The sequence below is a fragment of the Avibacterium endocarditidis genome (genome assembly GCF_965138825.1).
GTDB classification, from domain to species: Bacteria; Pseudomonadota; Gammaproteobacteria; order Enterobacterales; family Pasteurellaceae; genus Avibacterium; species Avibacterium endocarditidis.
In genome coordinates, this window is the sequence record NZ_CBCSDH010000016.1 from 1 (window position 1) to 51,443 (window position 51,443).

Sequence of the window (51,443 nt, forward strand, 5' to 3'; positions counted from 1 at the left end):
GACATGCGAATTTAAAATATAAGTATGGAAGTCGGAATTTTTGGGCGAAAGGGTATTATGTAAGTACAGTGGGTCTAAATACGAAGGTAGTAGAAGAATATATTAGGAATCAAGAGAAGGAAGATATGATTTCAGATAGTTTATCGAAGAAAGAATATGTAGACCCCTTTAAGGGGTAATCCATAGAGTTATTGTGCGGTTGTCAGTTTTTCACATGCCCTTTGAGGGGCATGTGAAGTCCTAGGCCCTTATAGGGTAGCCTAAAAACCGCACGTTTTACGTGCGGATTGTTATTGTATGGCGAACGTGGGCGGGGTCGAACCGCCGACCTGTCCCTTAGGAGGGGACTGCTCTATCCTGCTAAGCTACACGTTCTTTTAAACTCCAGTTTGGCACAAATATGTAATGATGAAAAGCACAGAGTGAAAAAATAAAGTAAGGTGCAAATTCTGTTAATTTTTTAGTAAGAAAAGAGATAATAATGAGATATGAAAAAAGCCGCTAATTTTCATTAGCGGCTCTTAGGAATTTGGCTCCTCCTGCTGGACTTGAACCAGCGACATATGGATTAACAGTCCACCGTTCTACCGACTGAACTAAGGAGGAGTAGTGGTGCCTCGAGGCGGAATCGAACCACCGACACGGGGATTTTCAATCCCCTGCTCTACCGACTGAGCTATCGAGGCAACTCATCAGTGGTGCGTATTAAACGATTTTTACCGCGTTAAGTCAATCATTAATTTTAACTTTTTTACGTTTTTTTGTTTGTTTGAATATTTAACAAGCGAAACGCATAGAAATACGGCAAAAATCGCATAAAAAATCAAAACCACTTTTAATTTTTATCGTCTAACCCGATAACTTTTTTGTGCCTTATCCACCTTAATTAAATAATTTCTCGCTTGTGAAGATGGGTGTGCCGTGGTCAAAATTCGGTACACTTGCTCAGGATATAAGCGGTTGATTTGTTCAATCGCCATATCTTTATCTTCGTGGAACACACGCAACACCGCACCAGCCCCACTGTTATACGCAGAAATCATCGCAAAACGCTTAGACGTTGGGTTAGTAATACCATCTAAATATTTATTTTGTAATAGCCATAAATACGATGCGCCTGCATCAATATTTTTTTCAGGATCAAACAAATAGCTTTTTGACGGCTGACCACCACGTCCTTTCATTTGGAACACATCTCGCCCTGCCGTATGCGGTACCACTTGCATTAAGCCAATGGCATTAGCATAGCTAATCGCATAAGGGTTGAAGCTGGATTCCGTTTGCATAATGCCTAAAATCAAACTTTCATCAAGGTTGTAGCGTCTAGCGGCGCGGCGCACCATTGGTAGGTATTTTTGCGCACGCACGGCAACGTGGTTAGCAATCATTGGGATCACCACAAACTGCACCATTCTGCCGTTACTCAAGCGGCGTGTTTGCAATTTATTTTGCACCAGATAATCGGCAAAATTGCCCGCGATAAACTCGTTGGTAATTTGCTGCCCCGCATTATCCACCACTTGCCCCACTAAGAAAGGGCGAGAACTTATCGGCACATCGCCAGAGGCAAATAAATCAATGCCTTTCGCATCTGAGCCCATTAATAACGTATGCACGATAGCATTGTGCAGGCGGTTCAAATCTTGCTGTGTTTCAACCGTGATAACCCCTTCATCAAAGCTCACGTGGCTACGAGTGTAATAACTATCGGTGTATTTCACATAGTCTTTACGGCTTGCCACCAACAGCTCATTCACGCCCCAAATTTGATCGATATTATGGGAAAATTGCCCCGTCAAAATATCTAACCCCTGCGTATCTTTCGCAAAGGCTTCATCATAATTTATTCCTTTATGGCTTGAGCCACTACAAGCAAACAAAAAAGGAATAATCAAAGCAACAACATATTTCTTCATCATTCTTTTTCCGCTGGCGGAACATAGCCTTCAATATGAACATCTTTACCTTCAAATAAGAAATTCACCATTTCTTGCTCTAATAATTGGCGATGTTCGGCATTCATCATATTTAATTTTTTCTCATTAACGAGCATTGTTTGTTTTTTCATCCACTCGCCCCAAGCCTGTTTGCTGATATTATCAAAAATACGTTTGCCTAATTCGCCTGGATAAAGTTGAAAATCTAGCCCGTCCGCCTCTTGTTTTAAATAGGCACAAAATACCGTTCTTGCCATTATTCTTTTCCTTTTGCTAACTGTAATAAAAGATTTTTGACTGGCGTTGCCAGCCCAATTTGATCAGGATTTTGCGGATCATACCAATATTTGACCGCACTTTGTATAGAAGATTCATACTTGCCGTGATTTTCATTCACCTTTTTCCAATCTGAGCGATTAGCGTCCTCGCCGTGATATTCCTGTTTCACATAAATCGGGTGAATCATTAAGTGAAAATGGCTAAAGGTATGGCGAAAAGCTGGCCATTCCTGATAAAAATCCACGTTTTGACGAGCCAAATAAGCCAGTAAATCCAGCTTGCTGTCAAATTGTGGAAAACAATACAAACCGCCCCACAAGCCCGCATTTTCACGCTGTTCTAAGGCCACTTTACCTTGTCGCTGCCAAATCAAGAAATAACTTTGTCGTTCGGGTAAGGTTTTCTTTGGCTTCTTCGCGGGGTAATTCTGCCAATTTTGTTGCAAATTTGCACCGCACTTTGCAGATAACGGACAAAGCGCACATTTCGGCTTTGTGCGTGTACACACCATCGCCCCAATATCCATCATCGCTTGATTAAAATCTGCTACACGTTGTGTTGGCGTTACTTCTGCACTTAACTGCCAAAGCTGATTTTCCACTTTTTTCTCGCCCGCCCAGCCTTCAACCGTAAAATAACGGGATAACACGCGTTTCACATTGCCATCTAAAATAGGATAAGGGGCATTTAAGCAAGAGGATAGGATTGCCCCCGCCGTGCTTCGCCCAATGCCTTTTAACGCCTGCACTTGCTCAAATTCAGTGGGGAAATTGCCCTGATACTGATCGCGAATAATTTGTGCCGATTGGTGCAAATTTCTTGCCCGCGCGTAATAACCCAAGCCCGTCCACAAATGCAGCACTTCATCAAGGGGTGCATCGGCAAGATCAATGATGGTAGGAAAGCGTTGCATAAAGCGTTCAAAATAAGGAATCACCGTGGCAACTTGAGTTTGTTGCAACATTACCTCCGACAGCCAAACGCCATAAAGGGTTTTATTTTGCTGCCAAGGCAAATGTTTGCGTCCAAATTGATCGTACCAAGCCAGAACAGATTTTGCGAAAGGCGCAGTGGCGGAAGATTGAGCTAATAGCATAAATACAATAGATAAAAGAATGAAAAAATGAAGTGTATCATAGGCAAAATTTATCTTGCAAAAGAATTGCGAAAGGAAATGCCATAAGGGCAAAAACAAAAGTGCGGTGAAAAATTTAGAGATTTTCCACCGCACTTGTTTTTAGCCCATTAAAGTTTTTCCACTAACACCACCGCTGCGCCAATATAAGTGGCTGGGGTGAGTTGTTGTAAGCGCTGTTTTTCGTGCGCTGGAATGTCTAACTTCTCAATAAACTCACGCATTGCTTGCTCATCAACGCGTTTTCCGCGTGTCAGCTCTTTCAATTTTTCGTAAGGTTTTTCAATGCCATAACGGCGCATTACGGTTTGAATTGGCTCAGCCAACACTTCCCAGTTTTGGTTGAGTTCATCACGCAAGTGCTGTTCATTCACTTCAAGTTTGCTAATGCCTTTTCTGGTGGCGGCATAGGCGATTAGACAATAGCCCAAGCCCACGCCCAGATTACGCAACACGGTGGAATCCGTTAAATCACGCTGCCAGCGAGAAATTGGCAATTTCGCCCCTAAATGCCCCATTACCGCATTCGCAATGCCGAGATTTCCCTCTGAATTTTCAAAGTCAATCGGGTTCACTTTGTGCGGCATTGTGGATGAGCCAATTTCGCCCGCGATGGTGCGTTGTTTGAAGTGATTTAATGCGATGTAGCCCCAAAGATCACGGTCAAAATCAATAATAATGGTGTTGAAACGCGCAACGTTATCAAACAATTCGGCAATGTAATCGTGCGGCTCAATTTGCGTAGTGTAAGGGTTCCATTTAATGCCGAGCGAAGTAACAAATTCTTCGCTAAATTGATGCCAATCTACATCAGGATAGGCGGATAAATGGGCATTGTAGTTTCCTACAGCACCGTTGATTTTGCCAAGAATTTCAATCTCTTGTAGTTGTTTTAACTGACGTTTCAAGCGATATACCACATTCGCCATTTCTTTCCCAACGGTGGACGGAGAAGCCGGCTGTCCGTGGGTGCGCGAAAGCAATGGGATCGCTTTGTATTCGTGAGCGAGGCGCTCAATTTCAGCAATCAATTTCTGCCATTCAGGCAAAATCACTTCTTCGCGCGCCATTTTCAACATTAAGGCGTGGGAAAGGTTGTTAATATCTTCAGAAGTACAAGCAAAATGGATAAACTCACTCACTGCGGCTAATTCTTCAAGTGCGGTGGTTTTTTCTTTCAAAAAGTATTCCACCGCTTTCACATCGTGGTTGGTAGTTTTTTCAATTTCTTTGATACGCTGCGCGTCCGCTAAACTGAAATTCGCTACAATTTCATCAAGGTAATCGTTTGCTTTTTGCGACAAAGAAGGAACTTCTTGAATTTTTGCAGTCGCCGCCAATTTTTGTAGCCAACGAACTTCGACTGTAACACGGAATTTGAGCAAGCCAAATTCGCTAAAAATAGTACGCAAAGCCGTTGTTTTGTCTTGATAACGACCATCAATCGGGGAAATCGCAGTAAGTGCGTTTAATTCCATAAGAAAGAACTCCTAAAGGGTTGAGTAAATTTGTTGTGCCGTTGTGGCGATTTTGCCACGGGAAAAAAGAAACTGATATTTTTTGCCGCCCACTTGACGCCATAGCACCGCCGAGCGAATGCCTGCTAACAGACTTGCGCGAATACGGTGCTGAATGCCTTGTTGTTGCAAATAATCTGGCGCGCCAAGCACCTGAATACGGCTACCGAGCGGGCTGATGACGTCCACATAAATGCTGGCAAGATTGCTTATCATCTGCTCATCAAGTAAATCATAAAAATTGAGCTGTGAAGGCAAATAGGCGATGCGTTGCGCCAATTCCGCCTTTGCTTTTGGCGATTTACTCAGCTTACCCTCCAACGCCAGCAAGCTCACCCAGTAGCGCGTTAGCTCTGCATCTCGGCCATTGAGCTGTTCCATCAAGGTTTGCAAGCCTAATTTTAAGTTTGCCGCATTGCCACCATAAACTGCTAAGGTATTTTCGGGTGAAGTTTGTAATAAGCTTTGTAGGCTGGCGTTGAAAGCTGCATTATCAGCACTGCCGTGATGAGCGAATTGTTTCACTAGCGCAGCCGCTTGGCATACACCAGCAAGGGCAAGGGTGATGTCGTAATAATCTGCCATTTTGCTATGAATGTTGTATGAAAATTGTTATGTGGGCGAGAATCTCTCAAAAACTGGGGCAATATAGCATTTTTCGCCTTGCTTTAAAAGGCAAACAACAAATGAAAGCAAAATGGTAAATTCTTGCTAGGGTCTGTTGATAATTTATTTTGCATTTGAGCTTGAGCTGGCGGCTATTTTTGTGAGAACAAAGCGAATGTGGTAAAGTTTAGTTATTCTAAACAAGCTACAGCCCCTGCACTGTGGCGGTTTTATTTCAATCTATTTTAATAAAAAGGAGAACCCAATGAACGCGATGAAAAAAATCGGCTTAATTTGCACCGCACTTTTCCCACTAGCAACCCAAGCGGAAATTGTTGCGAGCCAAGCCACCATCTTCCCCACAGAAAAAGCAGGGCAGCCAAGTGCTATTTTTATGCTGCTGCAAAACACCGGCAATGAAGCCGTCAATCTGCTTTTCGCCGAAAGCCAACAGCCCGCGCGCCTAGAATTACACGGAATGCACAACGGCAAAATGCACGCACTCAACGGCATTGAAATCCCCGCGAAACAAAGTGTTAGCCTAAAACGCGGTGGCTTACACATTATGGTTTTCGATCTCACCCAACCAATCCAACGAGGCGAAACTTTCCCAATCAAGCTGTTTTTTGATGATGGAGAAGTGGTGGAAGTAAATGCCACAGCTAAATAGCGCCAATTTAAAGTAAATATTATATAAAGGATTTACCAAACCTTTATTGGCTTTCTACTCAACAATCACTAAATTGATCCCTTTATCAATTAAAGCTTGCTGCGTTTGAGGATCTAAACCACTATCAGTAATTACAACATTAATTTTTTCTAATGGGCAGACGATATTTGGGCTACGACGACCAAATTTAGAAGAGTCTGCCAGCACGATAATTTCGCGAGCAGCATTTGTCATCGCTTTACTTACCCCGTGTACTTCATTGAAAGTGGTTAAACCGAGTTGTAAATCAAAACCATCGGTACCAATAAACAGTTTATCAAAAGAAAATTTTTCAAAGGTCGATTCAGCAAGGATGCCGTGCAATGACGCAGATCTTGCCCGAAATGTTCCCCCACACATTAATAACTCGTGTTCTTTTTCCAGCGCAGCAAGACTATTCATAATATGCAAGCTATTTGTCATAATCGTCAAATCGTTAAGTTGAGCAAGATGAGGGATCATTTGTAGTACCGTGCTGCCTGAATCAATGATGAGAGAATCACCATCTTTGAGTAATTTAACTGCGGCTTGTGCAATTTTCTTTTTTTGCAGCAAATTGATATGCGTTTTGTTGGTCATTGGCAGCTCAATATCAACCGCTTTTTCCGGTTCCATTAAGACAACACTGCCGTAAGTACGAAGGACTTTCTTCTCTTTTTCAAGTGCGGTGAGATCTTTACGAATTGTTGTTCCCGTGGTAGAGAAATGCTCCGCTAATTGTTCCACAGGTGTTTTGCCATAGGTTTGTAGGTAGTCTAAAATAGCCAGTTGTCTTTCTTTAGGTTTCATAATAAATCCGTTGTTTAGGATTTATCGCAGTTGAATTGCTTCCCTTAAGGCTTGCTGACTTGATTTATCTTTTGGAAAAATAGCCTCAGGCTCAATTTCGCTGTGCAATAATCCTGTTAAATGTGTTATTGGTTTAGGGCGAGAAAATACCGTCAGCCCCTTTAACATTATTGAATCCACAACACGCTGGTTGTGATCAAAAGCAATGGCAATGACAACTTTGGGTTTAAAACGACCTTGTGTTCGACCGATGCCCACATTCCCTAGCTTACACAGTTTTTCAAACGCTTGATTAAATTGCGAAATTTGCCACCAGCCAAGCAAAATTTGTAATAACCACGCGACAACCGCAACAATAATAAGCGAACTTGTAATACTTTGCATAAATTACCTTCCTATTTTAAAGGTTTTTTACTGATTATAAAAACTTATTCAATGAAAGTTTGATTAAAAGCCTGTTGCCAATCCTGTTCAAATTGCTCAATTGCGTAAAAAACCGCAGGATCCGATAAGAATTGCAGTGCCAGTTCAGGGGAAATGGTAATGGCAGAGCAGCCAGTTAATAAGCAATCTAACACCTGACGAGGCGTTTTAAAACTTGCCGCTAAAACTTGCGTATTAGGGCAATGCTGGATAATCAATTGATTTAATTCTTGTGTAACCAATACGCCACTTCCACCCTGGCTGTCAATACGGTTGACATAAGGTGCAATATAACTTGCTCCTGCCAATGCTGCCAAAAAACCTTGCCCTGCTCCATACACAGAGGTTCCTAGTGTGGGAATATTTTGAGCAGTGAGCTGTTTAATCGCTTCTAAGCCCGCTAAAGTTACAGGTATCTTAATAACTAAATTTCGGTGCTGTTCACTTAATTTTATCGCTTCTTCAACCATTTTATCAGGGTGATTGGCAAGAATCTGCACAAATAAACGTGTTTTTTCCCCAAGCATATCCCTTAATTCATTTAATATATCAGAAAGTGGACGGCGAACTTTAGCGACTAAGCTCGGGTTTGTTGTTACACCACTTAAAGGGAGAGAACGAATGAATTGTCTTACCTGCACGGTGTCGGCAGTATCCAAATAAAATTCCATCATAACACCTCTTAAGATTAAAACGTGCGGTATGAAAATTTCCCATACCGCAACGTTCAAAGGACTAAAACATCACCTGACCACCGGTAATATTGATAGACTGCCCCGTGCAATATTCTGCTTTTTCACTTGCATAGAAAAGCAGAACATTTAAAACATCTTGATATTCACACCCTCGTTTTAATGGCACTTTATCAATATAAACTTGCTCAACTTGATCGGCTGGAATACCTAATTTTTCCGCATATTGCGGAATCAAAGATTGGAACATTGGAGATTTCAACAGATTCCCTAACATCAAAGAATGCACAGTAATGCCATATTCTGCCAAATCTAAGGCTAAAGACTGGGTAAGCCCAACTCCGCCAAATTTTGCCGCACTGTAGCCTGTATTATGCTTACTTCCCACTTTCCCTGATTTTGAGTTAATTTGAATAATTCGCCCTGCAATCCCTTCACGAATCATTAATTTAGCGAACTCTCTGGCACATAAAAAATAGCCCACTAAATTCACTTTTAATGACGTATCAAAATCCTGTGCTTTAAACTCTGTAATAGGCGCGGCTTTTGCCATTCCTGCGCTGTAAACTAATAAATCAACACGCCCGAATTGAGCATCAATAGCATTGGCCAATTCAACTACACTTTGCTCATTAGTTGCATCAACATAAAAACCTTTCGCACAATCTTTGCCCAATTTTTGGTTGATCTCATTTGCTGTTTTTTCTGCATTCCCTTGATTTAAATCCGCAACAGCAACGGAGTAACCATTCTCAGCAAGTCCTGCACAGAGGAATGCGCCTAAGGTTTGACCGCCACCAACAATGACTGCAACTTTATTTCCCATAATATCAACTCCTAATTTTTTATAATGGTTAAAACATCATTGACGTTTATTTCAACTGGCACATCCCCTTTCAAATGAATCGTGCCGGGATATTCTGCTGTAATAGCCCCATCGAAACGAAAGGTAACGTGCCCTAATTCTTTCAAATTAAAATTTGCCACATCACCCACAGCAGTTATTTCAAAAGATTTATTGTTAATCATTAACACATCACCGCGGCAAACCTCAGCCAAAAGCTCACCGTGCTGATGAAGGAAGCAATAATCCTCAAGATCTGCTGGTACATCTTGCTTAAAGATAATCAGCATATTTTCAGTCAATGCCTCTGGTGCAAATTGCCCAATTTTGGTAAATGTTGTTTGATAAATTGTTGTCATTCTTCTTCCTCATTTTTTAAGTGCGGTACTTTTTTACCGCACTTTTTATTACGACATTTAAGGTAAAAGTTAGTAAATGAACGCGGATACAAACCAAGCAATCAATACTGTTGGCGCACCTGTCAAGAAGCGACTCACTAACACAGAAGGTACCCCCACACGCACCGTGTCTTGTTTCGCTTCAGCCAGAGATAATCCCACTGGAATAAAGTCGCAAGCTGCTTGCGCATTAATGGCGAATAATGCAGGAAGTGCTAAATGAGGAGGGATATTGCCTAACCCAATTTGTACCCCAACTAATACACCGATAACCTGTGCAATGACCGCACCGGGCCCTAAGAAAGGAGATAAGAATGGGAAAGAACAAATTAGAGCAAGGGTAACCAACCCAATTGGGCTATTGGCTAAAGGGGTTAGGCCATGTGCAATCCAATCACCTAAACCAGAAGCAATAATGATCCCAATCAGTGCTGAAACAAAGGCCATAAAAGGCAGGATAGTTTTCAATACCGTATCAATCGTATCTCGCCCTGCTTGGAAAAACACTGCCACAACAGAACCCATTCCCATTCCAACTTTGGCGAGCAACCCATCACTTTGTTCAGTAATTTTTTTCGACGTATCGTAATCTTTCGCCACCTGAGGCTGTTTAACCACTTGCTCACTTGAAGACACTGGAGAATCTGCATCAATCAATTTAATATTGGCTTCTTTCACGGCGGAAGCATAAATATCTTCCACAATAAATTCTGCAAGTGGGCCAGATTTTCCTGTCGCGTGAATATTGATAGTTGGAATACGGCGTTTTGGATAAAGTCCACAGCGTAACACTCCACCACAATCAATAATGGCAATACCAATTTGATCGTTTTCTGGCTCTCCCTCTTTAAAACCATCTACCGCTTCCCAGCCGGTTAAAGCCACAAGATGATCGACAATACTTGGACGCGTACCTGCTGTCATATAAAGGATTTTTTTACCGGGCTCTACTGGCACGGTTAAAGGGCCGCCCCAACCACCATTACCTTTTTCAATATAAAGTGCTTTTGCCATAATCTGTTTCCTCCCTTAGAGATGTACTTCGCGATCGAGTTTAATGCCCATACGTTTTTCAAAGATCGCTGTTGTGAAATCCGTGATCCAACCGCGGAAAAAGTTCGTCACCATACCCACTAATAAATAGCTCACCGCTAATGGGCCTAAGGGTAAACCAAGGGTAGTCAAGCCATTGGCAATCCCTAAATAAACAAATAACTCTCCAGGATTAATATGTGGGAATAAACCATTCATAGAGTGGCAACTATAAGAGGCCGCTGCGTAATAACTGGGTTTATAACGTTCAGGTAAGAATTTACCTAAACTTAATGTCATTGGATTACAGAAAACAAATGTGCCAAAAACAGGAAGGATTAAATAACGAGAAATAGGATTACCCGCACTACGTTGTGCTAAACGTTCAATGCGATCTTGACCAATAAATTTGATCAAGGCGTTCATTACGACTAATAAAGAAATTAACAATGGCAAAATTCCTGTGACCATACTCACAAAAACCTCGCCCCCTTTTTGGAATAGCCCTATAAACCATTCCGCACTATGTGTAATAAATTCCATCTCACACCTCTCAAAATGAAAGTTTTTAGGTTGATTTCTGATTAACTAATTAATCATTGAAAGCAATAATATTTCATTTTGAAAGCTTGTTCTGTGATCAAGATCTCAATTATGCAAAATTCTTTTATTTTGTAAATAATTTTTGTTTTATTGAAAGATATAAGTATCTAAATAAAAGAGTATTACCAATTCAAACTAAACTTAATATTCCTTACTCCCCCGATCGATTCTCTTCCCCTGGTTGCCAATCAACCTTGCCGCCTGCGAGCAGGGTGAGCATCATTGATTTGGTTTCTTGTTCGAGTTCTTTGGCGCGGGCGATCATTCGTTCGTTGCTAAATACGGAAATTTCAGGATCGTAAAGGCTTGCCATTTCGGCTAAGCCGTGGCGATCGCGGTGGTAGTAAAATTCTGCGATTTGTTTGGCTTTTTCTTTGTCCATACCAAGCTGTTCTAAGGCTAAACGGCCGCTTCGGATCGCTGAGTCGAAAGTTTCTCGCACAATATTTCTTGCCCCAGCACGGTATAAATCATAAACGTGCAGACGATCATAAGCACGGGTGATAATCGGTAAATTTGGGTAAAAGCGATGTGCGAAGTGGGCGATTTGTATAGCTTGTTCTTTGTCATCAAGGGCAATCACTAATAATTTGGCTTTCGCAATGCCCGCAGTTTCTAACAAGTCAGAACGTGAGCCGTCGCCAAAATAGGTTTTTAAACCAAAGCGCGATAAGCCTTCCACCAAGGTGGCATCGTAGTCAATAACCGTAGGCTTGTAGCCGCAACTCATTAACATTCCGCTGATAATTTGTCCGTAACGTCCGTGGCCGATAATGAGTACATCATTTTGATCTTCAATGGTGTCGTTTTCGCGCTGTTGTTGGTGGCTTGCACGCGGTACGATCAGTTTATCGTAAGCAATAAATAAGAAAGGTGTGAGCAACATTGAAATGGCCACGGCAAGTAATAATTTGTCAGTGATTTCTCTTGGTAGAATACCATTTTGTTGGCTGAAAGAAAGTAGCACAAAACCAAATTCCCCCGCTGGAGCAAGGCTTAGAGCGAATAAATTACGGTTAAGGCGATCCAAACGGAATATTAACCCAAGCCCCCATAAGACAATGGCTTTGATAAGAATAAATAATAGCGTGATGCCTAAAATCACCGCGAAGTCATTGAATAATAAGCTGAAATTAATATCTGCGCCTACGGTAATGAAAAACAAACCAAGCAATAAGCCTTTGAACGGTTCAAGATTGCTTTCTAGTTCGTGGCGATATTCACTATTTGCTAATACCACGCCTGCTAAGAATGTGCCTAAGGCAGGCGAAAGGCCGATAGCCGACATCATCGCTGCAATGCCGATCACCAATGCTAAGGCAAATGCGGTGAAAATTTCACGAGTTCTTGATGCGGCAATATAGCGGAAAATCGGGCGCGCGAGAAAATAGCCACCAAAGATGATTGAGCCAATCACGCTAAAGGTGATCAGGGTTTTGACATAATTATTCACCCCGTCTAATAAATTGTCTGAATGTTGCTCCGCGCTATGCAGACTATCAATCAATTCAGGCGAGGCAAGCATTGGCAAGAACGCTAAAATCGGAATGATGGCAATATCTTGAAACAGCAGCACGGAAAAACTGCTTTGTCCCCCGGGGCTATTCAGCAAATGCTTTTCCCCCAAGGTTTGCAACACAATCGCAGTGGACGACACTGCCAACACACAGCCAATGGCAATGCTCATTTCCCAGGTAAAATTAAGCAAATGGGCAACACCTGCAATCGCGCCAATGGATAGAATGACCTGTAAGCCCCCCAAGCCGAGCAATTTGGTGCGTAACGCCCATAGCATTTTAGGATCAAGCTCTAAACCGATTAAAAATAACATCATCACCACGCCAAATTCAGCAACGTGTTGCACGCGTTCGGTTTCCTGTCCGACTAAGCCTAAAATTGGCCCAATCGCCACCCCTGCCAACAAATAGCCCAGCACTGAGCCTAATCCCAAACGTTTAGAAACTGGCACGGCCACCACGGCGGCAAAGAGATAGATAAACGCGGAAGTCAGTAATGATGTCATAAGCAAACCTATTGTCTATGGATAGTCTTGATATTGTACTTGATCTAGCGATAAATCCTAAACGCAAGTGCGGTGCTTTTTCCCTAAAAAATAAAGGCTGTCTTGCTGCTCGCCTTTTTAACTTATTGATTATGCCAAGAAAATTAACCTGCAAAAATTTCATAAAAAAACACCGCACTTGATTTTTATCATAAATATTGGCTAGAGCCCTGTGCAAAAACAACGTAAAATCATCGTGTCTTTGTCATCATTTATAGAACCTAAAAGGAGAAAATATGGATAGAAGAAAATTCCTGCGTCTTGGCGCATTAAGTTTATTCAGTGTAAACAGCTTATCGCTCAATGCGGCGGAGCAAAATACTACGGTAGCGTTACGCATTATTGCCACCACGGATATTCACGGCTTTTTGACGGATTTTGATTATTACAAAGATGCGCCTACGGATAAATTCGGTTTTACCCGTGCAGCAAGCCTGATTGCAAGCGCACGTCAAGAAGTGAAAAACTCGGTATTAGTGGATAATGGCGATTTAATTCAAGGCAACCCGATTGCCGATTATCAAGCTGCCAAAGGAGATAAAGAAGGTAAACCAAATCCGTCTATTTTAGCCCTAAATGCAATGCACTATGATGTGGGAACGATTGGCAACCACGAGTTCAACTATGGCTTAGATTATTTAGATCGTGCCATTAAGCAAGCTCATTTCCCTATTATCAACGCCAATGTGGTGAAAGCCAGCGATGATCAGCCTTATTTCCAACCTTATTTTATTCAAGAAAAAAGCGTAACAGATAATGCTGGCAACAGGCATCAAATCAAAATTGGTTATATTGGCTTTGTGCCGCCACAAGTGATGGTGTGGGATAAAGCCAATTTAGAAGGCAAAGTAAAAGCCTACGATATTAAGAAAACCGCAGAAAAATATGTGCCAATCGTGAAGGCTCAAGGGGCAGATATTATTGTTGCACTGGCGCACACTGGCCCTTCGGACGAACCTTATAAAGAAGGTGAAGAAAATGCCGCCTTCCATTTAGCCGATGTCAAAGGCATTGATGCCGTGATCTTCGGCCATTCGCACCGCTTATTCCCAAATAAAGAATTTGCTAACAGCAAAGGGGCGGATATTGAAAAAGGCACAATGAACGGCGTGCCAGAAAGTATGGCGGGTTATTGGGCAAATAACATCAGCGTGGTGGATCTCACCTTAAATCAATATAATGGTAAATGGTTTGTTACTGACGGCCGTGCAGCCTTGCGCCCGATTTATGATGCAGATAAGAAAAAAGCGCTTGTGGGCAATCACCCTGAAGTTGCAGCATTACTTGCGCCAATCCACGAAGCCACTCGAGCCTTTGTAGCACAGCCGATTGGAAAAGCCTCTGATAATATGTATAGCTTCCTTGCCTTGTTCCAAGATGATCCAACGGTACAAATCGTAAACCAAGCGCAACAAGCCTACGCCGAAAACGTGGTGAAAAATCTGCCTGAGCTAGCGGGTATTCCAGTGTTGAGTGCCGCTGCGCCATTTAAAGTCGGTGGACGTAAAAACGATCCAAGCGCTTATGTAGAAGTGGATAAAGGCGATCTCACTTTCCGCAATGCGGCGGATCTCTATCTTTACCCAAATACCTTGGTGATTGTCAAAGTGAGCGGTGCAGAACTCAAACAATGGCTTGAGTGCAGTGCGGGAATGTTTAACCAAATCGCTCCAAATAGCGACAAACCACAATCTTTGTTAAATTGGAACGGTTTCCGTACTTATAATTTCGATGTGATTGACGGGGTGAACTATGAAATTGATGTTACCCAGCCTGCCCGTTATGACGGTGAGTGCAAGCTCATTAATGACAAGGCGTCGCGCATTGTTAATCTCACCTATCAAGGCAAGCCAGTGCAAGATAGCGATCAATTCTTAATTGCGACCAATAATTATCGCGCTTATTCCGGCAAATTCCCTGGCACAGGTGATGCGCACATCGTCTTTGCTTCCCCTGATGAAAATCGTCAAATTTTGGCAAACTACATCAGCCAAACCACCAAAGAAAAAGGCGAAGTGATCCCTTCTGCCGATAATAACTGGAAACTTGCTCCAATTGCCTCCACTCAGCCATTGAAAGTACAAGTGGAAACGTCCCCAAGCGATAAAGCAAAAGCCTTCATCAAGGAAAAAGCGCAATATCCAATGGACTACGTTGGGCAAGATGAACTAGGCTTTGCGGTTTACCAAATAAATTTAAACAAAAAATAGACCGCACTTTCATTTTTACACTATGGCTTTACACTATGGCGATGCTAACCCATCGCCATTTTTCACAATGATACTATTTAAGGAGTGAATATGACATTATCAACATTACCTTTGCACGCTGACACTGTGGGCAGTTATTTACGCAGTGCGGCGCTGAAACAAGCCCGTGAACAATTCAACGCCGGCGAAATTGATCGTGCCACCTTAACTCGTATTGAAGATCAAGAAATTGAAAAATTAGTCCAAGCACAGTTAGATGCCGGTTTAAAAGTGCTTACTGATGGGGAATATCGCCGCTCATTTTGGCACATTGATTTTCTTGAAAATTTAAACGGCATTGAAGGCTATGAGCCTGAACACGGTTATAAATTTAATGGCGTTGAAACCCGAGCTTATAACACACGCTGTTGTGGCAAAGTGTCGTGGAATCCTAATCACCCTTTTATTGAGCATTTCAAAAAGCTCAATGCCATTGTGGCTGAGCGTGGCATTGTGAAATACACCATTCCAAGCCCAAACCAGTTAATGTACCCCGTTCAGTGGGATCACGGTGTGTATGCCAGCCGTGCAGAATTTGCAAAAGACGTACAACAAGCCTATAAAGATGCCATTCAAGCCTTTTATCAAGCAGGTTGCCGTTATTTACAATTTGATGATGTTTATTGGGGCTCTTTGTGCAACAATCACGACAAACCTGAATTTGCCGCAGATAAAGCCCAAGCCTTGGAAAATATTCAAGTGGTACTTGCTGATAAACCCAAAGATATGATCATCACAACCCACGTTTGCCGTGGCAACTTCCGTTCAACTTATTTATTAAGTGGCGCTTATGATCCTGTTGCCCCTGAGCTATTCGGTCAAACACAATATGACGGCTATTTCCTTGAATATGATGATGAACGCTCTGGTGGATTTGAGCCCTTAAAATATTTCGCTGGCAATAAAGGACGTGTTGTACTTGGCTTAATCAGTTCTAAATTTCCAACCTTAGAAGACCCTGCCACAGTAAAAGCTCGCATTGCCGAAGCCGCTCAATATGTGCCACTTGAGCAACTCTGCCTTAGTCCACAATGCGGTTTTGCCTCCACCGAAGAAGGCAATATTATGACAGAGCAAGAACAATGGGCGAAAGTGCGTTTAGTTGAGCAAATTGCCGCTGACGTTTGGGGCAAAGACTAATCTTTGCGATAAATGCTTCTTTTCAAAAGTGCGGTGAAAAAACACCGCACTTTTTCTTTTACCAATTTCTTAATCTGTGATCTTGCTCACGTGGGGTTTATGATTTTTGTCATATCTGCCTTTAACGCTCTCCTTTAAACTGCGAGTAACTATTTATTCATACCAATATTGGGAGGAAAATATGCAGTTTAACTGGAGCGTAGATGGCAGTATTGTCGGGCTTTATATTTTATTAAGCCTTGTTGTCGGCATTCTTGTGCGAAAATATGTAAAGAATGTGAATGATTTCTTGGTGGCTGGCAGAAATGTGGATTTGCACGTTGGGATTGCCTCTTTAGCCGCCACTGAGTTTGGCATTATAACCTGTATGGCGGCAGCACAGCTTGGCTATAAATACGGTTTTGCGGGAGCCACAGTGGGGTTAATTATGACCATTGTAATGTTCACCGTAGGGAAAACAGGATTTTGTATTGAACCTTTACGCAAAGCGGGTGTGGTAACCATTCCAGAGTTTTTTGAACATAAATTTGGTAAAAAAGTCCGCTGGGCTGCCGGTGTGGTCATTGTGCTTGGTGGCTTGCTGAATATGGGCGTTTTCTTACGCACCGGTGGTGAATTTTTAGTTGCTGTGGCGGGGCTTAAACCAGAATATTTAGAAATCACGATGACAATTTTATTGCTTGTGGTGGCGTTATATACCATTTTAGGTGGAATGCTCTCCGTTCTGGTTACCGATTATATGCAGTTTATTTTAATGAGTGTTGGCTTGGTGCTAACCACTTGTACGATTTTCTATCAGGTGGGCTGGGATACCTTATTTGATACTGCAATTTCTAATTATGGCGCTGGTGGTATTAATCCTTTTGCTAATCCTAATCTTGGTTGGCAATATGTGCTTTATACTGCTTTAGTGCTGACTGCGACAGTGCTAACTTGGCAAACAATGGTTTCTCGTGTGTTGTCAGCAAAAGATGCCAATGTTGCGAAAAAAATGTACACACGCACTAGTTTATTTTATATCGTACGTTCATTAATTCCTGTGATGTGGGGCGTTGCTGCGTTAGCTTTCGTAAGTTTAGAAAGTGTGGGCGGAAAACCAATCCAAGCAATGCCAACAATGCTTTCTATTGTGATTCCAACAGGGATCATTGGTTTGCTTGTCGCGGCTATGTTGGCGGCAGATATGTCCACAAACTCTTCTTATTTATTAGGTTGGGCAAGTGTTATTTACAATGACGTATTGATTATTTTCCATAAAAATAAATGGTCAGAACGTAAATCTATTGCTGTCAATCGCGTATTAGTGGCATTAATTGGGGTTTTCTTACTGTTCTATGGGTTGTGGTATCCATTAAAAAGCGACTTGTGGGTATATATGACACTCACAGCAACCATTTATTCCGTTGCTGTTTCCACCCTATTGATTTCCGCTTGTTATTTCAAAAAAGCCAATAACTGGGGGGCTTATGCCACCATTGTTGTGGGTGCTTTAACGCCACTTTCTTACTTAATCGCACAGCAGATTCCTGCACTTGAACCTATTGCAGCAAAAATTGGCCCTTATTATTCGGGTATTGCTGCGTTTGTGTTTGCTTGGATTGCAATGATTGTTGGTTCATTATTGAAAAATACGTTACGCAAATAAGGGGGAAATATGACAGATCTAATCATTCTCTTTTGGAAAGGACTCATCTTATTCGGGCTAAGTTGGTATATTTGCACGATTTTTATTGTTGGTTTTAAAGGCTTTCAAAATATCAAAACGATGTTAGGAGTAGGCAATAATGAAAAAAACTAACGTGGTTTTAATTGTTGCCGATGATTTAGGCTATTGGGCGCTTGGTTGCTATGGGAATAAAGAGGCGATTACGCCCAATATTGATAAATTAGCGCAGCAAGGTAAAAAATTTAACGATTTCTTTTGTGTTTCCCCTGTTTGCTCCCCTGCAAGAGCCTCAATTTTTACCGGCAGAATTCCTTCTCAACACGGAATTCACGACTGGTTGGAAGAATGGGAAAATGGTGCGACTACAGAACATTATTTAAAAGGGCAATCGACTTTTGTAGATCGCTTAAAACAGCATAATTATCTTTGTGCAATGAGTGGCAAGTGGCATTTAGGTATGGCTGACACGCCACAATGTGGTTTTGATTATTGGTATTCCCATCAGCGTGGCGGTGGCCCTTACTTCAATGCACCAATGTATCGAGATGGTATATTAATTGAAGAACCCGACTACATTACAGATAAAATCACCGATTATGGGCTAGACTTTATTGAGAAGGTACATAATGCCGATCAGCCATTTTTTCTCAATCTAAGTTATACCGCCCCCCATTCCCCTTGGGATCGAAAAAACCACCCACAGGAAATATTGGATCTTTATGCGGATTGTCAATTTGCATCTTGTCCTCGAGATCCTTATCACCCTTGGAAAATTTATGAAACCTTTGAAGGTGATGAACAAGAACGATTAGAAGTGTTAAGGGGATATTTCGCAGCCTTAACCGCAATGGATTTTAATATTGGAAGAATTATCACCGCACTTGAGGAAAAAGGCATTTTAGAAAACACGCTCATCATTTTCACCAGTGATAACGGTATGAATATGGGACATCACGGTATTTTTGGTAAAGGGAATGGCACAAGCCCTGTGAATATGTTCGACACGTCCGTAAAAGTGCCGTTTATTCTTTATCACAAAAATCATTTATTAACAGGTGAAATAGATAACCTGTTGAGCCATTACGATTTCCGCCACACCTTGTTGGAATACCTCAATATCAGTGATGAAGATCAGGCACAGGTACGTTATCCTGGAAAAAGTTTCTCTACTTTATTAAAACAAGAGCCCACAGATTCACGAGAAGAAAATCATCTTGTGATCTTTGATGAATACGGACCAACTCGAATGATCCGCAATCGATCTTTTAAATATATTCATCGCTATCCTGATGGGCCTTATGAATTTTATGATCTGCGTAACGATCCTGATGAACACCATAACCAAATTGATAACCCGGATTATCAACAACAGATCGCCCAAATGCGGCGTGAGTTAAACCGGTGGTTTAATCAATATATCAATAAAGAAATTGATGGTGCAACCTTGCCTGTTTACGGCGGCGGACAGCGTACGCTTGCGGGCGAATGGGGTGGCTATGCCGAAAACACGTTCAACAAATATACAAGCCATTTTGTTTTTTCCGCAGACGGAAAACTACAGCAAAAATCTGATGTAAAAGTGAAAGAAAAAATTCAGTAACCTAGTAACATAAGCGCGAAAGATAAAAAGTAGGAAACCATTTCCTACTTTTTTATTGCCTTACAATTATTTTATCACTAACGCTGCAGCGCCTTTTACGCCAGCGGAATCAAGCAGTTGGCTTGGTTTGATTTGCAGGTTTTGTAGGGATACGCCTAAGGCATAGTGCGGTAGGAATTTTTGTACTTTTTCGATGATGAAATCGGCGGATTTTGCGACCCCACCAGCCAGTACAATAAGTTCAGGATTAAAAATATTAATCAGCACGCCTAAGCCGTAAGCCAAATATTTTGCGAAGCTATCCACCACTTGCAGCGCGAGATGATCGCCTTTTTTGGCGTATTCAAAAATATGATGTGCTTGCAGGGAATCTAAATCCGTGGAAAAACGTTGGAAAAACTCACCGCACTTTTGTTTATCTGTTTCTGGAGCGCTAAGAAGTTTTTTGGCTTCCCGCACTAATCCTGGGGCGGAAGTATAAGTTTCTAAGCAGCCTGTTAAACCACAGCCGCATTTCATTCCTTGTTCGTTCACCATAATATGGCCAAACTCGCCCGCGCAGCCGCCCGAACCAGACAACACCTTGCCGTTTAGCAAAATGCCTGAAGCAATGCCCGTGCCAATTGGCACAACAATAAGATTCGCCACACCTTGCCCTGCGCCGAATAAATGTTCTCCCAAGGTAATGGCTCGCACATCGTTTTCCACCACCACATTTTTATGAGAGATTTCTTCCATTAATTGCTTGGCATTGAAATCATTGCCCCAAGAAAAATTAGCCGCGATTTTAACGATCGCTTGATCCACCACAGGGCCTGGAATTCCCAAGCCGATGCCTGCTAATTGTGCTTCTGAAAGTTGATGTTGTGCAAGCAAATCCAAAATGGTCTGCCAAATGCGAGAAAAAGTGGATCTTGCCCCTTGCTGAGATAAAGTCGGAATGCTCTGTTCTGCAAGAATATTAAAATGGTTGTCTAAAATGCCGATTTTTGTGTTCGTGCCGCCAATATCTACGCCTGCGTAATATTTCATCATCAACTCCATTTATTTTGCTAATCTTAAATTTCAACATAACTGATTTAGCCAACTCAGACTATGATAAATATCATAGTTTTACCGTGATAAAGATCACAATTTAATAAAATAACAAAGGGTTCACATTTAGAGATAAAAAAATCTGCTCATAATGAGCAGATTTTATAGGAATGGAACTAAAATTAGTTTTTCGCCACAGCTGCCGCTTTCACGATCACCGCGAATGCAGGCGCTTTTAATGAAGCACCGCCTACTAATGCACCGTCAATGTCTGGCTGAGTGAATAATTCTGCGGCGTTGGCATCATTGACTGAACCGCCGTATTGAATGATCACTTGATCTGCTACCGCTTGAGATTTCGCTGCGATATGGCCACGAATGAAAGCGTGTACCGCTTGAGCCTGTGCTGGGGTGGCTGATTTGCCTGTGCCGATTGCCCAAATTGGCTCATAGGCAATGACTGCGCCATTGAATGCTTCCACGCCTAATGCGTTGATCACGGCATCAATTTGGCGTGCGCACACTTCTTCTGTTTTGCCTGCTTCGTTTTCCGCTTCAGATTCACCAATACATAACACAGGCACTAAGCCCGCTTCTTTCAGTGCGGCGAATTTTTTGGCAATAAATTCATCGCTTTCTTTATGATAAGTGCGACGTTCAGAATGGCCGATGATGATATATTTCGCACCGAAATCTTTTAACATTGCCGTTGAAATATCACCAGTAAACGCACCTTGTACGTTTACATCAACATTTTGTGCGCCTAAGGCAATTTGGCTGCCTGCAAGCGCGGCTTCAGCTTCGGCTAAATACATCACTGGCGGTGCGATCGCCACATCACAACCGTTTACGCCGACTAATTCTGCTTTTAAGCCTTCGATTAGCTCTTTGGTAAACGCTTTGCTACCGTTTAACTTCCAGTTACCCATAACTAAAGGACGACGTGCCATAATTTTTCTCCATAGTAATTAACAAAAAATAACCGCATTACTATATCAAATTTTTTCTACGCTTCCGTTGATTTTAGGCAAATTTGAAAAATTTTTTTGTAAAAAGATGATTATTGTGCATTAAAAAGCTACAATCCACTGTATAGATTTCACAAAAAATCATCAATATGAAAATTTTTAAAGCTGAACAATGGAATTTAGAGCTGTTGCTGCCCCTTTTTGAGCAATATCGACTTTCACAGGGAATGGCGGAAAATCCTGACCGTACCTTAACATTTCTCACCAACCGTATTCGCTTTAGTGAAAGCATTTTCTTCCTTGCGGTGGACGCTCAAAACCAAGCGCTTGGTTTTATTCAGCTTTATCCTCGCCTTTCTTCCTTACAACTGCAACGCTATTGGCAACTGACAGATATTTTTGTGTTGCCTCAACAAAATTCTACGGAAATTTACACCGCACTTATCGCCAAAGCCAAAGAATTTGTGCGTTATACGCAATCTTCCCGTTTGGTGGTGGAACAAGATCCGCAGCAACAATCCTTGCTAGAAATGGCGGGCTTTCGTGCTAATCCCGAAAAGCAGATTTTTGAACTTCGGTTGTAATCAAAGGTCTAATTTTCACCTTAATCACAATCTAATTTGGAGAACTATAATGAAATCAGTAAAACACATTCTTTCTGCCTTAGTGGTTGGCTCAGCGGTGTTAGCTAGCGTGCCAAGCTATGCGACAGACTGCGCAGTCACTAACGTAAAATTTAAAAAAGGCGCATCATCAGCCAATTACACGGGTAAAATCAAAGGCTGGCAATGTCGCAGTTATGCGTTTTATGCCAAAGAAGGGCAAACCTTAACCGTAAATTTAAGAGCCAAAGGCGCGGCGGAAGCCATTATGTACGGCGAAGATGATTTCGTACCAAACACGCCATATATTTTACCAAGAACAGGGCGCTATGAAGTGCGCGTGCTACAACCGAAAGCACAATCCATCAAAAAACTTACATCAAGCTATAAGATGAATATTAAAATTCAATAAGCTAATGAGCTAAAAAGAAAAAGTGCGGTGGAAATTTGTTAAATTTTTTCACCGCACTTTTTTATTTCTTCAATTTAACTTAATAAGCCACTAACACTTCTTTTTCGCTGATAGTGTCGCCGTAAACAGGCAATAAGGTTTTGTCGTAAGCTTGTTTTAACACGCCCTCTTTACCTAATTTTTCAATTTCTTGATCTAACCACGCGAGCAATTCAGTATCACCTTTTTTCACTGCTGGCGCGATGAAATCTTGATCGCCAAGGGTTTTAATACCAACGGTAAAACCCGGGTTTTCTTTTGCCCAAGCAAACAGCAAGGTGTTGTCGTGGGCGAGTGCATCACCGCGTCCATCTCTTAAGGCTTCAAAGGTTTCCGTGTTTTGTTCAAATTTTAATAATTTGATGTTCGGATAATGTTTGCTGAAATAAGCATCTGCCGTCGTGCCTTTGTTCACCAATAATGTTTTGCCTTCTAACTGATTGATGTCGGTGATAACCGCGCCATCTTTTGACACCATACCCAACGCCACTTGCATATAAGGTTTGGCGAAATCCACCACTTCTTTACGCGCTGGGGTAACGGTGAAATTGGCGAGAATAATATCCACTTTGTTTGATTGCAAATATTCCACGCGGTTTGCGGCTTCCACCAAGACATATTGCACTTTGTTTTCATCACCCAGCAAATCTTTAGCAATGGCTTTTGCAATTTCTACGTCAAAACCTTGGCTTTTGCCTTGGTTATCCACATAGCCAAAAGGCGGTTTATCGCTAAAAACGCCAATGCGCACGCTATCGGCCTTTTGTAGCTGTTGCAGACGATTTTGCGCGCTATTGCTTTCGTTGTCATTGCACGCCGTTAGGCTCACAGCAAGCAGGGTAGTCGCAAAAAGTGCGGTGATTTTTTTAAATGTTTTCTTCATAGTCTATTCCTCTTGGTTCATAGTTTAAGATGTTTAAGAATGTTTTTGCCCGATCGGAATTCGGGTTGGTAAAAAAGCGATCTGGCGTGTTTTCCTCCACGATTTTTCCTGTGTCCATAAAAATAATGCGATCTGCCACTTGGCGCGCAAAGGCCATTTCGTGGGTTACAATCAGCATTGTCATTCCCTCTTTGGCAAGCTCTAAAATCACATCTAGCACTTCGCGCACCATTTCAGGATCAAGGGCTGCGGTAACTTCATCAAACAGCATAATTTCTGGGTTCATACACAAAGAACGAACAATAGCGATACGCTGTTTTTGACCGCCTGAAAGCTCACGCGGATAGGCATTTTTGCGATCCAGTAAGCCCACACGTTTAAGTAACTCATCGGCTTGCTTTTCCACTTCCGAACGGGAACGCTTTTGCACTTTCATTGGGCCGAGCAAAATATTGTCGATCACCGAAAGATGCGAAAATAATTCATAGCTTTGAAAAACCATTCCAATATGTTGGCGTGCTTGCACCCAAGGCACTTGCTTGCCTAACACGCCTTGATCTTGCAAAACGATTTCACCACCTTGAATGGATTCCAGCCCGTTAATGCAACGCAACAAGGTGCTTTTCCCGCAGCCTGAAGGCCCGAGCAACACCACCACTTCGCCCTTTTTTATGGCTAAATCAATGCCTTGAAGTGCGGTGGTTTTTTCGTATTTTTTTACCAGTTGGTTAATTTCTAATAGTGCCATTTTGATTTCCTTTTATTGCTCCCAACGATTTTCTATATAACGAGAAAAAATAGACAAGGGATAACAAATTGCGAAATATAAAAGAAAAATAAGACCATAAATCCAAAATGCCGCGGAAGGATCAGTAAATAACGATGTTTCAATAATTTGTTGCCCCACTTTCACCACTTCTAACACGCCAATTAACATTGCCAATGAACTGGTTTTAATCATTCGAGTAAATAAATTAATCGCACTTGGCGTAACTCGCTTTAAACTTTGTGGCAGTAACACATATAAAAAGGTTTGTGTGCTATTTAATCCCAAGGCATAAGCAGATTCCCGTTGATGTTTTTCAATGGAATTTAATGCGCTGCGCATTAAATCGCCCATTTCAGCCGTCCCCCAAAAAATAAAGACGAAAATACATACTGCAATGCCGTTTAAATGAATATTCAACCACTTAGCCAAGCCAAAATAGGCAATAAATAACCACACTAGTAAAGGAATAATTCGCACCATTTCTAAATATAAACGACAAATCCCTTGGATTATTTTATTTCGGCTGGTCATTGCAATGCCAAACAATATACCCAACAGGCAAGAGAATAATACGGAAATAAATGCAATTTCAGCCGTAACCGTTAAGCCATTTAACAATCGTTGTAGATTATTTTCTTCTAATAAAATAGTTAATCCCATTATTAAACGCTCCCATATTTCGCATAACGGCTACGTTTCTCTAAATAATGAATAAGAAACGAAACTGGCAATAAAATAATGAGATAAAACACTACCAATAAAAATAATGCTTCGTTAGTTTTATAATCTAGGCCAATTAATTCTTTCGCCATAAACATTAATTCCGCAATAGCAATCGCGCTGGCGATAGAGGTTTCTTTCATTAAAAACAGACAATTTGCACCAATGGCTGGCAGAGAAAGGCTTAAAGTTTGTGGCGCAATAACATAAATAAAGGCTTGTGTGGGTGTTAATCCTAAGCTCAGAGCTGATTCCACTTGCCCTTTTGAAACGCTCTCAATCCCTGCTCGAATCGCCTCAGCCATATAACTTCCCCCAAGAAAACTTAAGCCAATAATGGCGCAAGTAAATCCATCTAACTTAATTCCCAATTTAGACAAACCAAAATAGAGAAAGAAAAGTTGGATCAACAAAGGTGTATTACGAGAAAGTTCAATATAGGCTTTAGCGAGCGAATTAAAAAAACGAATGTGGTAGCTGGTAGCCACCGCACACAAAAGCCCAATAATGAGAGAAAAAACAATACTCCAAAACGAGAGCTGCAAAGTAATAATGCTGGCATCAATAAATTTCGGAATATTGTCAAAGACATACTGCCAATTCATTTTCCTTCCCTGTTGAAGTCATAAACTGGCAATCATTCTAAAGAACAGAATAGTAGATTGAAAAAGAATAAAAATTTATTGGTTAGATGATTTGGTTATATTAAAACAAAAAGTGCGGTGGAAAATACCGCACTTTTTATCTAGTAAACAACAACCTTTTCTTACCTTAATCCGTTAATAAATCCCGCGCATAAACCCCACAAAAACAAAAATAAAACAATTTTTCATTTTTATTGTGATCTTGTTCATATTTTTGAAGCGTGGAAATTGAGTTCTCTTTTTCACCAGCGTAGCATACGTGCGTTATCACTATTATTTAAGGAGAGAAAAATGCCCCGATTTCGTTTATCAAAAGTGATGTGTATGCTAGCGCCTGTGATGTTAGCCAGCATTCCTACTTTACCTGTTTATGCTGAAACAAATTCTGTTGTAGCTGTGGAACACGCCACAACACAGAATGCCTATGATCAAATATTACAAAATTGGAAAAACCATCTTACAGGTATATCGTTAGACACCACAAATAATATGGCTAACAATGCGAAACAAGCGTTGCTAAGTAACGATACTTTTGATTTTAGTGAACAAAAAACAGCTGGGGCAAAAATTCGCTCGACAGTGAATACAATCAGAGATTTAGCTGTAGGATATAATAAATCGGGTTCGCAATTTTATCAAAACCAAGACGCTAAGCAGTTAATCATTTCTTCTTTGGAAAAAATTCATAGCGGTGGCTACCAGGTGGGTGGCAAAGAATATGGTAACTGGTGGAACTGGGAAATTGGTGTTCCAAAATCGTTGAATGATGTACTCATTTTAATGGGTGATGAATTACCTAATGAATTAAAAGAAAAGCTCATTGCAGCTACAACGTACTTCCAGCCAGATCCAACAACAAGTGGGGCAAATTCCGAAGCAGCACAATATTCTACGTCAAAAGATAAAAGAACAAGCACTGGTGGAAACCGCACAGATACCTCTACCGTTTCACTTGCGCGTGGTCTATTAACGCGTAATGATGATGAGGTTCAACGTGCGATCCGTGCTATTTATGATGTAGGAGAACTCAAAAGCGGTATTCGTGATACAAATGATGCCACGCTAAATGATGGATTCTATACCGATGGTTCATTTATTCAACATTCTTCCGTGGCTTATAATGGTACTTATGCTTCAGTTCTCATTGAAGGGTTAGGACTTTTCGCATATATGCTGAAAGATTCACCAAACTTTGTGTTTAGTGATCCTAAAATGGACAATATTTATGAATCAATTCTCAAGGGATATAGCTGGTTATTAGTAAATGGTGGAATGAATGATTCAGTAAATGGGCGCGCGATTACTCGACCAAATAGCAGCGATGTTACACGTGCAAAACGATTTATTAGTGATATTTCCTTATTGATTGATAGCGCACCAGCAACATACAAGCCGGCATTACAAGGGTTGTTAAAACGTACATTACTTGAACAACATTATTCTCTTGATGATGCGCCAAATGATACGGTGCGGAATATCTTAAAAAATATTCTTGATAACCCAAATATTAAGCCAACAGAAACCGTTGGTGTAAAACGTTTTTCTTTTATGGATCGCGCTGTACAAAAAAGTCCTAAAGGAACAGTTGTTATTGCAATGCATTCAAATCGTACTGCTGCCTATGAAAGTATGAATGGCGAGAATCCTCAAGGTTGGTACACTGGCGATGGAATGACTTATATCTATGATAACAAAAGTACCGATTTATTTACGAATTATTGGCATAATGTTGATTCCTATATGCTACCGGGAACAACCGAAAGCACCGCTATTCGGAAAGATGGTTCAAAGCAACGCCGATACTTAAAAGATCGCAGCAGCAAAACATTTGTGGGTGGTGTAGATAATGGCATTAAGGCAGATGGTTCACAAGGTAATGCCACTAAAGCCATTATTGCAATGGATTTCACATCTTATAATGATAAAACTACAGCGAAGAAATCTTGGATAATGCTAGGTGATGTGGTACTCGCGCTAGGCTCGAATATTGCTAGCACAGATAAAGGCGAAGTATTAACAACCATTGATAATAGAGTGATTAATGGAAAACAAACCTTATCTCACGTTGGTGATACAATTTATTTTACTGATCCTGCTACACAGCAGACTATAAGCTATAAAATTCTTGATAATCAGCAACCTTATACTGTTATTGAGAAAGGTAAAGATGGTTCAACAGAATTTGCTAAAATTTGGTTAAATCACGGGAAAAAACCTAAAGAGGCGAGCTATGCTTATCTCATTATGCCGGGTTATAGTGCTGACGAAGTAAACCATTTTGATACAAATACAATTCAAATTCTGCAACAAAATGCTCAACAACACGCAGTAAAAGTAGGCAATAGTCTTTTTGTCAATTTCTTTGAAGCGGGAGAAGTAGATGGTTTAGCGGTGAATCACCCTCTTTCCGTAATTAAAACAGAAGAAAATGGACACCTAGACGTTTATGTTGCCGATCCAACGCTGATGCTTGACGATGAAATTAATTTGTCTGTGCTTGGTAAATATATCTTACAAGTTGGTAATGATGTAACAGCTACGATTTCAGGAGAAAAAACAGAATTTACCTTTAAACTTGATGATCATCAGAAATATTTCTCCGCGATTGAGGAAAGCCAGTACAAGGAAGATAACTCAACTAGCACGCAGACGCAGCCAACCAACGCTGATAGTAATAATGCAGAAACACCTGATGGCTTAGATAAACCTAACACAGATAATTCTGAACAAAATCCAGCAACAGAAACCTCATCTGAAAATGCTGAAGATAGTCCAACAATAACACCAGATAAAGGTGTAGATACATCAGACAATGTGGTTGAATCTAATGGAAATAGCAATGACGAAAGCAGTTCAACGCCAACAACTCAAACAACCCAAGCTGAGGACAGTAATCGCACTGTAGCCATAGAAGAAACGGTGGAATCTAATGATGAAGAAGAAAATCTTACCAATCAAACTTCCTCTGAACAGGTTGCGTTTAGCCAAGATTATCTTGATAAATATGCGAAAACGCTAAGAAATCTAACCGATGTAGATGTTTCTATCATTGATAACTTTAACTATGATCATTATTTCACAGCGACATTAAGTGAAAGCAATAAACAGGGGTTAGGTGGAAGATTCCAAACAGGGTTTAACCAATCCTTGAATGATCATACGAAAGTCGGGGCATTTGCTGAATATCGTTATAATGATATTCACCAATTGGGCATTGGTGCTAATGCAAAATGGTATGATTTTTCTAGCTTTGTTCGTTATCGCCACGTTTTTGATAGCACAGTACACGCAGATTATCTCGACCTTTACCTTGGTTATAATAAAACTTTTACCTTTAACCAATTTGCTATTCAGCCACGTATTGGTGTGCTAGGTTCTTATCTGCTAGATAGCAAGCTGCCAGATAATGGTAAACTCGCTCATCATTTTGCCGTCCAAACACAGCTATCAAGTAAATTTAGCTATCATATCGGTGGCATAGCCCTTTATCTTGAGCCGACTTGGAAAGTGAACTTGGACGAACCATATCGCCTTCAATTAAATGGACAAGAATACAAGCTCGATCGCTCGAAGCAAGAATGGATAGGTAAAGTGGGAATTGCCAAAAATATCGGTAATTACACTTTTGATTTCAGTGTTCAGACCAACAATCATCAAGAACGCAAAATGATAGCCACCTTTAATTATCAATTCTAAAAAGCAAAATGCTCTCGCTAATTGAGAGCATTTTTCTTATCCCAACAACTCCAAAACCTGTTCAGGAATCACTTTCGGTGTAGGGATAAAAATTTGTTTATGGCGGTTGAGTTCGCCTTTTTCGATGAGAATACTGCTTTTTGGCACTTTAAAGGTTTTGCTTAGGAATTTAAGCAAATGGGCGTTGGCTTGGCCATCAATAGGTGGGGCGGTGATGGTGATTTTTAGCTCGTTGTCGTGCAAGCCAACGATTTGATCTTTACTGGCTTTCGGTTGCAGAAAAATCCGCAACCGAAGTCCTTGCGTGCTTTGCTCGATCGCATTCATTAGGCAAATTGCCATAAAATAGGCGCAATGTCGTACATTACACGGTTGGCGTAAAATAATAAAAATGCCAATAACATCGGGGAGAAATCAATCATTCCCGTGTTCGGTAAAATACGGCGAATCGGGTTGAGCAAAGGTTGCGTGAGCTGATAAAGGGTATATTGCAACGGATTTTGCCCGCGGTTAAACCAGCTTAAAATGGCTTGGAAAAACAACACATAAATCACCGCTTCACCCATAGTGCGCAAGGTATGCAATAACCCGATGTAAAGATAAAGCAAGGGATTTGCCGCCACTTGTGCTGATCCTAATAAATCTAACAAAGGATATTTTGCCACGCCTAATGCCACACACAACGCCAATGCTGCGGTATTTAAGCCTTTCACCGTAGGTAAAAACTTTTGCAATGGCGCAAGCACAGGTTGAGTGAATTTCACTAAGGTTTGCGAAAAAGGATTATAAAAATCCACGCGGCTATATTGAAACCACGCACGCAAAATTAGCACGAAACTAAAAACATTAATTAGGGTATAAACTAAAAATTGAAGGGAATTTAAGCCCATTATTTTCTCCTTAAAAATTACAACCAGCCTTTACGTTTAAAATAAATATAAGGCGTAAGCGCCGCAACGATCATCAAACCAATCGCCATAGGATAGCCATATTTTAAATGCAATTCTGGCATAAATTCAAAGTTCATTCCGTAGGTGGACGCCACCAAGGTTGCAGGCAGGAACATCACCGACACTACGGAGAAAAATTTCATAATTTTATTCTGCTCAATATTGATATAACCCATTGCCGCTTGCATTAAGAAATTCACTTTTTGGAATAAGGATTCATTATGCGGTTGCAGGGATTCAATATCGCGTAAAATATCGCGCGCTTGCTCTAGCTGATTGGCAGGCAGACGCGTTTTACGCACCAAAAAGCTTAATGCGCGTTGCGTATCCATCAAACATAAGCGCACTTTGGAACTGGCATCTTCTTGCTCCGTGAGTGTAGCAAGCGCTTTATCAAAGGCTTCGCCCTGCTTGCCCTCCAAAATAACGTGGCTTAATTTTTCCAAATCTGCGTAAGCATTTTCGATTACATCGGCGAGCTGCTCGATTTTGGTTTCAAATAAATCTAACAGCACTTCATAGGCGTTACATTCCACTAAGCGTTGGCTGCGCGAACGCATTCGATAAAGGCGAAACGCTGGCAATTCACGATCACGCAAGGTGAACAAACGCCCATCACGCAAGGTAAACGCCACGCTGGCAATATCGGCATAATCATTTTCATCTTCACAATAGAAAAAAGAGTGCAAATGCAAGCCATCTTCGTCTTCAAAGAAACGCGCAGACGCTTCAATATCTTCCAATTCTAAGAAAGATGCCAAACTTTGCCCTAAGCCCTGTTGCAACATTTCACGTTCTTCGCTTGATGGCTCAAGCAAATCAATCCAAATGGCGGCGTTGAGATTCTCATCACCTTCATCTAGCCGAATTAAACGCGCATTTTCCAGTGCAAAAGCATTAATCATTTTGTCATACTCCTTGAGGGATTATGAACAAACCCGATGAACAAAAGAAAACTAAATAATCAGCACAAGAGTGCGGTGCAAAATTTTCGATTATTTAATTAAAGATACCTAATAATTGAGGTAATGAAACTTACCTGCGAAATCTCGCCGATAAGTGGAGGACGAGATTTAGATCAACGATAAATTGGGTATCGACTATGACTGTCCAAAGTGTGTGTCCTCTTGTTGCTAAATCGTGCGGAATGTTACGCTTCAATGGGGTGTTCGTCAAGAGGATCTGTGGGAAAAGAAAGCGATAAAAAGTGCGGTGCAAAAATTCTGATTTTTTCCACCGCACTTAAAAGAAAGGCTATTTCACCACCGTGATTGTCCATTTCGCATCGCCAATTTGGTCAAAATGGGTCACTTCATAGCCTTCTTCTGCCGCCCAGTTGGGAATGGCCTCTGTGGCTTGCGTGCAATCAAATTCAATTTCGATGCCATCACCTGCGTTCAATTTTGCCATTGCTGCTTTTGCTTCTTCTAATGGGAATGGGCAAACTAGCCCCGCGGTTTCTAATTTTACGATCATCTTAATTTCCTTCTATGTGAATAAATCTTATGCTGCAGCGTTCGCTAACGCCAATCTGCGCGGACGAATAAATAAGACGTGTGCCATTGTCCATACTCCAAGAATCGTGAAAGCAAGGGCAATCCAGCCTTTAGAACTCATCACTGCTGTGGCTGTTAAATCGTTTCCAATGGTGCAACCGCCTGCCAATGATGCCCCCACGCCCATCGCAAATCCACCAATCACACTGTGGTAAAGGGTTTTCGTGTCGGGTAAGCGCCATCTAAACTCACGGCTACCTTTCGCGGCAAGATAAGAACCAATAAAAATCCCGATCACCAAAAACACGCCCCAATTTAACCGCTTTTCATCGCCCGTTACTAAAAAATGGATAAGATTTGCAGAAGGTGTTGTGATCCCCAAGCCACCAGCGCGCCCCGTGCTTTCACTGGCAGGCCAAGCAACCAGTGCAATAATGCCAATAGCCAGCGCGGCGACAAAAGGGTGATAGCGCTTTTCAAACAACCAATGGCGTAACCCTTGATATTTTTGCGGCAATGTTGCCACTTTATTTTTAGGGCGTTTTCTCAATGTTTGGTATAAACCAAATACTACGGCGATTGCCAATAAGCCAACCAACCACCACACGGAGATCCCTAGTTGGGCTGCAAGATTATCATTCATTCTGGTATAGCTAGTTACCGTGTTTTTGAATTCCACCAACACACCATATTTCATCATTGCGGCACTTAGCATATACATTACCAATGCCAACCAACTTCCGATCAATCCCTCACCTGCACGATACCACGTCCCCGTTGCACAACCGCTAGCAAGCACAATACCAATACCGAATAGATAAGAACCAAAAACCGTGCCAACCAAAGAAAAATCTTCATAAGGCGATGAAATATAACCCAACTCAACAAGTGTCAGCACCCCCACGCTTTGAATTAAAATAGCCAGTAAAAAGGCATAAAACATTTTATTATTTTTCGCCGTGTACATATCACGAAACCCACCCGTCATACAAAAACGAGTACGCTGTAGCACAAAACCAAAAATCACACCGAGAACACCGCCTGAAATTATTGTCCAAACCATAAATTTCTCCTCTAACGTACTGATTAAGTGCGGTTATTATGCGAGAGATTTTTTATAGCTATCCAATAATTAATTGAAAGGATATATTTCTTTTGGTTATAAAGAGAAGGTGTGCAAAATTTTGCTATAGAAAAGAAAAATGAAAAAAGATTGGTAGAGAAAGGGGGATTACCCCTCTCCCCCACTCGGTTTACGGCGTTTGCCGATATTTTTCGTGTCTTTATGACGCAATTTGATTTTTTTCTGCTGTTCTGATTTTTTCTTTTCTGCCCGCTTTTGTTTAATGCGCGCTTTTTGTTTTTTGCTGACGCTTTTGACTTCGCCGTCTTTCGGTGCTTTGGTACGCGGTTCTAAGCCTTCAATAATGCGAGGTTTAAGCAATTCCTCAGTATAACGCTTAATTTTACCGAGCAATTTATAATCGTGGGCTTCAACAAAAGAAACCGCAATGCCTTTTTTGCCAGCACGCGCAGTGCGTCCAATGCGGTGTAAATAAGTGTCTGCGCTGTAAGGCAAATCCATATTCATCACGTGGCTGATGTCATCAATATCAATCCCACGCGCCGCCACATCGGTGGCAACCAGCACGGTTACCACGCCATTTTTGAGTTTATCAATGGCATTATTGCGTTGCGTTTGCGCCATCTCCCCTTCTAAATAAGTGCTGCGAATGCCACGTTTACGCAAAGTGTCGGAAAGCTCTCGCACGGTTTCACGGCGGCGAACGAAAATGATGCCCTTGCTTACCTTTTCCTGCTCAATAAAACGAGCGAGCAATTTCACTTTATGCTCATAGCTGTCTGCGTGATAGTACCATTGTTGGATTTTTTTACGCTCACGGCGACTTGGCTCCGCATCAATTTTTACAGGATCATTGAGTAATCGCCCTGCAAAATCCATTAGCAGTTCACCTTCCAACGTAGCAGAAAACAGCAAGGTCTGTTTACGCCAGCGCGTTTCGGCAGCAATTTTTTCCGCATCTTGTCCAAAGCCCATTTGCAGCATACGATCCGCTTCGTCAAAAATCAGAATTTCCACGCCACGGCAATCAAAATTTTCCTCTTGAATATATTGCAACAAACGCCCCGGTGTGGCGACCACCAAATCTTGGTTGCTGTTAAACACTTCCCCGTGGTTTTGATACGCAACACCGCCCGTGATGGTAGTAATATCAAGGTTGGTAAATTGTGCTAATTGCTCCGCTTGCTCCGCCACTTGCATCGCTAACTCACGGGTTGGGGTGAGAACCAACACCCTTGGCGTACCGGGTTTACGGCGTGGATTATCCAGCAAATGTTGCAAGGCTGGCAATAAGAAAGCAGCGGTTTTACCCGTGCCAGTTGGCGCTGAGCCTAGCACATCTCGCTCCGCCATTGCCGCTGGAATGCTTTCCAACTGAATGGCAGTGGGGCGTTGGTAGCCTTTTTTCGCTAAGGCTTTTAATAATTCTGGGGCGAGATCCAATTCTTCAAATTGTGCTAAGTTCATATTTATTGTTACTATTAGGAAAAAATTGGTGCAGATTATACCGCACTTTGGGGGCAAAGTGCGGTCAATTTTTGGGAAGTTTATGGCAACGAAAAATCAAGGCTTTCGCTTTAAGCAGTTTCAGGTTAATCATCATCGCTGTGCGATGAAAGTGGGAACAGACGGCATTTTGCTTGGTGCTTGGGCAAATATTCAAGGGGCAAAAAAACTTTTGGATCTCGGCACAGGCACAGGGTTAATTGCGTTAATGTTGGCACAACGCACGACACAAGATTGCCATATTAGTGCGGTGGAGCTTGATAATGCCGCGGCAGAACAGGCACAGGAAAATATTCAGGCTTCCCCTTGGGCTGAGAAAATCTCGCTATATCAAATGGATATCGAAAAATTTGCACAAAATCCACCGCACTTTTTTGATTTAATTGTGGCCAATCCGCCCTATTTTGAGCCTGCACAAGCTTGCAAAAACGTACAACGTGATCTTGCCCGCTACACTCTTGAACAAAGCCATAACGACTGGCTCAATGCGGCAGCACAATGCTTAAATGAACAGGGGAAAATTCAATTTATCCTGCCCTATGATGCAGGAAAAACTTTGCAAAAAACCACCGCACTTTATTGCACGGAACAATGTGATGTAATCACCAAAATCGGCAAGCCAGCACAACGAATATTACTCACTTTTCGTAAACTAGCTGAACCTATGCAACATTCACAACTGATTATTTATGACGAAAATAATCAATACCACCCTGACTTCGTGGCGCTAACGAAAGGGTTTTATTTGAGGTTTTGAATAAAAAAACCTAGCACAAACGTGCTAGGTTGGTGAGATTACTCCGCAAATTCATCTAACATATCTAAGGTTGGGACGAAGAAAAGTGTGCCTGTGCGGGTGCGGCTGAAATCAAGCAAGCGGTCGTAATTGCCAGCGGGGTTGCCGATAAACATATTGTTTAACATTGCTTGCACGGTGCTGAAGGTGTTGGCATAAGCAATGAAATAAGTTCCCACTTCGCCGTTAGCAGAAAATGGCATATTGTCGCGAATGACTTTGCGATCATCGCCCACATTGGCTAAGGCACTGTGGCTGTTAGCTGGCTTGGTGTCGTCGTCCATTTCAATGTCATCTGCTTTAGAGCGACCAAACACTTTTTCTTGCTCGCTTAATGGCAGCGCGCGCCACGCTTGCATATCGTGTACATATTTTTGTACAAACAAATAGCTACCGCCTTGGTAAGCGGGGTCTTCTTCCCCTACAGTACCGAATAAGATGCGGTCTTCTGGATCGTGCGGATTTTCTGTGCCGTCCACAAAGCCAAGAATACTGCGTCCGTCCCAGTAGCGGAAGCCTTGAATATCCACCACACATTTTGCCACATCGTGTAATACATCGGTGATATTTTGTGCAATATCAAAGCAATAGCTTGGTTGATCACAACGGATATGGAAATGCAAATCGCCACGGGTTGCCACGGCGGTATATTTTGCCCCTTTAATTGGCTCAAAAGGGGCAAGCTCTTTTGGCAACGGCTGTGGTAAATCAAGGCGTAGCCACGCATCGTGTCCAATGCCCATTACTACGCTGGCTTTGGCATCAGGAAAACGGGTTTTTGCCGAATTATTAAGATTGCCAATTAATCCGCAAAGTTGTTGGAACGCAGGTTTTACGTCCACATCATCGTGAAAATTCCACACCATAAAAATGGTGTTTTTGTTTGGTTCATCAAGAACATTTTGTAAAGCAGCCATAATATTTCCTTTCGTTAGAGGCACTTTAATAAGTGCGGTTGTTTTTTTATTTCGTTTTTAAATATTGCAAGCCGTCCACGCTCATCATTTTCCCTGCTGGTGCACCAATGGCGTTCGGCAAGTTATGAATAAGTGAATTGGCAAAATCACCTGTATATAATTTCGCCCCTTGGTGAGTGAGGTTAGATTGGCAATCAATATAAACTTTACCGCCCATTTTACGCCATAAATAGCAAAATCCGTAATCTTCAGAAAGATAGCGGTTGGTCTGCGGGTCGATCATTACGTCAAAAAAACGATAATGTAGCCCTAAATCTTGGTAGCCAATGCTGTCTGGCACATATTGCAATTCAGGATAATGCGCCATCATTTTTTCAAACACTTCACGTTTAATGCACATAAACCCTGTTGGTGCTTCGTCCATTTCCATAAAGCCGTCTGGTTGAATGGCTAATTGCACTTTATCGCCTTCTACACGCCCTGTGTTTACCGTATATCTCGTGCTGGCAGATTCAAATTCTTGCTTTGTCATTCCAGCCGGAATTTCACTGGGAAATTGTTCGTATTTTAAGGGATAAACCCCTGCGGCGATGTCATAATCTGACAATAATAAACGCAAGGCGGCATCAACGGAGAAGCCAATATCGGAGTCAATCCAAAATAAATGTGTCCATTGTTTATTGGCTAAAAATTCTGCCACGGCATTATTTCTTGCCCGTGTAATTAGACTTTCACCACGCTGTAAAGACACCTGTAAACGAAAACCAAGATTCGCTGCCGAATTTGTTAAATTAAGTAATGAAATCACATAATTATGAAAATATTTCCCGTCGTGGCTTGGCGTCATTATGACAGGGTACATAGTTTTTAATGCGTCAAGATTTAACATTGAGTTTCCTTATTATTCGATTAAACCTGATTTTACAAGAAAATTGTACACGCCATCTTCTTCAATATGATCCGTAACGTGATTAGCGAGAGCTTTCAAGGTATCGTGTCCGTTTCCCATTGCCACGCCAACCCCCACCAAGCTAAGCATTTCGATGTCATTTAAACCATCACCAAACGCCATCACATTTTCCATTGAAAAACCAAGATGACGTGCAATCGCGGCAATGCCTCTTGCTTTTGAACCTTCAGCATCAAAAATATCCACTGAATTTTCGTGCCAACGTACCGTTTTCAGATCGTCTAAAATATGTGTTTGTACAACCAATTCATCTTTATCTTCGGCATAAAATGCTAACACTTGGTACACATCATTTTGTTGATAATAGGTTTTATCAACTTGATAATCTGTGGTGATCGGATCAAGCGCGTGCTTTAACATTGGCGTAATTTCAGAAACACGAATTTTATCATTAGAAACAAAGGCATAGGCAATATTATGAAGATCGAAGAAATCCACTAACCGCTGAACTTTTTCTGTTGGAATCGGGTGCTTCTCAATCACCTCACCGTTATGTACGGCAAATTGTCCATTGGTAGTAACAAAGGTACGAATGCCTTCTTGCTCTACCATTTCATTAATTTTAGCCGGAAAACAGCAACGTGCGCGCCCTGTTGCAATTCCAACTAAAATGCCATTCACTTGCAATTTTTGAATAGCAAGTCTAGCGCTTTCTGGAAAATGTACTTTATTTTTCACAAATAAAGTTTCATCAATATCAAAAAAAACCGCTTTAATTTGCTTGCGATAATTCGGTACTGTCATTTTTATCCTCTTCTTATCTAAATTTTGAGCAAATATTACCATTTTTTGCGATCAAGATCGTAAAATTGATCAGAAAAAGTTTTTTTCTCAGAGAAATCAATTATAGTGAGCTCAACCAAAAGAGAAGTGCGGTGGAAAAATTGGTGAATTTTTTCGGTTTTCGTTGTGTATTATGCCAACAAGTTTTATCACAAGAGAAACAGGGTATATGCACAACTTGCAATAAAGCAATGAAACGTTACATCTATTGTGGTTGTTGCGGAATGCCAACCCCAAGTTACGTTAAACGTTGTGGACATTGCACAACAGTTACTCCTCGCTGGGATCAAATAGTTATCATAAGCAAATATGATCCTCCTATATCGGAATTAATTCAGCAATTCAAATTCCACCATCTCTTTTGGTTAGACAAAACCTTAGCACGCTTGCTTCTATTAGCTGTTTATGAAGCAAGACGACAGCATTCCCTACACTTTCCACAAGCGATTTTTCCTGTGCCACTGCACCATTTTCGTCAATGGAGGCGAGGTTATAATCAATCTGATTTAGTCGCTAAACATTTATCCAAATGGCTGAATATTCCTTGTCATTCGCAATTTATTCAACGGATAAAACGAACACCGCCTCAGCTTGGTTTAAACGCTAAGGCGCGCAGGCAAAATTTAAAACACGCCTTTAAGTTTGCTAATCAAGAGATAAATTATCGTTCCATTGCGTTGGTTGATGATGTGATCACCACAGGTTCAACCTTAAACGAAATCGCTAAACATTTTCGTCAATTAGGGGTGGAAAATATTCAAGTTTGGGGGCTCGCTCGGGCTTTCCACATTTAGCAATCCCTTGATTATAGAAAACACCGAATAAAAGAAAAGGTGGAAAAAAAGTCTATCTAGCGGTATGATGCCTGACTATCTAGCTCAAGTATTACTGAGGAATAAATAATGCAACAAATTACGATTTCTGACGCGGCGCAAGCGCATTTTCGCCGTTTATTAGATCAGCAAGAAGAAGGCACGAATATCCGCATTTTTGTGGTGAACCCTGGCACACCAAGTGCGGAATGTGGGGTATCTTATTGCCCACCAAACAGCGTGGAAGCCACTGATACAGAAATGAAATATGATACGTTCTCCGCCTTTGTTGATGAAGTGAGCTTACCATTTTTAGAAGACGCGGAAATTGATTATGTTACGGAAGAATTAGGCTCGCAGCTTACCCTTAAAGCGCCGAATGCGAAAATGCGTAAAGTGGCAGATGATGCACCTTTAATTGAACGCGTGGAATATGTCATTCAAACTCAAATTAATCCGCAACTAGCAGGCCACGGTGGGCATATCACCTTAATTGATCTGACTGAAGATGGCTATGCAATTTTACAATTTGGCGGTGGCTGTAACGGTTGTTCAATGGTCGATGTGACGCTAAAAGATGGTATTGAAAAACAACTGGTGAGCTTGTTCCCCGATGAATTAAAAGGGGCGAAAGACGTAACCGAACATCAACGCGGTGAACATTCTTATTATTAATCGTAAAACAACAAAAAGGCACGGATTCTCCCGTGCCTTATTTGTTATAACTCTGGGTCAAAATTAATCACCCCTGCATAATTAAGTTGTCGCCACGCTTCATAAACAGCCACTGCAACAGAATTGGATAAATTCATACTACGGCTATTTTCTGTCATTGGAATGCGAATTTTCTGTTCCATTGGCATTTCGTCTAAAATCGCCATTGGAATACCGCGGGTTTCAGGGCCAAACATCAAATAATCCCCTGCTTGAAAGGAAACTTGGCTATGTGCTAGCCGCCCTTTGGTTGTCATCGCAAACAAGCGTTTAGGCTGTTCTGCCACAAGAAAATCGGCAAAGGTTTTGTGCTTTTTAATTTCTGCAAATTCGTGATAATCCAATCCTGAACGGCGCAACCGTTTGTCGTCCCAAGTAAAGCCAAGTGGCTCAATTAAATGTAAACGAAAGCCAGTATTCGCACAAAGACGGATAATATTCCCTGTATTTTGCGGAATTTCTGGCTCATATAGCACAATATCTAACATAATTTTTTTCTCATTCAATTTCGGTGTGCGAATTTTACCGCTGAATAATGAAAGATCAAAATAATAAAAAAAACCACCGCACTTTAAAATTAAGCCCTCACAACGGAGGGCTTGGAAATTAGGCGGAAACTTTTTTTGCTTTAAACAAGGTGCATAACACAACCATTAGCAATGTTGGCAGTAACCAGGTTAAGCCCTCTTGATGTAATGGCACTTTTTCTAATAGGCTTTGAATAAAGTGCGGTAATAATTCCATATTTTTTAGGCTATCTGTAATACTAAACAAGGCGGTAATACCAATAATTAAGTTATAACCTGTGCGGCTAATGCCTAATTTTTCGCGTAACAGTTGCATTGCAACGAGCATAATGGCGATAGGGTAGATCAGCAATAACGCAGGAATTGTAACGCGTAATAAGGTGTTTAGCCCTGTTTCAGAAATAATAATGGTGCTGATGGTAAATAACACCACAAAGAACGTGTAATTTAAACGTGGGTGGAATTTTGAGAAATAGTCCGCACAAGCACTGGTTACGCCCACAAGGGTGGTTAAATTGGCTAAAAGCACGATACCGCTCATAATCCAAGAGCCTTCACGTCCAAACAATACGTTCACATATTGAGCGAAAAGCTGTCCGCCATTGCTTGAGGTTTTTGCAACTTGCTCCCCTGTTGCACCTAAATAGAATAGGCACAAATAAAGCAAACTGAGTAGCACAACGGAAACCGTGCCAGCAATCAGCGTGTAGCGAACAATCGCTTTTTTATCCGACACGCCTTTCACTGCTAAAGCACGCGCCACAATACCACCAAATGCCATTGCAGAAAGTACGTCCATCGTTTGATAACCGCCGATCAAACCTGTGGCAACTGCTGAATGATCTTGATAAGCGCCACTTGGCTCAACGATCGGAGAAAGCGGATAATTGACCACTTCAAAGGCAACAATCACCAATAAAACAAGCAAAGCTGGCGCCATAAATTTCCCAATACTGGAAATCATTGTGCTGCGCCCAAGCATAAATCCCATACCAATTAAATTAAAAATCGTTACAAAAATAATATGGGAATATTCGCCAGAGAATAAATTCAACGGCTGCCAAGCCATTTCATAAGCCACATTGGTTACCCTTGGCATTGCAAAAGTTGAACCAATCACTAAATACAAAATTGTCCAGAATGTAACGTGCGCCCATTTTGGCAAATCAACCGATAGCGCCTCACCACGCCCTTTTAAGGTAACAACAATCAAGGTGATGAAAGGCATTAACACACCGGTTAATAGAAAACCTAACGCGCCCCAAAACCATACATTCCCTGCGTGATAGCCTTCCATTGGTGGAAAAATAATGTTTCCTGCCCCTAAAAATAGGGAGAAAATCATCATTCCCAAAACAGCAATATCTTTTCCAGATAACATTTTATTAACCTCTAAAAATCAAGTATTTAATTTTATATGAATGAATAAACCAAATGATTTTTCACTAGAAAACCGAGAAGTTATAGGGTTTTATGATTTTTTTGTCAAGGTGGATTTAATTTTTTCAGGAATTATCACAGAAAATCTGAAAATCACTTAAAAATAAGGGGAAAAATTGGACAACATTTAAAAAATTATCCATCACACAAGAAAAGTAAAAAGGAATTATGTTTAACCATAATTCCTTTACTGAATAGAAAGCATCAAAAGGTTTTCACAAATTTCTTCAAATAAGCACGAAATTCGCTGCCTAGTTTAGGGTGATTTACGCCATATTCCACAAAGGCTTGCATATAGCCTAATTTGTCCCCGCAATCAAAATTGCCGCCTGTTTGATAGAAGGCTTCAACGGTTTCTTTTTCGATTAACATATCAATGGCATCGGTGAGCTGAATTTCATCGCCCACGCCCACTGGCGTTTTTGCCAATAAATCCCAAATGCTTGCGGAGAACACATAGCGCCCCACTACAGCAAGATTAGATGGCGCATCTTCCACCGCTGGTTTTTCTACGATGCGTTTAATCTTCGCACTTTCGCCTGGGTTAAACTGCACGCCTTCGCAATCGACAATACCATAACTACTGATGTCTTGCTCAGAAACAGGCTCAACCAAGATTTGGCTGGCATTGGTTTCTTTAAAGCGTTTGATCATTGCCGCCAGATTTTCTTTCCGCTGATCAGCGCTGAAATCGGTGAGTAATACATCAGGCAGCACCACCGCAAAAGGCTCTTTACCCACAACAGGCAAGGCACATAACACCGCGTGCCCTAAGCCTTTGGCGTTACCTTGACGAACGTGCATAATAGTTACGTCTTTCGGGCAAATAGAACGCACCTCTTCTAATAATTGGCGTTTTACCCGCTTTTCCAACATTGTTTCCAATTCAAAAGAGGTATCAAAGTGGTTTTCAATGGCATTTTTGGAAGAGTGAGTAACAAGGACAATTTCTTTTACCCCTGCTGCCGCACACTCATTCACCACATACTGGATCAATGGCTTATCCACAAGGGTTAGCATTTCTTTAGGAATGGCTTTTGTCGCAGGTAACATTCGCGTCCCAAGACCTGCAACAGGAATAATGACTTTCATTGGTTTTCCTTTTGTAAAAATTTCTAAAAAAACAACCGCACTTTAATAATGGGGTTGTTGTAAAAATAGCAAAGCGGCTATCTCAGATAGCCACTTTGATAAGCGATGCCGCAAACAAAAGTGCGGTGCTTTTTTCGCAAATTATTGACGTAATAATGCCAAAATTTCTTCGGTTTTTTCCGCCATTAACTCTTTATCGCCACGCGTTTCAAGATTTAAGCGTACCACAGGTTCAGTGTTTGATGTACGCAAATTGAAACGCCAATTTGGATATTCAATACTGATACCATCAATTTCATCTACTGAAATAGCCTCTTTTTCATAGGCGGCACGAACGCGCGCAATCGCCGCTTTGGCATCGGTTAATTTACTATTAATTTCGCCCGGTGATGGGAACGCATTGATACTTTCGTTTACTAATTCACCAAGAGATTTACCTGTGGTGCAAACTAATTCCATCACTAATAACCAAGGGATCATTCCACTGTCGCAGTAGAAGAAATCACGGAAATAGTGGTGTGCGCTCATTTCCCCACCATAAATGGCATCAACGGCACGCATTTTTTCTTTAATGAAAGAGTGGCCTGATTTCGACATTACTGCCTCACCGCCATTTTCTTCCACCAATTTAACGGTGTTCCAAACTAGGCGCGGATCATAAATGATTTTCGCTCCTTTATTTTTTTGCAAGAAGGCTTGACCAAGCAATCCAACAATGTAGTAACCTTCAATAAAGTTACCGTTTTCATCGAATAAGAAACAGCGGTCAAAATCACCGTCAAAGGCAATGCCCATATCTGCTTTATGCTCAAGCACGGCATCAATGGTATCTTGACGATTTTCGTGCAAGATTGGGTTTGGAATCCCATTTGGGAATGTACCATCTGGATTGTTATGCACTTTAATAAATTCCACCGGCACACGTCTTGCTCGGAATTGCGCTTCAATGGCATCAATAACGTGTCCTGCCGCGCCATTTCCTGAGTTAATCACCAATTTCATTGGTTTTAAATTATCTAAATTGATATAAGATAATAAATGCTCAACATAATCACCTAATACGGAAAGTTGCTTATATTCACCACGTTGCGTAACAGGTGGAAAATTATTTTCCTCTGCTAAGCGTTGAATATCAGCAAGCCCAGTATCCGCACTAATTGGACGTGAACCCTCACGCACCAATTTTAAGCCATTGTAATCCATCGGATTATGGCTTGCGGTTACTTCAATTCCGCCATCGGCTTTAAGAAAAGAAGTGGCGAAGTAAACTTCCTCGGTTCCCGTTTCGCCTAAATCAATCACGTTTACCCCAGAGTCTAATAGACCGTTTGTTACGGCACTTTTTAATTCTTTACTGGTTAAACGCACATCACCACCAACAACGATAGTTTTAGGCTTTAAAAACTGTCCAAATGCTCGACCAATGCGATAGACAATATCCACATTCAATTCATCGCCCAAACGACCACGAATATCATACGCTTTAAAACAAGTTAATTTACCCATAACATCCACTTCCTTTTCTTAATTAAGATGATTGCTCATCTTTTGCTTCTCTAATACGTTGGTAAATTTCTTCTCGATAGACAGACACTTCTTTCGGGGCATTTACACCCACTTTGATCTGATTACCACGAACACTTAATATCGTAATAGAAATCTCATCACCAATGAGTAAGCTTTCGCCAACTTTTCTGGTTAAGATTAGCATACAACCTCCTCATTTCCTTTATTCGACATCCCTATCGATCATTTACCCCTTATATCCAAGGGTACATCACCCCTAAATATTACCGTACTTAAGCTCACAACGTGATGACTGAAATGCAAAGTTGTGAGCTACGGCACAAAATTTTTATTTTATAAGTGAGAATTTAACCAGTCAGCACAAACGGCAAGGGCTTTTTCGACATTCTCAGGTTGTGAACCGCCTGCCATTGCCATATCAGGACGACCACCGCCTTTTCCGCCTACTTGCTGAGCCATCAGATTAACAAGCTCACCTGCTTTGACTTTTACAGTTAAATCAGCAGTTACGCCTACCACTAAATTTACTTTACCTTCAAATACAGAAACAAAGGCAATCACCGCAGAGCCAAGTTGATTTTTCAAATCATCAACCATCACTCGCAATGATTTTGTTTCCACACCGTCAAGTTGCTGTAATACCACGGAAACACCGTTAATTTTCACCGCACTTTTTGCAATATCCGATCCAGCTTGCATCGCAGCTTTCTCTTTGAGTTGTTGCAATTCTTTTTCTGCTTTCTTCGCTTTGTCTTGTAATTGTTGGATTTTATCCGTCAGCGAAGAAACATCAGATTTTAATAAGTCTGCGCTTTGATTTAACACGCCAAGTTGTTGGTGAAGCCAATCAATGGCAGTTTCGCCCGTTACCGCCTCAATACGGCGAATACCCGCTGCAATGGCACTTTCACTGATGATTTTGAACAAACCAATCTCACCCGTATATTGGGCGTGAATTCCGCCACAAAGTTCAATAGAAAAGTCGCCCATTGTTAAAACTCGCACCTGTTCGGCGTATTTTTCACCAAATAATGCCATTGCGCCTTTTGCTTTAGCGGCATCTAAATCCATAATTTCTGTTTGAATAGGGTGATTAGCACGCACTTGTTGGTTGACTAATTTTTCCACTTCAAACAACTGTTCTTTAGAAATGGCTTCAGGTTGTGCAAAGTCAAAACGCAATAAATTGTCTGATACCAACGAACCTTTTTGCGCAACGTGTTTACCTAACACTTGGCGTAATGCGGCGTGTAGCAAGTGCGTTGCGCTGTGGTTTAAGGAAATTTGTTTACGGCGTGCCACATCAACAACGGCATTCACCGATTGTCCAACGCTTAATGTGCCTTCTGCAAGCGCACCAATATGCCCAAATACTTGACCATATTTTTGCGTATCAGTAACGTTAAATAAGAAATCTTGCCCTTCTAAACGCCCTGTATCCCCCACTTGACCACCAGACTCCGCATAGAACGGCGTATTTTCCAAAATTACCACCGCACTTTGCCCTGCGCTGATTTGTTCTACCGGTTTGCCCTCATAGAAAAGTGCGGTGATTTTTGCGATACTTTCTGACTCGCTATAACCTTCAAATGCGGTTGAACCGTCCACACGAATGACATTGTTATAATCCATACCAAACTGGCTGGCTGATTGCGCGCGCTGGCGTTGCGCTTCCATTTCACGCTCAAAGCCTGCTTCATCGATAGTGATGCCACGTTCACGGCACACATCGGCAGTAAGATCCAGTGGGAAACCAAAGGTATCATAAAGTTTGAACGCTACTTCGCCAGAAAGCACGCCGTCTTTTACTTGGCTTAAGGCGTCATCTAATAACGCTAAACCACGCTCTAAAGTGCGCGCAAATTGTTCTTCTTCTAAGCGTAAGATTTTTTCGATATGCGCTTGGTTTTCTTTGATCTCTTGACCAGCTTCTGCCATCACTTCTGCAAGGGTTGGCACAAGTTTGTAGAAAAAGGCTTCTTTCGCGCCAAGTAAATGTCCGTGGCGTACCGCACGGCGGATAATACGGCGCAACACATAACCGCGCCCTTCGTTAGATGGCAATACACCGTCTGCGATCAAATAAGCGCACGAACGAATATGGTCTGCGATAACACGCAAGGATTTATTGCCTAAATCTTTCTCGCCAGTTAATTCTGCCGCTTTCGCGATAAGTGTTTTGAAAATATCAATATCGTAGTTGGAATTAACGTGCTGTAACACAGCGGTGATACGCTCTAAGCCCATTCCCGTATCCACAGACGGTTTTGGTAATTTTTCCATTGTGCCGTCTGCTTGACGGTTGAACTGCATAAATACGATATTCCAGATCTCAATATAGCGATCGCCATCTTCTTCAGGTGAACCTGGTGGGCCGCCCCAAATATGATCGCCGTGATCATAGAAAATTTCAGTACAAGGGCCACACGGGCCTGTATCACCCATTTGCCAGAAGTTATCTGACGCATAAGGCGCGCCTTTATTATCACCAATGCGAATAATGCGCTCTGCTGGCACGCCAATTTGTTTATGCCAAATGTCATAAGCCTCATCATCGGTTTCATACACGGTAACCCAAAGTTTTTCTTTTGGTAAACCTAACCACGCATCTGATGTGAGATATTCCCACGCAAAATGAATGGCATCTTGTTTAAAATAATCACCAAAGCTGAAATTTCCTAGCATTTCAAAGAAGGTGTGATGACGTGCGGTATAGCCTACATTTTCTAAATCGTTATGTTTTCCGCCTGCACGCACACAGCGTTGTGCGGTTGTCGCACGGCTGTAAGGACGCTTGTCTAAACCAAGAAAAACATCTTTAAATTGGTTCATTCCCGCGTTGGTGAACAATAATGTTGGATCATTTTCAGGGACAAGCGAACTGCTTGGGACAATTTGGTGTCCTTTACTATGGAAAAAATCGAGAAAAGATTTTCTAATTTCTGCGGTTGTTTTCATTAAATTTTGCCTTATTCTATCTTCATTAAATTCGTTGCGAATTGTGCTATTTTGGCACATTTTTTGCAATTTAGAAAAAACATTTTTCAATCCTAAAAACAAAAAGGACCTGCACTTTTAGTGATGAAATTCTTCATCGCCAAAGTACAGATCACAAGTGAGAATAAATCAGCTAAATTGCTATTCTTCGCGTAATGGAACAACTAACATATCAACATTAATAGTATTCATTACTTGGCGAGTAGAAGACATCAATTTGCTCCAGAAATCTTGGTGGTGACCAGTTACTAATAAATCCACATCATATTTATCAATAGCGTCAGCCAAAACCTGTCCTAAATCACCGCTACCACTTAATTTCTCTGAAACAGGATAACTAGATTGCTCCGCTAATTGCACCAACGCTTGGTGAGTTTCAGTGGAAATGCGGTCTTGCATTGAAGACATATTCACATCAATTAACCCCGTATAAAGATCAGAGAAATTTACATCAACGTGGATAATGGATAATCTTGCCTCATTGCGTTTTGCAACACCCGCCGCTTTTTCCACTAAGAATGCACTTTCTTCAGAAAGATCAACAGCAACTAAAATGTGTTTGTACATAACTAACTCCTTATCTTCTTGAGAGGTTAATCAACTTCTTTTTTGGTAATACTAACACTAGTGCTATAAAAAAAATATGCACTGGATCACGTTTTAGAAAAAACATTTATTTTTATTTGTAAAAAAATAGCAATCCGCCATAAATTTTTACTCAAGCCCACTAAACATTATGCTATTATCGCCCCACTTCTTGCACGCCAACCGCAACAAATAAAGGATCAAAATGAACCATTCTATTCAAGATTTTGTACAACTCATTGCCAAGCTGCGCGATCCAAATGGAGGCTGTCCTTGGGATCTAGAGCAAACTTATCAAACAATGATCCCTTGCTTATTAGAAGAAAGCTATGAAGTGGTAGAAGCCATTGAGCAACAAAATACGGCAAATTTACGCGAAGAACTGGGCGATTTATTGCTCCAAGTGGTCTTTTTCAGCCAACTTGCCAAAGAAGATAAGTTGTTTACCTTTGATGATGTGGTTAATGAAGTGGCAGAAAAAATTCTGCGCCGCCACCCACACGTTTTTGGTGAAGAAAAAGCCCACAACGAACAAGAAGCGCTCAGCCATTGGAACAAGATTAAAGCGGAAGAAAATAAAACGCGTCGGTCCATTTTAGACAACATTCCCCACGCTTTCCCTGCCTTAATGCGCGCAGAAAAATTACAAAAACGCTGCGCCAAAGTGGGATTTGGTTGGGATAACGTGCAACCTGTAATCGCCAAAGTGCAAGAAGAATTACAAGAAGTGCAAGCTGAGCTTGCTCGCCCACAACAAGATCAAACAAAAATCGAAGAAGAAATCGGTGATTTGCTTTTTTCTGTCGTTAATTTAAGCCGCCATTTAAAAACTGCGCCAGAAGAAGCCTTACGCAAAGCCAATCAAAAATTTGAACGCCGTTTTCGTCAACTAGAAACCTTAGCAAAACAGCAAGGAAAATCTTTACAAACCAGCACACTAGCAGAACTTGATCTATTGTGGGACGAAGTGAAAAAACAAGAAAATAAGTAAAAATTCCACCGCACTTTAATTTTTCTTCGTTCTTCTTTAATCTCCCGCTAACTTCTCTTTACAAAAACGGGAGATTGTTTCTTTATTACATCAATCCAACAGACTATAAAAATACAAAACGGCGTGTTGTTTAAACACACCGTTTTTTTCAAACGCTATCCTTGAAGAAATTAGAAGCCGGCTTGTTTTTCTAATTGTTCAACTAAAGCATCATCAAGATTTAACGCCGTGGCAAGATTAGCAAGAAAAACAATTTCTTTACGATCTAACTCACCGCACACCACACGAGCTGCCAAATAAACTTGTGAAGCCAAGGCTGTGTCGTTGCCTACTTGTTGTGCAATTTGTGCGATAGAAATAGGTTGCTCAATTTGTTGCTGCAACCAGTGATAGACTTCAGGATCATTGCCCGCTTCCGTGATGATGAGTTGTTTTTCCTCATCGGTAATCGCCCCATCAGCCGCCGCCGCTGCAATCATCGTTTGCAAAATTAACTGCCCTGATGTTGCTTTTTCTGCGGTATCCACAAAGGTTTCTTCGCTAAGCGTGGAATCAAGTGCGGTAGAATTTTGTGAATTTTTTTGCTGATATTGTTGATAAGCTTGATAGGCTAAGCTACCTAGTGCCGCAAGAGAACCTAACTTTGTCAGACTTGCTCCACCGTTACGTCCAAAAATCATTGAAAGCAAGCCAATCGCTGCCGCACCGCCACCTACTTTGGTAATTTTATCTGCGGTGGAATTGCCGTTCATTGTTTTGCCAAACTGATCTTTAGCTACGTTGAATACTTGATTTAAAATTTGGTTAAAATCCATAGAAGTTTCCTCTCGTTATCATCTTTCCTAATATTGTCAATTTATTCGCCAATTAGTTCATTTTATTTTGCCCATTAGAGAAAGTGCGGTGCATTTTTTGCAAATTTTTTATCAACAAAAAAGCCAGCATCATAGCTGGCTTTCTATTTAAAACAAGTGATTATCCTTGTGAAGAAATGCGTTTCATATCTGTCATATAACCACGCAATTCTTGCCCGATTAACTCAATTGGGTGGTTGCGGATTGCGTCATTCACATCGCGTAAGGTGATGTTGTCGATTTCCACCGTTGGTGTTGGTTCACCTAAATCACCACGTTGTAAATGTTGCATTACTGTTTTGGCTAAAATTGGGGTTGCTACATTAGCGAATAAATAATTACCGTATTCCGCCGTATCTGAAATTACCACGTTCATTTCGTATAAGCGTTTACGCGCAATGGTGTTAGCGATTAATGGTAATTCGTGTAAGGATTCATAATAAGCAGATTCTTCAAAAATACCTGCTGAAACCATCGTATCGAACGCCAATTCCACGCCAGCTTTTACCATTGCCACCATTAACACGCCGTTATCAAAATATTCTTGTTCGCTGATTTTGATTCCGTCCGCTTTTGGTGCATTTTCAAAGCCAGTTTTGCCGGTTTCTTCACGCCATTTTAATAGGTTTGCATCGCCGTTCGCCCAGTCTTCCATCATCACGCGAGAAAATTCGCCACTGATAATGTCGTCCATATGTTTTTTGAATAAGAAGTCTAGTTCTTGCTTAATTTCTTCCGCAAGTTCAAAGGCACGCAATTTCGCACTGTTAGATAAGCGATCCATCATTAACGTGATACCGCCTTGTTTTAGCGCTTCAGTGATAGTTTCCCAACCGTATTGCACTAATTTTCCTGCGTAGGCTGGATCTTTGCCGTCTGCTACTAATTTGTCATAGCAAAGGATTGAGCCTGCTTGCAACATACCACAAAGAATGGTTTGCTCGCCCATTAAGTCTGATTTTACTTCTGCCACGAATGAAGATTCTAACACGCCCGCACGATGACCGCCTGTCGCCGCCGCCCAAGCTTTCGCAATCGCCATACCCTCACCTTTCGGGTCATTTTCAGGGTGAACCGCGATAAGTGTTGGTACACCGAAACCGCGTTTATATTCTTCACGCACTTCTGTCCCTGGGCATTTTGGCGCAACCATCACAACGGTAATATCAGGACGAATTTGCTCACCCACTTCCACAATGTTCAAACCGTGTGAATAACCTAATGCCGCACCTTCTTTCATTAAACCCATTACATCTGCAATCACTTTGCTGTGCTGTTTATCTGGAGTCAGATTAATCACTAAATCCGCAGTAGGGATTAATTCTTGATAAGTCCCCACTTTGAAACCATTTTCAGTGGCACGTTGGAAAGAAGCACGTTTTTCCGCAATGGCCTCAGGGCGTAGCGCATAGCTGATGTCTAAGCCTGAATCACGCATATTTAAACCTTGGTTTAGCCCTTGTGCACCACAACCTACGATGACAATTTTTTTGCCTTTTAAGAAATTTGCTTCATCAGAAAACTCTTCACGATCCATAAAACGACAGCGACCTAATTGGTCTAACTGTTGGCGTAAATTTAATGTATTGAAATAATTAGCCATTTTTTTATCCTTTTGGTTAAGTTGGTTTACAAAATAATCAATGACAGATTATACCTTTCTAAAGATTGCGTAAATTGATATTATTGGAACTTAATGTTGCGTTTTTTGCAATTAAAATCTCCCCTAACTCCTCTTTACAAAAGATATGGGGTAATTTTTTACGAATTTTTGCAGCAACTGTATTCCGCTAAAAAGCAAAAATACAAATTCGTTAATTAAAGCGCGTGAGCATCCCATTGCGAACCATCGCGGACAATCGCATTTAAAATGGTTAGAAGCTTACGCATACAGGCGTTAATCGCCACTTTGAACGCCTTACCATTCGCGCGTAAGCGTTCGTAAAATTGTTT

General features: G+C 41.3%; 50 protein-coding genes, 3 tRNA genes and 1 pseudogene. 13 read left to right on the plus strand and 41 right to left on the minus strand.

Features of this window, described 5'->3' with window-relative positions; all coding sequences use genetic code 11:
* Positions 1–179, plus strand: a 179-nt coding sequence (locus tag ACNAV8_RS09140; RefSeq protein ID WP_415777619.1) for a transposase, incomplete at its 5' end; no start/stop codon positions are given.
* A 119-nt stretch (positions 180–298) separates the two neighbouring features.
* Here the strand turns inward: ACNAV8_RS09140 and ACNAV8_RS09145 are convergent.
* The 8 genes from ACNAV8_RS09145 to hflD all read right to left on the minus strand — a co-directional run bounded on the left by ACNAV8_RS09145 (position 299) and on the right by hflD (position 5,453).
* Positions 299–375, minus strand: a tRNA-Arg gene (locus ACNAV8_RS09145).
* 155 nt (positions 376–530) lie between these two features.
* Positions 531–606: transfer RNA gene (locus tag ACNAV8_RS09150), tRNA-Asn, on the minus strand.
* 4 nt (positions 607–610) lie between these two features.
* Positions 611–686: transfer RNA gene (locus ACNAV8_RS09155), tRNA-Phe, on the minus strand.
* A gap of 156 nt (positions 687–842) precedes the next feature.
* On the minus strand, positions 843–1,916 hold the full coding sequence (gene mltC / locus ACNAV8_RS09160; RefSeq protein ID WP_103854408.1) for a membrane-bound lytic murein transglycosylase MltC: 1,074 nt from the start codon (positions 1,914–1,916) through the stop codon (positions 843–845).
* Positions 1,916–2,194 carry an oxidative damage protection protein gene (locus ACNAV8_RS09165; RefSeq protein ID WP_126370916.1) on the minus strand — a complete coding sequence of 93 codons (279 nt, stop codon included), beginning with the start codon at positions 2,192–2,194 and terminating at the stop codon, positions 1,916–1,918. Before ACNAV8_RS09165 ends, mltC begins: the two co-directional genes overlap by 1 nt.
* Positions 2,194–3,312, minus strand: a complete 1,119-nt coding sequence (mutY, locus tag ACNAV8_RS09170; RefSeq protein ID WP_103854946.1) for an A/G-specific adenine glycosylase — start codon at positions 3,310–3,312, stop codon at positions 2,194–2,196. Before mutY ends, ACNAV8_RS09165 begins: the two co-directional genes overlap by 1 nt.
* A gap of 149 nt (positions 3,313–3,461) precedes the next feature.
* Entirely contained in the window at positions 3,462–4,829 is a 1,368-nt protein-coding gene (gene purB, locus ACNAV8_RS09175; protein ID WP_415777606.1) for an adenylosuccinate lyase, read from the minus strand.
* Positions 4,830–4,841: 12 nt separating this feature from the next.
* Positions 4,842–5,453, minus strand: a complete 612-nt coding sequence (gene hflD / locus ACNAV8_RS09180) for a high frequency lysogenization protein HflD (protein WP_103855187.1) — start codon at positions 5,451–5,453, stop codon at positions 4,842–4,844.
* Between the two features lie 286 nt (positions 5,454–5,739).
* On the opposite strand from hflD, the gene ACNAV8_RS09185 reads away from it, so the two are divergent.
* Positions 5,740–6,144, plus strand: coding sequence for a copper chaperone PCu(A)C (locus tag ACNAV8_RS09185; RefSeq protein WP_103855188.1), 405 nt, complete (start codon positions 5,740–5,742; stop codon positions 6,142–6,144).
* 54 nt (positions 6,145–6,198) lie between these two features.
* Here the strand turns inward: ACNAV8_RS09185 and srlR are convergent, their stop codons facing one another.
* From srlR to ACNAV8_RS09225, 8 genes are all read right to left on the minus strand, one after another.
* Entirely contained in the window at positions 6,199–6,972 is a 774-nt protein-coding gene (gene srlR, locus ACNAV8_RS09190; RefSeq protein WP_194751552.1) for a glucitol operon DNA-binding transcriptional repressor SrlR, read from the minus strand.
* Between the two features lie 21 nt (positions 6,973–6,993).
* Entirely contained in the window at positions 6,994–7,356 is a 363-nt protein-coding gene (gene gutM / locus ACNAV8_RS09195) for a transcriptional regulator GutM (protein WP_103855189.1), read from the minus strand.
* Between the two features lie 44 nt (positions 7,357–7,400).
* Positions 7,401–8,069 (minus strand): fructose-6-phosphate aldolase, encoded by a 669-nt coding sequence (locus ACNAV8_RS09200; RefSeq protein ID WP_415777607.1) that lies wholly within the window; start codon positions 8,067–8,069, stop codon positions 7,401–7,403.
* Between the two features lie 61 nt (positions 8,070–8,130).
* Entirely contained in the window at positions 8,131–8,913 is a 783-nt protein-coding gene (gene srlD / locus ACNAV8_RS09205; protein ID WP_103855190.1) for a sorbitol-6-phosphate dehydrogenase, read from the minus strand.
* An 11-nt stretch (positions 8,914–8,924) separates the two neighbouring features.
* On the minus strand, positions 8,925–9,290 hold the full coding sequence (gene srlB / locus ACNAV8_RS09210) for a PTS glucitol/sorbitol transporter subunit IIA (protein ID WP_103855191.1): 366 nt from the start codon (positions 9,288–9,290) through the stop codon (positions 8,925–8,927).
* A 69-nt stretch (positions 9,291–9,359) separates the two neighbouring features.
* The gene (gene srlE, locus ACNAV8_RS09215; RefSeq protein WP_103855192.1) at positions 9,360–10,343 is read right to left on the minus strand and encodes a PTS glucitol/sorbitol transporter subunit IIB; all 984 of its coding nucleotides are present in this window, start codon (positions 10,341–10,343) and stop codon (positions 9,360–9,362) included.
* Between the two features lie 15 nt (positions 10,344–10,358).
* Entirely contained in the window at positions 10,359–10,904 is a 546-nt protein-coding gene (gene srlA, locus ACNAV8_RS09220) for a PTS glucitol/sorbitol transporter subunit IIC (protein ID WP_194751550.1), read from the minus strand.
* A 211-nt stretch (positions 10,905–11,115) separates the two neighbouring features.
* Complete coding sequence (locus ACNAV8_RS09225; RefSeq protein ID WP_103855193.1) at positions 11,116–12,987, minus strand: monovalent cation:proton antiporter-2 (CPA2) family protein; 1,872 nt, start codon at positions 12,985–12,987, stop codon at positions 11,116–11,118.
* Positions 12,988–13,262: 275 nt separating this feature from the next.
* Here ACNAV8_RS09225 and cpdB point away from each other — a divergent pair, with 275 nt between their 5' ends.
* The 4 genes from cpdB (at position 13,263) to ACNAV8_RS09245 (ending at position 19,681) form a co-directional block, all read left to right on the plus strand.
* Entirely contained in the window at positions 13,263–15,236 is a 1,974-nt protein-coding gene (gene cpdB / locus ACNAV8_RS09230; RefSeq protein WP_103855194.1) for a 2',3'-cyclic-nucleotide 2'-phosphodiesterase, read from the plus strand.
* Between the two features lie 90 nt (positions 15,237–15,326).
* Positions 15,327–16,415: a 5-methyltetrahydropteroyltriglutamate--homocysteine S-methyltransferase gene (locus tag ACNAV8_RS09235; RefSeq protein WP_103855195.1), complete on the plus strand. Its 1,089-nt coding sequence runs from the start codon at positions 15,327–15,329 to the stop codon at positions 16,413–16,415.
* A 181-nt stretch (positions 16,416–16,596) separates the two neighbouring features.
* A complete protein-coding gene (locus ACNAV8_RS09240; protein WP_415777608.1) occupies positions 16,597–18,060 on the plus strand; it encodes a sodium:solute symporter family protein in 1,464 nt (487 codons plus the stop codon).
* A gap of 139 nt (positions 18,061–18,199) precedes the next feature.
* Complete coding sequence (locus tag ACNAV8_RS09245; RefSeq protein ID WP_410681132.1) at positions 18,200–19,681, plus strand: sulfatase-like hydrolase/transferase; 1,482 nt, start codon at positions 18,200–18,202, stop codon at positions 19,679–19,681.
* Positions 19,682–19,747: 66 nt separating this feature from the next.
* Here the strand turns inward: ACNAV8_RS09245 and ACNAV8_RS09250 are convergent, their stop codons facing one another.
* A complete protein-coding gene (locus tag ACNAV8_RS09250; RefSeq protein ID WP_415777609.1) occupies positions 19,748–20,716 on the minus strand; it encodes an ROK family protein in 969 nt (322 codons plus the stop codon).
* A 182-nt stretch (positions 20,717–20,898) separates the two neighbouring features.
* Positions 20,899–21,666 (minus strand): triose-phosphate isomerase, encoded by a 768-nt coding sequence (tpiA, locus tag ACNAV8_RS09255; protein WP_103855197.1) that lies wholly within the window; start codon positions 21,664–21,666, stop codon positions 20,899–20,901.
* A gap of 167 nt (positions 21,667–21,833) precedes the next feature.
* Between tpiA and ACNAV8_RS09260 the strand changes: the two genes are divergently transcribed.
* Together ACNAV8_RS09260 and ACNAV8_RS09265 are read left to right on the plus strand one after the other, a co-directional pair.
* Positions 21,834–22,268, plus strand: a complete 435-nt coding sequence (locus ACNAV8_RS09260; protein ID WP_103855198.1) for a GNAT family N-acetyltransferase — start codon at positions 21,834–21,836, stop codon at positions 22,266–22,268.
* 49 nt (positions 22,269–22,317) lie between these two features.
* Complete coding sequence (locus ACNAV8_RS09265) at positions 22,318–22,698, plus strand: hypothetical protein (protein WP_415777610.1); 381 nt, start codon at positions 22,318–22,320, stop codon at positions 22,696–22,698.
* A 79-nt stretch (positions 22,699–22,777) separates the two neighbouring features.
* On the opposite strand, the gene ACNAV8_RS09270 is transcribed toward ACNAV8_RS09265, so the two are convergent.
* From ACNAV8_RS09270 to ACNAV8_RS09285, 4 genes are read right to left on the minus strand one after another with little or no spacing between them, the layout of a single operon-like run.
* Complete coding sequence (locus tag ACNAV8_RS09270) at positions 22,778–23,620, minus strand: cysteine ABC transporter substrate-binding protein (RefSeq protein WP_415777611.1); 843 nt, start codon at positions 23,618–23,620, stop codon at positions 22,778–22,780.
* Entirely contained in the window at positions 23,604–24,368 is a 765-nt protein-coding gene (locus ACNAV8_RS09275) for an amino acid ABC transporter ATP-binding protein (RefSeq protein WP_103855143.1), read from the minus strand. Before ACNAV8_RS09275 ends, ACNAV8_RS09270 begins: the two co-directional genes overlap by 17 nt.
* Positions 24,369–24,380: 12 nt before the next feature.
* Positions 24,381–25,049 carry an amino acid ABC transporter permease gene (locus tag ACNAV8_RS09280; protein WP_103855144.1) on the minus strand — a complete coding sequence of 223 codons (669 nt, stop codon included), beginning with the start codon at positions 25,047–25,049 and terminating at the stop codon, positions 24,381–24,383.
* Positions 25,050–25,051: 2 nt separating this feature from the next.
* The gene (locus tag ACNAV8_RS09285; RefSeq protein ID WP_103855145.1) at positions 25,052–25,714 is read right to left on the minus strand and encodes an amino acid ABC transporter permease; all 663 of its coding nucleotides are present in this window, start codon (positions 25,712–25,714) and stop codon (positions 25,052–25,054) included.
* A 330-nt stretch (positions 25,715–26,044) separates the two neighbouring features.
* Here ACNAV8_RS09285 and ACNAV8_RS09290 point away from each other — a divergent pair, with 330 nt between their 5' ends.
* Positions 26,045–29,449 (plus strand): polysaccharide lyase 8 family protein, encoded by a 3,405-nt coding sequence (locus ACNAV8_RS09290; protein WP_415777612.1) that lies wholly within the window; start codon positions 26,045–26,047, stop codon positions 29,447–29,449.
* A 36-nt stretch (positions 29,450–29,485) separates the two neighbouring features.
* Here ACNAV8_RS09290 and yggU read toward each other — a convergent pair whose 3' ends face one another.
* The 6 genes from yggU to srmB form a co-directional block, all read right to left on the minus strand.
* Positions 29,486–29,776 carry a DUF167 family protein YggU gene (gene yggU, locus ACNAV8_RS09295; RefSeq protein ID WP_103855813.1) on the minus strand — a complete coding sequence of 97 codons (291 nt, stop codon included), beginning with the start codon at positions 29,774–29,776 and terminating at the stop codon, positions 29,486–29,488.
* On the minus strand, positions 29,776–30,339 hold the full coding sequence (locus ACNAV8_RS09300; RefSeq protein WP_103854361.1) for a YggT family protein: 564 nt from the start codon (positions 30,337–30,339) through the stop codon (positions 29,776–29,778). Before ACNAV8_RS09300 ends, yggU begins: the two co-directional genes overlap by 1 nt.
* 17 nt (positions 30,340–30,356) lie before the next feature.
* Entirely contained in the window at positions 30,357–31,304 is a 948-nt protein-coding gene (gene corA / locus ACNAV8_RS09305) for a magnesium/cobalt transporter CorA (protein ID WP_103854360.1), read from the minus strand.
* A gap of 349 nt (positions 31,305–31,653) precedes the next feature.
* Positions 31,654–31,875, minus strand: coding sequence for a sulfurtransferase TusA family protein (locus ACNAV8_RS09310; protein ID WP_103855812.1), 222 nt, complete (start codon positions 31,873–31,875; stop codon positions 31,654–31,656).
* Positions 31,876–31,902: 27 nt separating this feature from the next.
* Positions 31,903–32,958, minus strand: coding sequence for a YeeE/YedE thiosulfate transporter family protein (locus tag ACNAV8_RS09315; RefSeq protein ID WP_415777613.1), 1,056 nt, complete (start codon positions 32,956–32,958; stop codon positions 31,903–31,905).
* 168 nt (positions 32,959–33,126) lie between these two features.
* Complete coding sequence (gene srmB / locus ACNAV8_RS09320; RefSeq protein ID WP_415777614.1) at positions 33,127–34,446, minus strand: ATP-dependent RNA helicase SrmB; 1,320 nt, start codon at positions 34,444–34,446, stop codon at positions 33,127–33,129.
* 82 nt (positions 34,447–34,528) lie between these two features.
* On the opposite strand from srmB, the gene ACNAV8_RS09325 reads away from it, so the two are divergent.
* Positions 34,529–35,242 carry a tRNA1(Val) (adenine(37)-N6)-methyltransferase gene (locus ACNAV8_RS09325; protein ID WP_415777615.1) on the plus strand — a complete coding sequence of 238 codons (714 nt, stop codon included), beginning with the start codon at positions 34,529–34,531 and terminating at the stop codon, positions 35,240–35,242.
* 38 nt (positions 35,243–35,280) lie between these two features.
* Here the strand turns inward: ACNAV8_RS09325 and ACNAV8_RS09330 are convergent, their stop codons facing one another.
* From ACNAV8_RS09330 to ACNAV8_RS09340, 3 genes are read right to left on the minus strand one after another with little or no spacing between them, the layout of a single operon-like run.
* Positions 35,281–36,198, minus strand: coding sequence for a Dyp-type peroxidase (locus tag ACNAV8_RS09330; RefSeq protein WP_103855810.1), 918 nt, complete (start codon positions 36,196–36,198; stop codon positions 35,281–35,283).
* Between the two features lie 46 nt (positions 36,199–36,244).
* Positions 36,245–37,087 carry a hypothetical protein gene (locus ACNAV8_RS09335; protein WP_103854354.1) on the minus strand — a complete coding sequence of 281 codons (843 nt, stop codon included), beginning with the start codon at positions 37,085–37,087 and terminating at the stop codon, positions 36,245–36,247.
* A 12-nt stretch (positions 37,088–37,099) separates the two neighbouring features.
* Entirely contained in the window at positions 37,100–37,912 is an 813-nt protein-coding gene (locus ACNAV8_RS09340; protein WP_103855809.1) for a Cof-type HAD-IIB family hydrolase, read from the minus strand.
* Positions 37,913–38,055: 143 nt separating this feature from the next.
* Here ACNAV8_RS09340 and ACNAV8_RS09345 point away from each other — a divergent pair, with 143 nt between their 5' ends.
* Both ACNAV8_RS09345 and nfuA read left to right on the plus strand, forming a co-directional pair.
* Positions 38,056–38,745, plus strand: coding sequence for an amidophosphoribosyltransferase (locus ACNAV8_RS09345; protein WP_103855818.1), 690 nt, complete (start codon positions 38,056–38,058; stop codon positions 38,743–38,745).
* Positions 38,746–38,853: 108 nt separating this feature from the next.
* The gene (gene nfuA / locus ACNAV8_RS09350) at positions 38,854–39,438 is read left to right on the plus strand and encodes a Fe-S biogenesis protein NfuA (protein WP_103854352.1); all 585 of its coding nucleotides are present in this window, start codon (positions 38,854–38,856) and stop codon (positions 39,436–39,438) included.
* A gap of 44 nt (positions 39,439–39,482) precedes the next feature.
* On the opposite strand, the gene trmL is transcribed toward nfuA, so the two are convergent.
* The 7 genes from trmL to uspA form a co-directional block, all read right to left on the minus strand.
* Positions 39,483–39,965, minus strand: coding sequence for a tRNA (uridine(34)/cytosine(34)/5-carboxymethylaminomethyluridine(34)-2'-O)-methyltransferase TrmL (gene trmL, locus ACNAV8_RS09355; RefSeq protein WP_103855817.1), 483 nt, complete (start codon positions 39,963–39,965; stop codon positions 39,483–39,485).
* A gap of 118 nt (positions 39,966–40,083) precedes the next feature.
* A complete protein-coding gene (gene brnQ, locus ACNAV8_RS09360) occupies positions 40,084–41,385 on the minus strand; it encodes a branched-chain amino acid transport system II carrier protein (protein WP_103855808.1) in 1,302 nt (433 codons plus the stop codon).
* Positions 41,386–41,648: 263 nt separating this feature from the next.
* The gene (galU, locus tag ACNAV8_RS09365) at positions 41,649–42,536 is read right to left on the minus strand and encodes a UTP--glucose-1-phosphate uridylyltransferase GalU (RefSeq protein ID WP_103855807.1); all 888 of its coding nucleotides are present in this window, start codon (positions 42,534–42,536) and stop codon (positions 41,649–41,651) included.
* A gap of 141 nt (positions 42,537–42,677) precedes the next feature.
* On the minus strand, positions 42,678–44,042 hold the full coding sequence (locus ACNAV8_RS09370; protein ID WP_103855806.1) for a phosphohexomutase domain-containing protein: 1,365 nt from the start codon (positions 44,040–44,042) through the stop codon (positions 42,678–42,680).
* 22 nt (positions 44,043–44,064) lie between these two features.
* On the minus strand, positions 44,065–44,247 hold the full coding sequence (csrA, locus tag ACNAV8_RS09375) for a carbon storage regulator CsrA (protein WP_103854347.1): 183 nt from the start codon (positions 44,245–44,247) through the stop codon (positions 44,065–44,067).
* Between the two features lie 149 nt (positions 44,248–44,396).
* Positions 44,397–47,021 carry an alanine--tRNA ligase gene (alaS, locus tag ACNAV8_RS09380; RefSeq protein WP_103855816.1) on the minus strand — a complete coding sequence of 875 codons (2,625 nt, stop codon included), beginning with the start codon at positions 47,019–47,021 and terminating at the stop codon, positions 44,397–44,399.
* A gap of 180 nt (positions 47,022–47,201) precedes the next feature.
* Positions 47,202–47,627: a universal stress protein UspA gene (uspA, locus tag ACNAV8_RS09385; RefSeq protein WP_103854345.1), complete on the minus strand. Its 426-nt coding sequence runs from the start codon at positions 47,625–47,627 to the stop codon at positions 47,202–47,204.
* Positions 47,628–47,850: 223 nt separating this feature from the next.
* Here uspA and mazG point away from each other — a divergent pair, with 223 nt between their 5' ends.
* Entirely contained in the window at positions 47,851–48,636 is a 786-nt protein-coding gene (mazG, locus tag ACNAV8_RS09390; protein WP_415777617.1) for a nucleoside triphosphate pyrophosphohydrolase, read from the plus strand.
* Between the two features lie 170 nt (positions 48,637–48,806).
* Here the strand turns inward: mazG and ACNAV8_RS09395 are convergent, their stop codons facing one another.
* From ACNAV8_RS09395 to ACNAV8_RS09405, 3 genes and pseudogenes are all read right to left on the minus strand, one after another.
* Positions 48,807–49,451, minus strand: coding sequence for a tellurite resistance TerB family protein (locus ACNAV8_RS09395; RefSeq protein WP_415777618.1), 645 nt, complete (start codon positions 49,449–49,451; stop codon positions 48,807–48,809).
* A gap of 160 nt (positions 49,452–49,611) precedes the next feature.
* Positions 49,612–51,093, minus strand: a complete 1,482-nt coding sequence (ilvC, locus tag ACNAV8_RS09400) for a ketol-acid reductoisomerase (protein ID WP_103854342.1) — start codon at positions 51,091–51,093, stop codon at positions 49,612–49,614.
* A gap of 215 nt (positions 51,094–51,308) precedes the next feature.
* Positions 51,309–51,443, minus strand: a pseudogene (locus ACNAV8_RS09405) (IS110 family transposase); the annotation flags it as partial.

Coding starts and splice junctions, on each gene's coding strand:
- gutM (WP_103855189.1), bottom strand. CDS start 7,356: ATGCAAAGTATTACAAGTTCGCTTATTATTGTTGCGGTTGTCGCGTGG.
- ilvC (WP_103854342.1), bottom strand. CDS start 51,093: ATGGCTAATTATTTCAATACATTAAATTTACGCCAACAGTTAGACCAA.
- srmB (WP_415777614.1), bottom strand. CDS start 34,446: ATGAACTTAGCACAATTTGAAGAATTGGATCTCGCCCCAGAATTATTA.
- srlB (WP_103855191.1), bottom strand. CDS start 9,290: ATGACAACAATTTATCAAACAACATTTACCAAAATTGGGCAATTTGCA.
- ACNAV8_RS09225 (WP_103855193.1), bottom strand. CDS start 12,987: ATGACATCATTACTGACTTCCGCGTTTATCTATCTCTTTGCCGCCGTG.
- ACNAV8_RS09165 (WP_126370916.1), bottom strand. CDS start 2,194: ATGGCAAGAACGGTATTTTGTGCCTATTTAAAACAAGAGGCGGACGGG.
- ACNAV8_RS09250 (WP_415777609.1), bottom strand. CDS start 20,716: ATGATGAAATATTACGCAGGCGTAGATATTGGCGGCACGAACACAAAA.
- csrA (WP_103854347.1), bottom strand. CDS start 44,247: ATGCTAATCTTAACCAGAAAAGTTGGCGAAAGCTTACTCATTGGTGAT.
- srlE (WP_103855192.1), bottom strand. CDS start 10,343: ATGGCAAAAGCACTTTATATTGAAAAAGGTAATGGTGGTTGGGGCGGC.
- ACNAV8_RS09285 (WP_103855145.1), bottom strand. CDS start 25,714: ATGAATTGGCAGTATGTCTTTGACAATATTCCGAAATTTATTGATGCC.
- ACNAV8_RS09185 (WP_103855188.1), top strand. CDS start 5,740: ATGAACGCGATGAAAAAAATCGGCTTAATTTGCACCGCACTTTTCCCA.
- corA (WP_103854360.1), bottom strand. CDS start 31,304: ATGATTAATGCTTTTGCACTGGAAAATGCGCGTTTAATTCGGCTAGAT.
- cpdB (WP_103855194.1), top strand. CDS start 13,263: ATGGATAGAAGAAAATTCCTGCGTCTTGGCGCATTAAGTTTATTCAGT.
- ACNAV8_RS09280 (WP_103855144.1), bottom strand. CDS start 25,049: ATGGGATTAACTATTTTATTAGAAGAAAATAATCTACAACGATTGTTA.
- srlA (WP_194751550.1), bottom strand. CDS start 10,904: ATGGAATTTATTACACATAGTGCGGAATGGTTTATAGGGCTATTCCAA.
- ACNAV8_RS09265 (WP_415777610.1), top strand. CDS start 22,318: ATGAAATCAGTAAAACACATTCTTTCTGCCTTAGTGGTTGGCTCAGCG.
- mltC (WP_103854408.1), bottom strand. CDS start 1,916: ATGAAGAAATATGTTGTTGCTTTGATTATTCCTTTTTTGTTTGCTTGT.
- ACNAV8_RS09330 (WP_103855810.1), bottom strand. CDS start 36,198: ATGGCTGCTTTACAAAATGTTCTTGATGAACCAAACAAAAACACCATT.
- purB (WP_415777606.1), bottom strand. CDS start 4,829: ATGGAATTAAACGCACTTACTGCGATTTCCCCGATTGATGGTCGTTAT.
- ACNAV8_RS09200 (WP_415777607.1), bottom strand. CDS start 8,069: ATGATGGAATTTTATTTGGATACTGCCGACACCGTGCAGGTAAGACAA.
- uspA (WP_103854345.1), bottom strand. CDS start 47,627: ATGTACAAACACATTTTAGTTGCTGTTGATCTTTCTGAAGAAAGTGCA.
- ACNAV8_RS09260 (WP_103855198.1), top strand. CDS start 21,834: ATGAAAATTTTTAAAGCTGAACAATGGAATTTAGAGCTGTTGCTGCCC.
- alaS (WP_103855816.1), bottom strand. CDS start 47,021: ATGAAAACAACCGCAGAAATTAGAAAATCTTTTCTCGATTTTTTCCAT.
- tpiA (WP_103855197.1), bottom strand. CDS start 21,666: ATGGCACGTCGTCCTTTAGTTATGGGTAACTGGAAGTTAAACGGTAGC.
- ACNAV8_RS09290 (WP_415777612.1), top strand. CDS start 26,045: ATGCCCCGATTTCGTTTATCAAAAGTGATGTGTATGCTAGCGCCTGTG.
- mutY (WP_103854946.1), bottom strand. CDS start 3,312: ATGCTATTAGCTCAATCTTCCGCCACTGCGCCTTTCGCAAAATCTGTT.
- ACNAV8_RS09335 (WP_103854354.1), bottom strand. CDS start 37,087: ATGTTAAATCTTGACGCATTAAAAACTATGTACCCTGTCATAATGACG.
- srlR (WP_194751552.1), bottom strand. CDS start 6,972: ATGAAACCTAAAGAAAGACAACTGGCTATTTTAGACTACCTACAAACC.
- ACNAV8_RS09315 (WP_415777613.1), bottom strand. CDS start 32,958: ATGGTTTGGACAATAATTTCAGGCGGTGTTCTCGGTGTGATTTTTGGT.
- ACNAV8_RS09325 (WP_415777615.1), top strand. CDS start 34,529: ATGGCAACGAAAAATCAAGGCTTTCGCTTTAAGCAGTTTCAGGTTAAT.
- hflD (WP_103855187.1), bottom strand. CDS start 5,453: ATGGCAGATTATTACGACATCACCCTTGCCCTTGCTGGTGTATGCCAA.
- ACNAV8_RS09275 (WP_103855143.1), bottom strand. CDS start 24,368: ATGGCACTATTAGAAATTAACCAACTGGTAAAAAAATACGAAAAAACC.
- nfuA (WP_103854352.1), top strand. CDS start 38,854: ATGCAACAAATTACGATTTCTGACGCGGCGCAAGCGCATTTTCGCCGT.
- trmL (WP_103855817.1), bottom strand. CDS start 39,965: ATGTTAGATATTGTGCTATATGAGCCAGAAATTCCGCAAAATACAGGG.
- ACNAV8_RS09340 (WP_103855809.1), bottom strand. CDS start 37,912: ATGACAGTACCGAATTATCGCAAGCAAATTAAAGCGGTTTTTTTTGAT.
- brnQ (WP_103855808.1), bottom strand. CDS start 41,385: ATGTTATCTGGAAAAGATATTGCTGTTTTGGGAATGATGATTTTCTCC.
- mazG (WP_415777617.1), top strand. CDS start 47,851: ATGAACCATTCTATTCAAGATTTTGTACAACTCATTGCCAAGCTGCGC.
- srlD (WP_103855190.1), bottom strand. CDS start 8,913: ATGGGAAATAAAGTTGCAGTCATTGTTGGTGGCGGTCAAACCTTAGGC.
- ACNAV8_RS09270 (WP_415777611.1), bottom strand. CDS start 23,620: ATGAAGAAAACATTTAAAAAAATCACCGCACTTTTTGCGACTACCCTG.
- ACNAV8_RS09300 (WP_103854361.1), bottom strand. CDS start 30,339: ATGGGCTTAAATTCCCTTCAATTTTTAGTTTATACCCTAATTAATGTT.
- ACNAV8_RS09235 (WP_103855195.1), top strand. CDS start 15,327: ATGACATTATCAACATTACCTTTGCACGCTGACACTGTGGGCAGTTAT.
- ACNAV8_RS09245 (WP_410681132.1), top strand. CDS start 18,200: ATGAAAAAAACTAACGTGGTTTTAATTGTTGCCGATGATTTAGGCTAT.
- ACNAV8_RS09310 (WP_103855812.1), bottom strand. CDS start 31,875: ATGATCGTAAAATTAGAAACCGCGGGGCTAGTTTGCCCATTCCCATTA.
- ACNAV8_RS09370 (WP_103855806.1), bottom strand. CDS start 44,042: ATGGGTAAATTAACTTGTTTTAAAGCGTATGATATTCGTGGTCGTTTG.
- ACNAV8_RS09240 (WP_415777608.1), top strand. CDS start 16,597: ATGCAGTTTAACTGGAGCGTAGATGGCAGTATTGTCGGGCTTTATATT.
- galU (WP_103855807.1), bottom strand. CDS start 42,536: ATGAAAGTCATTATTCCTGTTGCAGGTCTTGGGACGCGAATGTTACCT.
- ACNAV8_RS09395 (WP_415777618.1), bottom strand. CDS start 49,451: ATGGATTTTAACCAAATTTTAAATCAAGTATTCAACGTAGCTAAAGAT.
- yggU (WP_103855813.1), bottom strand. CDS start 29,776: ATGAATGCGATCGAGCAAAGCACGCAAGGACTTCGGTTGCGGATTTTT.